The following is a 57671-nucleotide window of genomic DNA, read 5'->3' as shown; positions in this document are numbered from 1 at the left end:
CCCCGCCTCGTGAACACTCAGATGCTTGGCGCGCCTTTTGGCGGTCTTCTCTGGGTAGACCTTCAACACCTCATCGATTAGCTGCTTGTTGCGCGCCTTGATCTCTGCGACGCTTTCGGTAGTTGCTCGGCTCATACAAAATTCCTTTCCATTGTCGTCTCAAATCAAGAAGCGGCGCTTTTCCGGTGGACCGACGGATTTCCGATCCGGCGTTCAGGTGTAAAATGTGCAACCTCCCTGACCGGTCCTACCGGTCGCAACTTCGCGGGCTTCTGGATCATGCCGCAGCGGTCGATCAGGATGTTGTAGCTCATCTCGGCTGAGCGTTTGCGAGCGCCCTGTGTGACGTTGATTTGTCGACGGGATCGCTGACCAAGACGCGTCTCGGTGATATCATGCCCGCCCTCCAGCGATTGGTCATATCCGCTTCTTTACTCGCTCGCGTGCCATCGGTGGGCCTGTCTCTCTGCATGTCGATGAAGGGCTAACAGCCGCCTCTTGCGCAGGAGTCTGCAACGAGTGTGCCAGCGCTGGTTGAATACAAAAACCCACGTCTGTAGAGCTAGATAGCTGGCAGGATGCGGATTGTTATAAACCTGACCCTGTCTGGCACCGACAGGCGTACCCGCTAACGCCCTGTCTGAAACAAAACAATCACTTGCGCTCTCCGCCAGCGACATGGCTAGAGTCTTCCCGCGCGCCGACGTCACTCCGGTGCGCAGCTTTGCTTGGCGCACCAATCCAGCGATCGGAAACACCATCGGTTCGAGATGGATTTCAGCGCACGTACATGCGCCCAAGGTGTTTGCGATCGATCCTGAGCAAGCGGTGATTGAGCGCTGCACCACCTCTTCCGGATGACTAAGAGAACTCGGTTGTCAGCAGAACGCTTTGTTTCACTTTGCGCGCGATCTTTCGCTTCGCTCGTCATTCCTTGATCTCGTGGAGACGCGCTCTAACGTGGCGACACCCGCCCCCCTGGAGAGCATGTGGGGCTGATCGATTCCCAACCCGCAATAGCCTAAAAGGTGCAAGCTCGTGGCCCTTCGTCGTTCGAGGTAAAGGGGTTGGCGTTCTACAATGGCCCCGTCCTTCTCATTCGGCAGTCTGGCTGCAGCTCGCTTCAGCATCTCGGTTAGACACGCCACGACTCAATTCCGCGCTTCGATCGGGCGCGCGTCGACTTTTTTCTATCGCCGCTTGCGGGAGCGTGACACGGTGAGCCGAAGCCGGCACGCGGCACCGAGTGCTCCATCAGCCGCGCTTCCACCTCCGGAGGGGAAGGTTGCGCAGCGACAGCGAGGCCGGTCTGCTCATGAGCGCGAGGCCCTCCTCCCATTAAAGATGGACACCGCTAGAGCGGCTCGACCAGCGCGGACTGCCCTCAATTTCGCGTTGAGCGTTCATCGTCCGTCGATGAAGCTTCGCATATTTCTCCGTTCGGCAAATAATGCTCGTTGAATAGCTCACTCTAGTCTACTTCCCGGCGCAAAATTGATGCTTTCCAACCTTTTGGCCAACGGCATGGGCCCAAGCAAACCCCGCCGTGGTGGACGGCGGAGGTCTGAAGCGAGCAATGATGTGTGCGAGGTCTACGGAGCGGCTCGGCTGCTCATCGTCCGGCCGATATTGACGAGGTTGTCAGAGATCACGCCGAGCGCGACCCAGCGCTGCATTCCGGCGTCATCCTTCTATCGGCATCGATTGAGACCGTTTCGCCGCTTAACCACGCTGATGCGTCCTTCACATCGCACGCCATTTCTGGCCATCGCGGAACCAGCGCTTCTTCTGTTCGCGCTTGCGCTCAGGGCTTTTGCTCGATCGATTGGGAATGCATACCCGTTTGACCCCCATTGCTCTCGCAGCGGCCTCGTCCCTGGCAGAGTGGAACCCGGCGTCAGTCGCCACCAGCCGCGGCATGCGCCTCAGCTGGACCTGGTGGGTTGCGATCGTGCCGAGCCGACCACGACTGCGGCTCTTCGGGCACCGCTTCGCCAGTGCTTCGTGCACCGCCGCCACGATCTGCTCGTCCGCCAGCACCTGATCGGCGTGCTGCATCCACTCTTCGCGAAGATCACTCACTTCCTCGGCGATCAGCCCATTGCCAAAGCTGAGTTGCGCCCGCCGCATCTCAATCATCTCGCCGCCCCGCGCGCCTTCGATGCGGCTCTGGACGTAGCAGCTCATGATTGAGTTCGCAGATGCCCTCGACCGCCTGCTTCAGCTTCTGATAATTGTCGAGCCAGCGACGAACCTCGGCGCCCCGTTCGCGACGTACGCTGAACTGCTGCGTGCGGCCGCCGGCGTATGTCACGGCGAGCACGAACACCTGATGCCCTTCGCCGCGCGCGCATTTAGGACAGCCCTTGCTATGTCGGACGGTGCGCTCCAGCAACGAACCGCGCAGCAACTCGCCGGTGGCAGGCAGCTTGCCGACGAGTTTGTCGCGCGCTCTAACGGTTCGCTCACGAATGATTCATAAGAATGAATCAATGGCAGCCTAACAAGTCAAGCGCCGATTCGTTCGACCTTGCAGTTTTCCGCCGATCGGCCGACTCTGAACTCAGACTGCGTCCACCTAATTTGCGCCGGGAAGTAGTCTAGCGCCTTCAAGTGCCTTCGGAGTTTGGGCTCAACCTTTGTTGCGGTGTGCTCGTCTTTGAGGACGGCACACAAGCCGGAGCGGTATTCATCGCGTGGAGGTAAGAGTCGACAGTGGCTCGTCCGCCCGAGCGCTTGCGGAAATCAGCGTGAGACACGAGTCACTTCCAAAAAAGAGATTCTGGCCAATCTGTGAACTCCAATTCGAAGCTACGTAGGCCAGTGAGTTTGGTGGTGAATTTAAGGGTCTTCCCTGAAAGGGCTGCCAATGAGCCAGATGCGAACTTGAATACTGTCGTGCCGGAAGTTGCGACCGCAATGCCTTGCTCGCCTTCCATGCTAGAGAAGCCGGTCGCCTCGGAGAGTTGCCCAATGGCAAGTCCCTCCAGCGCGCGGCGAAATTCCAGGGACGCTAAGTATGTTCCTTTATCAGCAGCCCATTCGCTCACCGACACTGCTGTAATCCCCGCGTCACTCAAGAGACCATCGGCGATCCGGCAGCCATATTGAACCGTGAGAATGATCCGCTCATTCCGAACTCCGACCGGCTCTCTATCGGCGGCAGTGATTGTGCACGCGTACCGCATTGTGTCCGCAGCCGCGCCCGTGCTTAGCCCGAGCAACTCGAGAGCGGAACATAACACAAAAGCGAGAACGGGTCTTCTCATTCGGCTACACCTAGTCTGGAGTATCGTTCGCCTGCTCTGTACAATCTGACGCTACGGCCGATTCAAGCTTCTTCGATCGCTCTGTCGGATGAAAGCTACTCATGGTGACCGCGGTGTCGCAGAAACGAGGCAATCGGTATCCCCCAGCGGTGGCCCTGGATGGGCGGCCCGAACGGTTTCATTATCGGCGCTCACGGTGCGCAGCGGGCCAGTACATCGGTGAAGCAAGGCAGAGGACCGACGCATTTCAGCTCGGCGGCGGCCATCATGGGCGCGACGGCCCGCGGCGACGGAGCGCTACGTTCCTGACGCAGGCGCATGCGTTCTATGAGCGGACGCCATTTTCCGCGCCAATGACCCGCGGCAAAGGTCCCGAATTTTGCTTCACAGTGTCAATGTAAAAGGAAACGTGGTCGCTAGGAGCCGTTCAAAGGCAGATTTCCGCTCAAACAGGCGCTCTTCGAGAATCTTACGCTCGAGATCACTTAGCTCGCTTTGAAGCCTTCTGCGACAGCGCCAAATGTCATTCCGCACGTATCTGATCTCATTCAAGCGATCGTCAATCGAAGCCATCACAGACACCATATCTAACTTGAACCACCCATGGACAACTGGTCCGCCGGTGAGATCTCACGACCTGGCCATCTGCGGACATGATGTAACGATCTCCTCCCAGCATGTCGTCTTGTATCGGAGTCTTTCAACGCAAGAGCATGAAGTGACAGTTACTTCTGCAGAAGTTCAGCGATTTTTGCCTTCAGCGCGCAGGATTTCAAAAGCTGCCACTAGCCCGTGAGTGGGTCGAAATGATTATCTTACTCCAACCAACACGCGGCCCGATCAGGTGTCAGACCGCCCACTTAAGCTGGTTTCGAATGGGAGTATCTGAGTAATCGGACGGTCGTACCGTCAAACTCTGGGTAACAGATTTGAGATCGGCAATTGCCGTGCCAGCGAACCCAGGTGGGATTCAAGACAAACCATTGTTCAGGCTTGGGGGCTCGTCTGTTACAATCGAGCGGGATTTCGGCGGCGGCGCGCGAAGAGCCGGCCCGGATATGAGGTCGGAGAGCCTTCAGTCGGCAGGGCGAGGCGAAATCGTGAGCGATGCGCACCGCCGACGCCTCGGCTCAGTGTCTCGCCATATGCCTGCGTAGATCTTATTACCGCCGTCCCACGCGCGGTCGGCAAGCTGTCAACTGGATCTCATCACAAAAGTTTCTGTGCGATGATGTCTAGCCGGGACTGGCGCTTGTCGCATCTGTGACACTGCATGTATTCATCAAACCAAGACATCCGACGTTGTTCGGTAGCCGGGACTCGTTCCGTAACTAAATCAGCAGCTTGCATGTCAGATGCAACTGGCATGGGGGTTGCTATTGTCCAGCCGCACCGTGAGCGCTGAGCGCGACCAGCGGTGTAAGACGGATACGATCAACTTCGCTGGAGCCGTATTGGCCACCCAATCGCTTAATGGAGAACCGATGCGGCCACCGGACAGATTATCCTTTTTCGGCACGCTTGTTGTTGTCAGATCGGCCAACATGCCGAAGGTTGAGGCGCTAGTCTGATCTACCAACAGGAAGGTCGTGATCTAAGCTCAAAGCGAACTCGCGAATCAAATAACGGCTTAAAGCATCGTGGGCGAACGCCGGCAGCGAGCACCTCGAAATCGAACATTTGATGCAGCCTCGCTTCAGAGGATCCGGTGCTGCGCCGGGCCCGTTGAGGGAACGGGGTGTGGCATCGCTTTCGACTGTTTCCTTGATTAACAATCAGAACTGATGAGGCGGGTGTATGAACAAATCGATCCGGGAGCTTCGGCTTGTGGCTGAAGCATCTGTTTTGGCGATTGGGCTGCTGATGTCGTCAGGAGCTAGCGCGGACGATGATCTGATGAGAACCGCCAGGCAGATCTTCCGTCCGATCCCCTCAGTCATTCCTGCGGTAAAGGACAATCCAGTCACGCACGAAAAGGTCGAGCTTGGCAAGATTCTGTTCTTCGATCCGCGGCTATCGGCAAGCGAGATCATTAGCTGCAATACGTGCCACAATCTCGGCAGCGGCGGAGTCGATGCCGGTCCGACCTCAGTCGGTCACGGCTGGAAGGTCGGCCTACGTCGGGCCCCAACCGTCTACAACGCGGTGTTCAATGCGGCGCAATTCTGGGACGGACGCGCCGCGGACCTCAAGGCGCAAGCAACTGGCCCTGTGCAGGCGAGTGCCGAAATGAATGCGACTCCGGATCATGTGCTCGACACCTTGAACTCAATGGCCAGCTATGTCGCCTTGTTCAAAAACGCTTTCCCGAACGAAGCGAGACCGGTCAGCTTCGAAAACTTTGCGAAGGCAATCGAGGCTTTTGAAGCGACTCTCATTACACCTGCGGCCCCCTTCGATCAGTATTTGGAGGGCAATACACATGCTCTCGATGATCAGCAGAAGTCAGGGTTGGCGCTGTTTATGGAGAAGGGATGCTCCTCTTGCCACAATGGAATCAATGTCGGTGGACAGGCCTACTTCCAGTTCGGCGTGATGAAGAAGCCGGACGCAACCCTGCTTCCGGAAGCCGATAAGGGCCGATTCGCGGTCACCAAGGCGGTCGGCGACGAATATGTCTTCCGCGCGGCGCCGTTGCGGAACGTCGCGTTGCGAGCCCCTTACTTCCATTCGGGGCAGGTTTGGAGCCTGAAGCAAGCTGTTGCCCTGATGAGCGAAATCCAGCTCGGCGCCAAGCTTAGCGATGGGGAAGAAAACGACATTGTCGCGTTTCTGAATTCGCTAACCGGGCGGCTACCTAAGATCGAGTATCCGATACTACCCACCCGTACGAACACGACGCCAAAGCCTTCAATAGACCGATAGGATTAACAGCACCAGCGTCATGCCTTGCCGAATAGTAACAAATGCGACGCAAGAACCCGGCATCCCGCAATGACGTGAAAATGAATGATCCCGTGCTGTCACTCATTACTAGGCAATCGGGTAGGAGGAAGCCTCACGGCTTCCCCCTCCCACACCACCGTACGTACGGGTCCGTATACGGCGGTTCGGCAGGCACGTTGAGGTGGCGGTGCAATTCGATGAGGGACAGTAGCCCGAGTTGCACGAAGAAGGCGGCGCGATAGGCATCGTTCATGTGGCTGGCCCCGGCATTCCACCAGGGACCGCCGCCGTTGTAGGCCGACCGCCATGCCCGCTCCGGATCGAGCCCGCGTTGCATCTAGCGTTTGCGGCGTGTCCGCGGTCGCTTCCACTGGCGCCAGAGGATATTGCGCAGTTTGCGCCGCATCCAGCCGTCAAGCTCCTCGAACACCCCTTTGGCCTCCGCCAGCCGGAAGTATTGCAGCCAGCCGCGCAGGATGGGGGTTTGGGGGTCACCGCCAGGGTTGGTCTTGGCGCAGCCTCGTCCTCAGCTTGCTCCGCAACCGCTTCACGCTATTGACCGCCACCCGCAGGCGCGGTTGTTTGTGCGCGGTCATGGTGTAGCCGAGGAAGGTCCGCACCCAGGAACGGTCAACAGCGCTCTTCGCGGCGTTGACCTTGAGCCGTAGCCGCTCCGTCAGGAATTGCGTGACCGACGCCATCACCCGCTCGCCAGCCCGCCGCGTCCGAACATAGATGTTGCAGTCGTCGGCGTAGCGGCAGAAGGCATGGCCCCGTCGCTCGAGTTCCTCGTCCAGATCGTCGAGCAGGATGTTCGATAGAGGTGAGAGGACCGCGTTGCGGCGTGCCTTCGCTCCGCGCCGTCGTAATCCCGCCCGTCATCAATCCAGCTTGCAGGTAGCGGCGGATCAAATCGCAACACCCGTTTGTCCGCAGCCCGGCGCGCCGCCCGTGCCATCAGCACGTCTTGGTTCACCCGATCGAAGAACCTTCTCCAGATCGAGGTCGACGACAAAGCGTCGGCGCTCAGCCACATGCGCCCGCGCGGCAAGCACCGCATCGTGCGCGCTGCGCCCTGGACGGAAGCCGTACGAGGCCTTGGAGAAGCCTGGATCGAACAGCGGCATTAACACCTGATGCATCGCCTGCTGGATCAGCCGATCCACCACCGTCGGGATGCCCAGTTGGCGCATCCCTCCACCGGGCTTCGGGATTTCCACCCCGCGCACCGGCTGCGGCCGATAACGGCCTTCCAGCAGTTCTTCTCTGATGCGCGACCAGTGCTCCTTCAGATGCGGTTGCAACTGCTCCACGGTCATCCGATCAATGCCCGCGGCGCCCTTGTTCGCCAACACCCGATGGTAGGCCGCTATCATGTTCGCTCGGCTGACGATCTCCTCCGTCAGCCGCGTCTCCACCTCCGGAGGGGAAGGTTGCGGTCTTGCTGTGGCGATTGATGCAACCCATTCCCTGCTCTGGCGGCTTCCGGCCGCTACCCTCGGGATGAGCACGACGCATCTCAGCGTCATCGTCTGCATCTGCTATCACCATCGACAGACCGGCCTCCTCCGGTACTCGACGTTCGGCCCTTCGCCAGCTTGGTGCTGCCGGCTACTACGGCCTCTGCTGACTTCTGCCGCCCCTTCCCGACGCCTTGCAACGCCGGTAGCACACCCGTTGCCGGGGGCAGGGCGGCAGACCTCCCAGGGTTAGTCGCGTGACCTTCGTGCCATCTACCTGTCGCATCTACGGCCGCACCCTCCGGGTGATATCGGGCTTCGGGAATTTTGGCTCCCTCGCCCGGATGCGGACGCCTCCTATGCGCTGGCTGTTCGTCAGGCCGGCACTTTGCTTACAGCTTCCTTCAGACCCCGCCTCGCGACGACGCCCTTGCTGTTCAGCTAACGGTTCCCATCACCAGGGTCCGTAGAGGACTCTCACCTCCAAGTCATCGACCGGACACCACTCCGGTCAAATCGCGCCAGTCACCGCGCTCCGCGCCATGCCTGGCGCACCAAAAAAAAGCCCGGCCTCTTCCGGAGGCCGGGCGAAAGTCACGCAGGAACGACGCTGCTTTACGCATCGCACCAGCTTTCGTCGGTAGGGAGGACTTACCGGCGATCGATTTTCGGCGAGGGCATTCGCCGTCAAACAACGAGAAGCGGATATCACTCCGCGCGAAATCTGGAGCCGCTTACCTTCCGCTCCTGTCGGAAACTTCACGATTTGCCCACCACTCGCCCGCTGTCCGACTGGCAAGGCAGTGCCTTGATCGAGCTGGGATCCCGCGCAAGCGGTTTGGCTGCCGTGCCCTGAAACACAAGCGGCAGTTTGCCGTCGCGTAGCAGCATTTGGCACCCCCAAACAACAACGCTCGATTATCTTCCCGAAGATCGTGCCAAGGCGCCAATTTCGTATGACGTTCCGTAAGGGCGGTAAAATAGATTGTTGTGATGGGACGCATCCACGCGGTGGATAAATGAAAAAGTAGGGCTGTGCTTCGCGTCGAGCGTTAATGACTTCGCAATATGTGACCTGATCGGGCGTCGCCGGCATGCTGTCGGCCGTCGGGTCGAGAATCGAGCTTGTCGCCGGCTGCATGCGACCGCCTCCGCCGACGCCGGCCGGCATTCCCAGGCGCTGGGAACTTTGGGAGCTCGCAAGGACATCGTAAGCCCCCAAAGCGCGTGCATCTTATTCACAAACGCATTGGCGAAACGCTCCGCACCATCATGGCTCAGCCCGCAACTCGCGTGCGGCGGCCACCATATTGACGAGCGCGGGACGCACCTCCTCCCACCTTCGAGTTTTTAGTCCGCAGTCGGGATTGATCCAGAGCTGCCGATCGGAAACTCGCTGCCGCGCCAGCACAATCAGCTGCTTGATTTCCGCCGCTGCGGGAATGCGCGGTGAATGAATGTCATAGACGCCAGGCCCGATCTCATTAGGATATTTGTAGCTCTTGAAGGCCTCGAGCAATTCCATCTTAGAACGCGACGTCTCAATTGATATGACGTCGGCATCCATTGCTGCGATCGCATCGATGATTTCGTTGAACTCGGAATAACACATGTGAGTATGGATCTGAGTTCCGTCGGCGACAGCGGAGGAGCAAACGCGGAAGCTGTCCACTGCCCAATCGAGATAGTTCTTCCACTGCGATTTGCGTAGCGGCAATCCCTCCCGCAACGCAGCCTCGTCGATTTGGATCATGGTCGCTCCAGCCGCCTCAAGGTCGATGACCTCATCTCGGATCGCGAGAGCGATCTGTCGGCATGTCTCGCTCCGCGAGATGTCGTCACGGACAAACGACCAGTTCAGGATCGTCACCGGTCCGGTCAGCATAGCCTTGACGGGTTTTTTGGTCAGAGACTGCGCATAGCGCCACCATTCAACGGTCATGGGCTTCGGCCGGGAGACATCTCCGAACAGGATAGGCGGACGAACGTACCGCGAGCCATAAGACTGAACCCAGCCGTGCTTGGTGAAAGCGAAGCCCAACAGCTGCTCGGCAAAGTATTGAACCATGTCGTTGCGCTCGAACTCACCGTGTACGAGCACGTCCAGGCCGATATCTTCCTGCCACTGCACGGTACGGGCTGTCTCCGCTTTCAGAAGCTGCTCGTACTGCGTGTCATTCAGCGCTCCCCGCGCATGAGCCGCACGCGCATTCCGGACGTCGGCCGTTTGCGGGAAGGATCCGATGGTTGTCGTTGGAAACATCGGCAATGCGAACGCGACGCGCTGGACGTCGGCACGCTGGGTGAACGCGCTGCGACGGCGACGCATGCTATCGTCAATCGCGGCCATTCGTCCGGCGACATTCGCATTGTGGATCTCGGGCGATGTTTCGCGGATCACGGCTGCGTCCTCCGAAACCGCAAGTTCATCGGCCACCTCGGCAGCATGGCCGGCCAGCGCTTTGCCCAATATCGAAAGTTCCTTGATCTTCTGAACTGAGAACGCCAGCCACGTCTTCAGATTGGGATCGAGATCGGTCTCTAGCTCAATGTCGATCGGAACATGAAGCAGCGAGCAGGAAGGAGCAATCTGAACACGGTCCCTGCCCAGCTTTTTGACCATAGGGGCAAGTTGGTCGAGCAGCGCCGCAAGATTGGAGCGCCACACGTTGCGACCATCAACGACGCCTAGCGAGACCACGAGATCTCTGCGGGCTGTGGCGACAATTGCGTCCAACTGGTCGGGTGCCCGAACCAGATCGACATGAAGCCCGGCAACGGGCAAGGCCAAGGCTGTTTCAAGATTGTCGCCGATAGCGCCGAAATAAGTGGCCAGCATGATTTTAAGGGCCGGCACAACCTTTGCGAAATGAGCATAGGCCCGGCGGACAGCCGCCCGCGATGCTTCGTCGACGTCCATCACTAGGCATGGCTCGTCGAGCTGAACCCATTCAGCACCGCGCGAGGCTAGTTCGCGGAGAACATCGACATAGACTGGGAGGAGCCTATCAAGCAGCGACAGCGGATTGAATGCGGGATTTGCGCTTTTGCCGAGCTTCAGGAAAGTGACTGGGCCAACTAGGACGGGGCGCGTTTGGTAGCCGAGGCTTTTTGCCTCCTCATATTCCTCGATCGGCTTTCGAGAGGAATACTTAAAGATCTGATCCTGGTGAAATTCCGGCACCATGTAGTGGTAGTTGGTATCGAACCACTTCGTCATTTCCTGTGCGGCTACGCCAGGCCCATGCTGAGCGTGATCACCGTCCTGAGCGCCACGCGCCATGGTGAAGTAGGTCTTGAGCGACACAGGACCTTCGGTCCAGCTGTAGACGTCGGGAATGGCTCCCACCATTACGCTGGTATCGAGCACATGGTCGTAGAGCGAGAAGTCATTCGAAGGAATGACGGTCGCACCGCAGGATTTCTGCCGTGCCCAATTAGCGGCACGAAGTCCACTCCCCGCCTCGAGGAGCTCGGCTTCGCTGGAGTTTCCCGCCCAGTAGCTCTCGAGCGCGAATTTGAGTTCGCGTCGTGGGCCGATGCGTGACGTCCCCAGTGTGGCAACGGGAAGCGAAAGAATAGACATAGCTCAGACCCCATAATTGGGGCAAAGGCCATGGCGGACGCATGCAGCGAATATCGCGTGAGCGACAGCTGCTTGGCGCACACCGGGACACCCCGCCCGTGGACGATATATTGTCGAGGCAGGTCTCCTGGCTCGCGGGTCGTCGCTGCTGTCCGGCCTTCCCGAAGCCGCATGGCTTCAGTGACTTCGTTGGACAGCGGCTCGCCGCTTACAGTTGCGGGGGCAGCGCCGGCATTGCACCGGCTTCCCTCTTAGCTCCGGATCAAACGAAATCCGGAGACCACGACGGCTGGCATTATGCGCACGAGGATCGATCCGTCAACCTACTGAGTGTCGCTGCGATATTGCCCAAGCGATTGCGAACTGTACTAGGTAGGCTACAACGGTCTTACTCCGGGCCTCGTGAAAACGCGTGGATCTGTGGAGGCTCCGCTTGTGAATGCGTCCGCTCAACACCCTGTTCTCGTAATCGGATGGGCTAACGCGAGCAGAACGAACGCGCTGGGCGCTTTCGACATCTGCATGATCGCGACAAAGCCTGATCTTTTCCGTCAGCAGCTTCTCGAACTCGCCTGTGAGGAAGTTGCGATCATCCTCGCCGGCATCCGTTTGATCACAGCGCGATGAGGCTGCTTAGGAATTGCCAAGGCCGGATTGCTCCAGGATCGAACGGATGATCAGGTCGGACTGCCTGTGTTCGGCCTGCCCCACGACGAGCCGCGAGCTCGATCGCCTCCGTGGCGTTGGTCAAGATGATCTCCTCGGTGCGCCAGGCACTCACGTGCTGAGCGACTTTGGCGCGCGCCTCGTTGTCTCCGTCGCCGCTTGGCGAATAGTGCAGCCTGGACGTTGGCCTGCGCGACATCGCAGGAACAGTTCCGGACCTCAGGATGCACGCTGACTTGCGAAACTGGAGTAAGCGGCGAGAGCGCGCACGGCGGGATCGTGCTATGACTCTACGCTCCATGCACTCGTGCACGGTGACCACGGGCAAGCGGATGCCGAGCTTCTCGTACGTCTTCAGGATCTCCGGACCGATCTCGTCGCGCGAGGAGACCGTCTCTTCGGCTTCGGCCGTGACGTAGCTTTTAGATATCCTGCAAGTCGATCTTGTGATATTCGACGCCCGTCCACTTCGCCTTGGCTCGTCAGCCAGCGACGATAAGCCTCGACGCGGCGACTGGAGCATCGAGGCGGCCTTGTCCTTATTCGAGACAAATTTGACGGTGTCCTCTGACAGAGCCCTTCGAGGGCTTCTCGGAGTCGATCAGCGCCTTAAGGTCATAACGATGTTGATCGACCTCGATGCGCCCCATGCGGTCGGCGGCCTCCTCAAGCTCGACATCTACTACTTCGTTCGCGAAATCGAGCGGTGAAGCCGTCTGGACGCGGGCTGCTTATGCTGTCTTAGACGGGACACAGGTGTCAGGCACCGGACAGACGACCGCGCATTGCGGCGTGTCGGAATGGCCCTCGCACTCCGTACACTTTTTGGCATCGATAACGTAAATGTCACGCTTGAGGCTGATCGCCGCGTTGGGACACTCGAACTCACATGCCCCACAAACGGTGCATTGCGAAGCGACGATCTTGTAAGCCATGCCTTCCGACTCCTTAGGCGAGCGATGCCATTGGCGATCCCTTTCAAATGCCGTGCCAAACACAGACGCGCTCAATGATGGGCAATTTGCCCAATTGTGCTGTCCCGGGTCTGAGACCATGTTGCATCTGCGACAGCAACGGGCCACTTCAATTTCAAGCTATGCGAGCCCTCGGGCCCTACTCCGAGAGCCAGTCGCGACTCGACCGCTGCGAGCTTCCGTTGGTTTGTCTGGCATGGCAGCGCGGGGCCAAGCGACGCTCGACGATTCCGAAACCGGCGGCGCGACTAAAAGCCGCGAGCCGACGCACGTCTACGCCGGATCTCGGCAAACCTCCGGTCACACGCCCTGACTGGAGGTTTTGTGCAAGCCTCGCTCACGGCTGCAACGTTAACTCCGCGGATTGACTCGCTGGAGGCTTGCCAAAACGGGTTTGTGCTACAATAACCTTCGGCGTCGCTTCGGAGGGAAATGAATCCGCCGGGAGGAGCGATACTGGCTTTGCAAAGTGACCGATTTAATTGCAGTCAGCCGCATGCCTGGTGCCGAGTAGGTATGGCGGCGCGGGCGAGCGCTGGTACGCTTTGCCTGGCTGTGCTCAGCCACTCCTCATGCAACTATTTTGGACGAAGTGGAACAGGGCTGAAAGATGACTGTGCAAATTGCTTCAGCGGCATGGCCTTTCCGAACAGATGGCCCTGCGCAAGGTCGAAGCCGAGTTCGGTCACAGCGATCAGGTCGGCGTGGCTCTCCACACCTGCGGCGACGGTGCGCACACTGTACTCTTTGGCTAGATCGACGATATGGCGGCACACCGTTCGCTTCAGGGGCCCATTTCCGCAACCGGCGACGTACTGCCGGTCCACTTTTAATTTCATGAACGGGAATCTTTCGACCCCCATCAGCTGCGGCCAATTGGCGCCGACATTGTCGATTGCAAGGCCAATGTTGTGAAAGCGAACCTCACGCGCGACCTCGATCAGGAGATCTAGGTTCTGGATCGCTTCCTCGCTCTCGATTTCAATCGTCAAGCCGCCGAAAGCGGGGTGCGACGGCATGCGCTGACAGAGATCGCGTACCGCCTGCGGGTCAATCAGGAATGCTGCCGGGAGATTGATGGAGAGATCGATCGAAGTTTGCTGCTCCAGAAGATACTGCCAATCCTTGATCGCGCGGTCGATCACGAACTGCGACAACTCCCTAAAATGCGGATCGTGAGCCTCCGGGATGAAATAGGCTGGTGGAACAACGCCCCAGGTCGGGTGCCGCATTCGCACAAGCGCCTCGGCGCCGCGGCGGCTGAGGGTACACGCGTCAAAGTTCGGCTCATACCAGAGCTCAAGCCAGCCAGCGTGTAAGGCTTCTCCGACATGGACTGCGGGACGGGGCGCCGGCTCTCTGGGCAAGAGCATGGCGACCCGATCGCGCAGCGTCTCGGCTGCAAACGGCGTCCTCAGCGGCGGCAGCATATCAAGTCCATATTCGCCCCCGACCTGCTGCACTGCCGTCATGACGATCGACTCGCGGGCGCCGAACGCCAGCACTCTGCCTGCAAATTCTTCGCGTACGAGTATCTCGAGCAATCGTCCAGGCTCGATGCGATCCGAGCCAATGCCGAGCAGGATCAGATCAGGGAAGTCCGTGCAGAGTACGTGCGGCAGCTCGTCAGCAGTCCCGCATTCGCTGATAACAAACCCCATATCCTCCAGCACATCCCGTAGAAAGGCGCGCAGATGCCGCTTGCCGACGGCCACGCACGCTCGCGGCCGCACCTTACGCTGGCCGAAGATTACAGGTTTCCCTCCGACCAGTTCGGCCTGCCCATGCTCCATCGCAACCACTCCCGTTCCGTGACGGTCCCTTAAACGAGGAGCGAAGGTCCAAACAAGCAGTGCTTGCCATTATCTTTCGATTCTTCGAGGTAAGCTTAAGATAGTGCATTAGCGTGCAAAATCTTTCGCGATGTTGTTCAGACGATTTTGTCGGGCGCACGCGTATGATACCTGTCCCGCTTCGCGCAGCTTTGTACGAGTGAAGCACGCGAGTTTGGGAATCTCACCTTCAGACGCGCCGAGCTGATGCGCCCTATGGCACGGCGATTATCATGCTGCAAGATCTACTGAATCGAGTCGCTCGTGAGTGACGATCGGCAATCACTCTTACGAAATGTTTGATCGGCATGGCCGGCCTGCCCACGCGCGAATGTGCCGTCTCGTGGATTTCCTTTCCAATCGAAGGAAGTCCATCATGAGTTCCCAGCAAGTCAAGCCGCAGTCGATTCTGAGAACGGCAACAGCTTGCACTTACCTCACCTCTGTTGCTTATAGCGAGTGCGGACGTCCTATTCCCTACCGAGCTTGATAGTTGCTCTCAGTTGCGTTTTCTGTATCCTTTCTGAACATGGATTTCCTCAAGAGGGACTGGAGGGACTAACGTGACGGGTGTTCGTGTTGGCGCTGAAGCGCAAGGCCTGGCCCACGGGGGCACGGCTTTGCGCAAAGGCGTGCCAGGAGATGAGAACGCGATCGCAGAAGCCGTCGGAAAGCTACTTTCTGAATTAGGTGGCCCCGGACCAGAGTTCAGCCTTGAAGGCGCGAAGCAGGCTGCTTTGCGCCTGATTCAGGATCCCGAAGAGGGCTTCATTTTTGTCATCGAGGAACAAGTCACCGGGCAGATTGTAGGGGTCGCTGCCATCTCGGCCGTACAGGCCGTGAGAGCGGCCGGAGCGTACGGTGTGCTTCAGGAGCTATGGATTTCTCGCGACTTCCGAAGCTCTGACCACGGTCGGCATCTGCTCGAGGCGGTACATTCGGAGGCGAAGCGCCGAGGCTGGCAGATGATTGAGGTTGCGTTGCCCCCGGATGGCTATCCGGCCTTAGAACGGGTACGCCGTTTCTACGAGGAGAGGGGATATCGGGTTGGAGGATTGCGCGCGCGCAAGAGGCTATGACAGTACTGCGACCTCTGCTCCACACAGTTAAAAGCGCTCCTGGGCCTATCAGTAAAGACTTTCAAAGCAGCAAATCCTGCTGCTTGTTGGTTCTCAAAACGAACGCTCCAACGCGTGCGTCGCGGCCGAGCATGATCGAGAACCTCGACGCTGATGCGGTGCTTACTCCCACTGCGAGCGGTTACCTCTTCGACCTTCTTGGCGGGAACGTTCAAGATATCAGCCATCAACGCGTTCTTCATGGTGCGAAGCGATACGTGGGTCTTCTCAAGGCTCGTGGACCGCGAGCCGAAACCTGCCCGGCTAAAAGGCGCGGAGCCAAGTCGGCGGCGGCCCGTTGCGGGGCCCGACCCAGCCTTACAAACGATAGCCGAGTCGTTCTTTCGTGCTTCCCACACAGTGCGACTTACTGACGCCAGTTTCGGATCACCGCACACAAATGCGATCCATTCGTCGCCAAGTACAATGCCTCGGCAACTGGCAAGCCAATCATCTACCGGGCTCCTTCCTGCATCTTGATTCGGTGGACCGTCGCGTGAAAGGATTCGGTACCACCTTGTCACTCCTGCTGGCGAACGTTCAAGGAAGGTGAGCGAGATCAGCCATCAACACTGATCCGGTAGAGGATTCCGTAATGAGCAATGTGCCGTTTGCCGCCTCCAATACGAGGTTCGTGCAGGTCGCACCAGCGCAGGACTTGATGCGGGCGATCGTTTCGCCGTTCGGCGCCATGACGAAGACGTGGCCGAGGGAGGCGTGCGCGACAAAGAGCCGCCCTTTTTGATCCATCGTCAACCCGTCAGGACCGCTGGTCCCGAAGAACAAGCTGAACCGTCCCACCTTCGCAACCCCGCCGTCACGCATCAGCGGCACGCGCCAGATGCTGTTGTCGCGCGTCATTGCAACGAACAACACGGCCTCGTCGGGACTGAGCACCAGCCCGTTCGGGCTTGGCCCGTTCGAAATCAGGCAATCGAGCCGGCCGTCAGGACGCAGTCGGAACACCCGGCCGGTCGGATCGTGCAATCCAGTTTGCCCCTGATCGGTGAAATAGATGTCGCCGTTGGTCGCGATATGCAGGTCGTTGCAGCCTCTGAAGGACTCGGAATTGCGGTGCCCCAGAAGCGGGCTGATAGTATCCCGCTGCGGATCGAGCTCCATGAGGCCGTTCATGTAGTCGGCCACCAGCACCCGGCCATCAGGTGCGATCTTCAGACCATTCGGCCAGCCGTCATATTCGATTATCAGAGACCAGATGCCGTCGCGCGAAATCCGGAAAATGCGGCCGAAGGGGATATCGACGACGTAGAGATTCCCGGACTTGTCAAACGACGGCCCCTCGATGAAACAATCCACCGGATGGCCCCCGCGGTTGGCATCCGCCCATTTCGAGGAAACACCAGGTCGACGAAATTCCGCCGGCATCGACGAGAACACGCGGGTCTCAACCAGCTGAGGCGGCTTGTCGAGATACATCATGACGCGCCTCCCAGCGTGCGGCGCGGCTGGCCCTCATATTTGTAGCCAAACTGCTTGGGCATCGGTCCCTTGTTACGATCCTTGCGCCTGGTCTGTTCCCAGGCGTGGGCCAGGATTCCGACCGCGCGCGACAGGCAGAAGACGCCGCGCGCCAGCGGAGGCGCGAAGCCGAGCTCGCCATAAATGACCGCGGTCGCGCCATCAATGTTCATTGGGATGAGTTTGCCCTTGCGCTGCTGCATCACGCGCTCGATCGCGCGGGCGGCCTTGGCATAGTCGCCGCTGACACTGCCCTCAGCACCTGCGCCATCCACCAGCGCCAATAGCGGTGCCGCGCGCGGGTCGACCGGATGAAACCGGTGGCCGAAGCCGGGCAGATATTTGCCGCGCCTTGCGGTGAAATGGTCGATTGCGGCGGCCGCGGCCTCGCCGATCTCTAGGCCATCGCGCCTCCGCAGCACATCTTCGTAGAGTTCGACCGCCTGCTCCCCTGCTCCGCCGTGCACGTCATCGAGCGTATTGATCGCGGAGGCCATCGCACCGTTCAGGGGCAGCCCGCAGCTCACCGCCATCTGCGCAATTGCGATGGAGGGCGCGTGCGGACCGTGGTCAACGGACGCGACCAGCGCAGCCTGCAGCAGCCGCTCCTGCGCTGGCGTCGGCAGATCGCCGCGCAACATCAGCCAGATCATGGCGGGAAAGGAAATCCGGCCGATCAAATCTTCGATTGGATAACCCCGATAGGCGATGCGACCGGGCGCGATGTCGCAGATGGAGGTTCGCCACCAACGGGCCGCTTGCTGTCGCAGTTCTTCTTCGCTCATTTCCGGTTCCGCCCCTTCAACCTGCCGATTGCAACCGCCGTAAGCCGTCGAATATCATGATATTGGTCCGTCCGCGGCTACGCGGACGGGCAGGAAATCAGCCTCTCCTTGCTTGGCGTCCCGACGGCCCGGCTTGAGACCAGTTGCTCGACCTCCGCATACGAATAGCCGAGCCGCTGCAGCCATCGCTCGGTGTCTGCTCCGAGCGTCGCAGGTGGTGAAGGCACCGAAAACTCCTCATCCAGCCGGAAGCCCGGCCGCGTGATTCGTAACGGCTGCGCACCGTCTTGTTCTGGGGCCAAAGTCTCGACGAATCCGCGCTCGAGGAGCTGTGGCTGCTGCAAAACTTGCGAGACCGTCAGCACGCAGCCTGCGGGGACTCCAGCCAGATTCATTTGGGCCTCCCATTCGTCAGCGGGCTTGCAACTCAACGCCTTGTTCAACTCCGTGTTCAGCGCTGCGCGATTGACCTTGCGCATCTCGCGCCCAGCAAAGCGTGGATCCGTCTTCAGGTCCGGTCGGCCAATCAGGTCGCATAGGGCTTGGTACTGCTTCTGCTCGTTGGCGGAAATGTTCAGCGGGCCTGTTGCGGTGCGGAACGTGCCGGAGGGAGCCGCGGTGAAGTTCTCGTTGCCGATGGGCTGCGGCTCGACACCAGCGTTCAGGTGGTTGGAGACGACCCATCCCATCGCTGCAACGGTGGCTTCGAGCAGGGACACGTCAATGAACCGACCGCGGCCGCTATGCCGCTGTTCGACCAGAGCCGCGGCGATGGCAAAGGCAGCAGTCAGTCCCGCAATCGTGTCCGAGATCGGAAAGCCCGTGCGCAGGGGAGCCGAGGCCGTATCGCCAGTGACGCTCATGGCACCAGACAGACCCTGAACGATCTGGTCATAGGCTGGACGGGCGGACCACGGCCCGCTCTGCCCAAAGCCGGAGATCGCGCAGTAGACCAGACGCGGGTTCTGCCTGCTGAGCACATCAAAGCCCAGGCTAAGCCGTTCCATCACCTTCGGCCGGAAGTTTTCGAGCACCACATCGGCTTCTTTGACGAGTCGCAAGAATACCTCGCGGCCCGATTCCGACTTCAAGTCCAGCGCCACGGATTGCTTGCCGGCGTTAACCGCGACAAAAGAGAGGCCCTGCAGGCGCTCTGCCCTTTGCGGATCGGCGCCGAGGCGCCGCGCGAGGTCGCCGCCGTTCGGATTTTCGACTTTGATGACCTCCGCGCCAAGACGCGCGAGATGATAACCGCAGAACGGACCGGCCAACACGTTCGACAGGTCCAGGACGCGGATGCCGGTGAGCGGCAGAGACATCTGAAGACGCCTTCCTTTAGGTGATCCGATGGTGAGGGCTTGGCCGGCGGGCAGCTATTTCAGTTGTTGTGCGGCGCGTTCCGCGAAACGATTGGTGAAGGTTTTGTTCAGGTCGATCTTTGCGGCAGCAATTTTTGGATCAAAGTCGCTCAGGACAGCCAGCGGGACCTTGGCCGCCTCAATGTCCATCTGTCCGGTTGGCGAGAAGAGCGCTTTCGATGCGTTCATGATTTCGATATTCACCTCGCGATTGTCAGTCTTGTAACCAGGAGGAATCGTATCGACGAGCTGCTCCGTCGGCGTTGCGTTGATCCAGCGGTGAGTTTTGAGCAAGGCGTTGACCAGGCGCTGGACCGTTTCGGGATTTTTGTCGATGAAAGACTGCTGAAGGTAGAGACACGCGGTCGGATAGGATCCGCCGAAGGCCTGCTTTGAGCCTTCGATCGTGCGCGCATCGAACAGCGCTGTCGCGCTCTTCTTGCGCGCGAGAAGCGTCGCGATGGGATCGAAATAGACCAGGGCATCGACGTTCATGGCCTCAAGCGCCACCATGCCCGGTGCGCCGCTGCCGACGGCAATGATGTTGACATCGCGTGAACCCAATCCTGACTTCTTGATGTAGTAACGCGCCATAGTCTCCGTCGATGACCCCGGCGCCGTGATCCCGAGCCTGAGACCCTTCAGGTCGGCGCCGGTTCTGACCTTGTCGGCGAGGTCGCTGCGGACACCGAGCAGGACGCCGGGAATGTCATTCAGCAGGAACACGCAGGAAATTTGCTTACCCAGCGCCTGCATCTGAATGGTGTGATCGTAAAAGCCGATAGTCCCGTCGACGGAGCCGCCGATCAGGGCCTGCAGAGCCTTTGAGCCACCGGCCTGGAAGTTCTCGACGGTAACGTCAAGGCCTTCTTCCTTAAAGGAGCCAAGCTTCACTCCAAGTTCGACAGGCATATAGTTGAGAATTTGTGACCCCACGGCGATCTTCAATTTTGTTTTCTCGGGCTCGGTGGCATGCGCCAAAATGACCGAGAATGCGGCCAGCGCCACGACCGGCGTCAATCTTATGGAAACGTGCATGCGAACCTCCATGATTGATGGGAGAGCGTACGATCAGCTTTCGTGCGCAGGCGCCGGCCGCCAGACCAGGAGCCGCTTTTCCGCGCAGTCGACGATGGCATCGAGGACAACGACGAAGGCGGAGAGAACGATAATTCCTGCGAACACTCCGGTCGCATCGAGGACGCCTTCGGCCTGCGCAATTAAGTGCCCCAATCCTGCGGACGAGCCGAGATATTCGGCGACCACGGCTCCCATCACGGCCATGCCGACGGACACCCGCAGGCTCGACAGAATCCAGGTCGTGGCGGACGGCAGGTAGACGTGCCGTAGCAGGGACGACTTCGATGCACGCAGCAGGCGGGCATTCGCCAGCACGACCGGATTGACCTCGCGGACGCCCTGGAAGGTGTTGAAGAATGCGACGAATAGAACCAGCGTGACGCCGAGCGCAACCTTGGAGGTGAGGCCCAATCCGAACCAGATGACGAAAATGGGTCCAAGCAAGATCCGCGGGATTGCATTGAACATCTTGATAAAGGGCTGAACGACTTCGGCAGCAAACGGGCTTAAGCCCAGCCAGATACCAAGTGCTGTGCCGATCCCGATGCCAGCCAGGAACGACAGGACCGTCTCCAGCAATGTTATGCCAATATCGGTCCAAAAGTCCGCCGTCGACATCCACTCCCCGATCCTTACGACAAGTGTCGACGGTGCCGGAAAGAAGAAGGGATCGATCAGTCCGGCCCACACGCCCAATTCCCAGATCAGGATCAGGCCAAGGAGGATGGCGAACTGCGTGAGAGCGACCCTACCCCTGCGTGACATAGCTTTTCTCCACTTCGGCGCCGAGCAGCGACCAGATTTCACGATAGAGCGCGACGAATTCGTCGGTGGTCTGCAGCGCAGAAACATCGCGCGGACGAGGCAGCGTGATCCTGACGTCGGCAACCATGCGGCTGGCGGGACCGGCAGACATCACAACGACGCGGTCCGCCAGCGTGATCGCCTCATCGAGATCATGGGTGATGAAGATGAGCGAGCGCCGGTCCGCCTGCCAGAGGTCGAGCAGGATGCGGTGCATGAGTCGGCGTGTATGAACGTCCAGCGCGGAGAACGGCTCATCCATGAGAACGATTTTGGGCTCCATGATCAGGGTTTGTGCCATCGCAACGCGCTTGCGCTGGCCGCCGGACAATTGATGCGGATAGCGCTCCTCGAATCCCTTCAATCCGACCTTGGCGAGCCAGGGCCGTGCCTGCTCGCGCGCTTTCGCGATCGAGCTGCCCTGAAAGACGAGCCCGAGGCCGACATTGTCCTGGGCGGTCTTCCAGGGCAGCAGCCCTTCCTGTTGAAGCATGTAGCCGGACTGACCGTTCAGACCCGTAAGAGACTGGCCGAAAATGCGAACGTCGCCGGCGGCGGGCTTCAGCAGTCCGGTGACAGTGTTGAGAATGGTCGATTTTCCGCAGCCGGTCGGCCCGACCACTGCAACGAATTCAGTCTCGGCCACCTGGAGGTTCATGCTTTTGACGGCCGTGAAGTCGCCGAAGCGAATCATCACGTCGCGCAAGTCCACGGCAAGTCCCGGCCGCCCCATTGTTTCGCTCCATAGAACTTGTTCTGGCGTCTGGAACCGAGTAGCTCGCGTCTCACAAGGAGTCAATCGTATTCTGATGTGCAGAATGGCGCTCTTGCTAGCTGGCTGGACTCTTGTCGTCATTCTGACTATTGGTTCTGTACAGCAGAACCAGAGGTATCGATGGTAAGAAAAGGGGTTGATGCGGTCGCGCGGGCACTGGCAATCCTTAAGGCGTTCGACCCGGAGCGCGCCGCGATGACGCTGACGGAGATTGCGGATGCGACTGACCTCTACAAGAGCACAGTCCTTCGCCTTGCCGCATCTCTGGAGGCGGATGGCTTCCTGGTGCGGGGTACGGACCGGCTATTTCGACCCGGACCGGAGCTATGGCGCCTTGGGGCGCTCTATCAGCGCGGGCTCGACCTCGGTGACCTGATCAGACCCTCGCTCCATCGTCTGGTCGAGGCAACCGGAGAGACCGCATCCTTCTACATCGCGGAGGGCGACGAGCGCATCTGCCTTTATCGCGTCAATTCTCCGCGTTCGGTCCGGCATCACCTCGAAGAGGGTCAGCGATTGCCGATTGACCGCGGCGCTGCCGGCCGTGTTCTTACCGCCTACCGCGATTCTGCATCAGCCGATGGAAAGAAGGTCAGAGATCGTGGCTTCTACGTCTCGATCGGCGAGCGGGATCCTGAGGTCGCGGCCGCAGCTGTGCCTGTGATCGACGTTCATGGCCAATTGCGCGGCGCCCTCTCGGTCTCCGCCATTCGGACTCGCTTTGATGCAGATGCTCGGAAGGCTGCGATTGTAGTTCTGAAGTCCGAGGCTAAAGCGCTGATCGGTCTGCTGCCTGCAAGCGAGCGCTGAGCTACAATGGCAGCGTTCCGTTTATGACGCACAGCTCAGCGGGTGCCGCAAGGGCCTCTCCTGAGCGCAGCGTGCATTTCTCACATTGTTGAGGCGCATCGGGGCGCGATTCGGCGAGGCGTTCTTTTGCGGCAAGAATTTTGTGGTGGTTCAAGGAATGCCCTGATAACGACAGAGCGTAGTGCAGATCAGTCTGGAGTGGTGGGACGCCCCTGAAGCTGTTCCTGGAGTCGCCCAAGTGATCCCGCCGCAGATCATCCTCGATCTCGACGCCACCCACCTGTACACGGGCATCAGGAGGGAGGCTTCTTCAAAGGCTATTACGCTGCTCGATATATGTGCTGGTGTTCTGGAGCCGGCATATGCTGAGGGCCAAGCTGCGGCGCGCGGACATCGATGCAAGCGCAGCCAGAACGTTGCGCAGATTGTGCGGCCGTTCGACCCATTTGGCCACCATCTTCGGCGTGGTGTTGAACTGGCGCGCGGCGGCGTGCATTGCTCAGTCCCGCTTCCACACACCGCACCATGGCCTCTCGACCTTTCGGCGTCAGGGGAGCATTCTTTTGGCTGTTCATCTGGTCTTTCCGTGGAACACTGAAGCTTCGCAACCTCAGCTTCCTCGGTTCGGACCAGATGGACAACCTCCTGAAAGACCACATCTAGCTCATGCACCGGCGTGGTCTTCCCACGCCTGATGATGTCGAGCGCCACGGTCTGATTGGTGTCGCACCCCAGGCACCGAACTTCCAAGTAAAAATAACCGGCATTGATCGCGTCGCCGATCGTAGGTGACGGCGGGGTCGGTCCCTTCCACGCCTCACAAGCCAGCTTGTCGACTTGCTTGCGCGCCTCCATTGCACGCTCGGCCGACATTCTGATTTGAGTGCCGAACAGAAACCGCGGGATTTCGTGGACATGGCGCTACAGAGAAGCGCAGTAAGACCTTCAACGCAAACAATCAAATAGTGGGGGCACGAGCGGTGCCGTGAAGTTTCGGGTCGGTGCTCTCACACCAGGACTTGCGAGCCGCGAGGTCAATCTTGTGGCTGCGCAGGAACCGCCAAACATATTGGACGTCAACATCGCCCAGCGCCTCGGCCAGCAGAGGGCCTGTCCAGCGTGCAAACCCTTGCGGGGCCGGCTTATCCAGCAGCTTCAGAATCCGCTTGTCGGTGACCTTCGTATAGATCGGCTGCTTGCCGGGCCGCGGCTTGTCTTGCAGCCCTTCAAGGCCATGATCGGCATAGCGGTGCCGCCAAAGGCTGACAATCCGCGGCTGGACTCCGACTTCTTTGGCGATCGACCGGGTGCTGCGCCCATCCGCCGCCAACAGAACGATCCGCGCTCGCTTCAAATCGCGCTGCAACGTCATTGGCGAGCGACAACACGCCTCAAGCACCTTGCGATCTTTCCGCGAAAGGTGGACTTCTTTTGCTTCGGGGATCATCCATATCTTGAATCACGACTCACGATCCAAGAAAAGTGGGTACTGCTCTCGTTCATGGCGTATCGCTCTCCTTGAGAGGTTCTGGCAGGCTCGACACCCGCCTCGATACGCCGCCTATCTCAGTCCGTCATCACCCAGCTTAGTCAGAGATCGAAGTGATCGATGATGATCTCGGTCGTTCAGCCGCCGGCGGCGTACAACGCGCCGGTTTCGAGCGAATGGTAGCGGAGGTTTGCCTCGGTAAGGTTGGGGCGGTTTGCGCCCGCGAGGTCTCTCGCTTCGCTCGCAACAGCCGGGATTGGCAGCAACTCATCGAGATGTGTCGCGTGGTCGATACCGTCCTGGTCGATCAGGAGACGATCTATGCGCCAAGGCACGGCAACGACCGCCTGCTGCTCGGGCTCAAGGGCAGCCTCAACGAGTACGAGTTGGATCTGTTGCGCCAGCGCTCGCTCTCGGCCCGCTACGAGAAGGCGCGCCGGGGCGAGTTGGTTGTGGCGGCGCCGGTCGGCTTCGTGAAGGCCGGCGACCGTTATGAGAAAGATCCGGATCGGCGTGTCCAGGAAGCGATCAGGCTGGTGTTCGACAAGGTCGAGGAACTGGGCGGCGCGCGACAGGCGCTCTGCTGGCTCCACGAGTACAATCTCGATCTGCCGGTGAAGCAGACCAACGGGGACACGGCCCGGCGGGGACCACACTACTCCGCCATCGGCAGGCTTAAACACCGGGATGTGGTAGTTCGAGCGCATTGATGTGACGCGCTCGCGGGTACGCGATTGCCGTTGCCGGTCTTGAGGCCATGGCGATTGAGGAAGCCGGCAATGAGATCGTCGCTGGCGATCAGCACCAGTTGGCGCACGGCTGGATGATGTCGGCGGAGAGCATCACGCACCTGATCCCGCCGTTCCTTAGCTCTCTTGGCGGCCGCGATTGCAGCGGCGATCGCCCCATGACGCCAAGCAGCGCTTCCTCGATCACCGCGCTGAACGATGCGGAGTTGAATGCCCTACATTAACGCGCGTCCCGCGTATTGAGGGGCGATGGGACAACTGTTCGAAGCGCAACGTCCTGTCGGACGATAGCAGCGCAGACTGTCAGTCTTGAGACAAATGTCAGCAACTTGACGCTACACACCTTACGGAGTGCCTGCAGAGCCTCGAACTCTCTTCGGCACGAGGTTTGCGTTGTTCACGTCATCATCACCAATCGCAGTGCGATGGTCTTCGGGACGGACTCGGCGCGCATCGCCGTTAGCGTCTGGTCCGCCCCGACGGCTTGCTGCGGCGATAACTTAAGGGCGCTCGGTTGTGGACCGAGAAAATGCAGGGAAGTATTGGATGCGATCTGGAGTTCTTCTTTCGGGAGCCACAACAATTGCGCTCATCGCAAGCGGTGCAGCCAATGCGGCGAACCTTGAGCCGGAAGTGAAACTGCCACCCGCGGTGTGGAGCTGGTCCGGAGGCTATATTGGCGGGCACGTCGGCGGTGGGTACGGCCGAACCTCCTTCAGCAATCCCTACGGTCCGTCAATCTATGGCGGCGGCGTCGATACCCCAGTGTTCCTCGCAGGAGGCCAGATCGGCTACAATTGGCAGAAGAACGGCTGGGTGTTTGGCGTCGAACTAGATGCCAGCCGTGCTGTCTCCGATGGCACAAATACTTGCCTGGCCGCCTCGGGCTTTGTTGTGAGCGCAAACTGCACGGCAGGTCCAAACCTCTTTGCCACCGGGACCGGCCGCGTCGGTTACGCGTTCGGCGCTCTCGGCCATACGCTGGCCTATCTCAAGGGAGGCGTGGCTTGGCAATACAATCAGGGCAACGTGCTCAATAACAACGAATATAATGGCCTGCAGCCACAGGAGAACACTCATTTCGACTATGGTCAGGTCGGTGGCATCATCGGGCTGGGCATCGAGCAAGCGCTTACGCCTGCATGGTCGGTCAAAGTAGAGTATGACTATCTGCATTTCGGTGGGCCAAGTGTCGTAACGCCTCCGACGGTGCAGCTTCCGCCGTTGGCAATTCTTCCGGCGAACACAACGAGCCTGTCCAGCAACTATCACATCGGAAAGATGGGGTTGAACTACCATTTCGGCCCGGACCCATGGGCGGCCCAATGGTCCGATGCGCCGCTGTACGCGAAAGCACCTGCCGGCGCGCCGCCGATTGCTTACACGGCCGGTTGGTCGTTCGAAGGCGGATCGCGGCTCTGGCTCAGCCGGGGACGATTCCAATGGGACGCCAGCGCTATTCCCGATGAGATCGCTACTGAAGATCCTAACATTCTTATATCAAGGCTCACCTACCACGGCCTAGATGGACTTTCCGGGGAATTATTTGGCCGTCTTGACAGCCCGTGGGGAGTGTTCCTGAAGAGCAACGTCGGCATCGGGCGCTTCGAGAAAGGAAAGTTCAACGATGAAGATTGGGGCATCCCTCGCAGCTCATATAGCAACACGATATCGGGCCAGGCAAACGGGAGGTTCACGTACTACACGGCCGACGTAGGTTACGATTTTTTGCGCGGCGCCAACTACAAGCTCGGCGGATTTATCGGCTGGACCTATTACGCCCAGAACTCCGACACGATGGGATGCATGCAGATTGCCAACCCCATGCAACTATGCCGGGCGTCCGCTGATCAAATTATTGGCAGCCAGGATACGCAGTGGAATGCACCTCGCGTCGGCCTGAGCGCCGAAACCATGCTTACCGAGCGTTGGCGTTTAAGCACGGATGTCGCTTACCTGCCTTGGACCGATTTCGCTGGTCGCGACCACCATCTCTTGCGCCCGACGACTACCTTTGCTGATCAACGCGGGAACGGAGGCGGGGGTGTACAGGTCGAAGGCGTGTTGTCCTACTTCATCACCAATAATCTGAGCATCGGCGTCGGCGGGCGCTATTGGGCAATGTGGACCCAAAAGGACAGCGAAACGATATGCACAGGCTGTTATCCGGGAACCACTGCGACTGGGTTTTCGAAGTTTAGCATGGAGCGCTGGGGTACGTTCTTTCAGGCCTCTTACAAGGTCAATTGAAAAGGCCCCACCGTAGTCAAGCTCCAGACTCCAGCCTTCCTTGGACGAGCATCCTGAAGCCGTACGCGTTTCCCTAGCAGAAGTACCTTGAACCGTCCGAGACGTTTTCGAAGGTGGAAGTCATTACCGGCGTGGCCCGCCGGCGGCGAGTTTACGGTGGATTCCGCCGCCAAATAGTAGTCAGATACTGTCGAGCAGCTGATAGAAACGTGGAAGCGGCGCCAGGCTGGAATCGGCAACTTCAACAAGCCCCGCAAAGATTTGCCCTTGTAGGACGATTCACGAAGTGTGACGGGGAAAACAAGGTTCAATTCTGATCGACGGGCGATTCGTAAGACGCACGCACTCATTCACTAGTAAAGAAGGGGCCGCCGCCGTGAACTTCGGCGGCGACCCACCTGGGCCTACGGTGCAGAAAGTCCGGTCTGTCATCGGCCCGACATATCGAACTGACAACAAAGACATTCAGCGAGATCACATTACTAGCGAAACAGTCCGCGTGTTTCTTTTACTCCGCGAACGCGCTCGACACCTATCGCCATGGCTGCCGTGCGATTGAACAGGTTTTCACGTTTGCTTCGCGCCAGGACGCGCTCGAAAGCACGGTCCAAAAGTTGATACTCCCTACGCGTGAGTTCCTCCTCCTCCCAGAACAGTCGCTGGAGGTCCTGCACCCATTCAAAGTAGCTGACCACGACACCGCCCGAGTTGCAGAGAATATCGGGGATGAGGAAGATCTCCTCCTGATGGCCTTCCTACTGGCTATTTCGGCGTCGATGACCCATTCCAGGGCAGCCGGAACAAGCACGTCACACGGGATCGTCAGCAACTCGCCTGGATCTAGAGCAAGCTCGCTGGAGTAGCCATCCAGGCTACCTTGCGAGGCAGCATGTCCGACCAGCTGTGGTATATCGAGCCCCCGAGGTCGATAAAGCGCGCCCGTGTGATCGCTGACCGCGATCACTTTCGCTCCCATGTTGTGTAGCTCGAGTGCGGTGATCGAACAGACATTTCCAAAGCCTTGAACAACGGCTGCGCCATTGAGTGGGATTTTGAGCTCGTCCGCTGCGCGGCGAACCAAATGAGCCACACCCCGGCCTGTGGCTTCACGGCGACCGAGCGTTCCGCCAGCGCTGACAGGTTTGCCAGTCACGATCTCGGTGACGGTTTGGCCCTGATACATCGAGTAGATATCCATGAACCACGCCATGATCTGCTCGTTTGTTCCAAGATCGGGAGCTATGACATCTGTGTGCGGCCCAACAAACGGAATCATTTCCAGCATGTACCGGCGCGACAGAGTCAGAAGCTCACGGTTCGACAAGCTAGAAGGGTCGACGTTAATTCCGCCCTTGGCGCCGCCATATGGCAATCCGACCAGGCCACACTTCCAGCTCATCCAGATCGCGAGCGCTGCGACTTCGCCAAGGTCGACGGTTGGCCCGAATCTGGTGCCCCCTTTTGTAGGGCCAAGTGTAAGGTGATGCTGCACCCGATAGCCTTCAAAAACCGCCGTTGTGCTCGTCATCACGGTGAATTGGGCACGACACCGTGACAGATCGCTTCGGCAGCAGCAGGCGGGGTCTTACGGTATCCCCAGATAATTCGCGATCACTTCGAATTGCTTTACGGCCATCTCAAACACTGGCCCAGTGTAGACAGTCACGATAGCTCCTGAGGCTGGATATGAAACATTGGAATGCTTGTGCTTCAGAGCACCGAGCTCCCTAGTGCGTGTTGCGCGTTTCAGTGTGGGCGAGACAACTAGTCCAATCAGCAAGATTGCGTCTCGCGGTCACGCCAAAAATATGACCAATGCGATGAAAGCGAGATTGACCGAGGCGGCCACGACGGCCCAACAGCGAATCGTGGCAGGCGAAAATTCAAGAGCGTCCTGCGAAGTGTCGACCCAAAGCGGCGGCATTCAAGTCAGCTCCAAAGCCCCGGGTTGAGAGACAAACCCGCATAAGCGCAGAAACACCCACTCTGCTAAAGCCGAGCCTTTCGACCGCGCGTAGAGCCCTTGCCGCCCCGCCAACGCGCTCGCAAAAAGGCACCCCCCGCCTGGCGAGCGGGAGCACATTGGCTATCGCTCGCCGAACTGCCCGATCCGTCCGCTAGGCGAGCCGGTGCGATCCGCGAGTGCGAGGAGCACGCCTGGATGAAGGACCGCGCCGATCGCACGCCCGCGAGCCCGCAAAATCCGTGCCCACTGGCAGCGCATCTTGCCGCGAGCTTCTCAGGAGGCTTACGCCCAATGCTCTGGGCTCGATGACATCCGTTCTCAGGTCAACCCGCTATCCCGATTGCTCTTGAACCACGGTGCCGGAGCGCTCGTCTGAGCTCACCGAACTGGTGGAACATGACGAACAGAGCGATCATTCCGGCGCCCAGCTCAGCGATTGCTTGACTGGCTAACAGTCCGTTGAAACCCGCAACCATCGGGAATAACAGTACGGCCGGTATGAAGAGATACCCCTGCCTCGCCAGGGACACAATTGCACTGAGGCGTGCTCTCCCAAACGACTGAAGCATTGCCGTCACGAAACTCTGAACCCCAAACAGCCCAAAGAAGAGATGGAACACGATGCAGGTCGACACGGCTATTTCCGTGACCTTCTCGTTATCGCTAAATAGGCTCGCCAAAGGCCTTGCAAAAATCACAACGGCTGCAGAATACACCATGGAGAATGCGACCGTCACGAAGAGCATGAACTTCGCAGCCTTCAGAATACGAACATAGTCGCGTGCGCCCCAACCGAAACCCAGGATAGCTTGAGCGCCTATGCAGAACCCGGTGATAGGCAGTGCGCCGACCATCAAGATTCGCACAGCTATTCCAACTGCGGCGATGGAATCATCGCCGAACGGTGCAGCAGCTCCATACAACAGCATAACGGCAAAAGCAGATAAGATACTCGTCATTGTCGCCGGCGCGCCTACCAACGCGAGCTGTCTGATCCGATCTGCTCGCAATGATATGTGAGATACCCTGACGAGAACTGTCCCGCCAAGCTTCGTAAAATACGCGATATAGAGTCCAATAGCAGCGATCTGCGATACCAGCGTTGCGATGGCTGCGCCTCGCACACCAAGGTGAAGCAGGAATATGAAGACGGGGTCAAGCACAGCGTTTAGTAGAAACGCGGTAAGCATCGCCCACATGCTGAATCGCGTATCGCCTTCGGCTCTGACAATGAACCCGCTGACGATGTTTAGAAGCATCAGGGTGTTCCCGAACAAAAGCGTTCCCGCGTAGTCGAGCGCCACGGGCATGATGGTTGGAGTGGCTCCGAGGCTTGCGAATATCGCTGGCAGATTTGGAAGCAGTGCGACGGTAACTATGATACCGGTCGGAGCGGTGAGGGCGAGTGCTGTACTTGCGCCTCGACTCGCCTCTAGGTACTCACGAGCGCCCAGATGACGAGATATGAACGACGCCGTTCCAACCCCGATCCCCTGTCCGACTGCCGCGAGCAGGACCATGATCGGCAAGGTCATGCTCACAGCTGCGATCGCCTGCGCGCCAAGTGCGCCAACAAAGATCGCATTGACGACCTGCTGTAACGCATGGATCGATAACCCAACAACAGATGGAATGGCGAGCCGCAGGATAAGGCTCGAGAGATTCGGGTCCGATAGATCGATGTGCTGTTTCTTCTGTGGCATCAAATTGCGCTCGCTCTCGAGCGCGAATTCCGTATCCGGCTCATTCATGGATGAACGTGTCGCGAGCTTTTCCAAATTCGCTGATCGCGTACTCAGCGCAACCCTCTCCGGATCTGCTCCTTGCACAGGGGTACATAAGTTTATCTGCGCCAATCGATCGCCGTGATCGCGTAAATCCGTTTGACGTTTCACAAGCTGATTTTTGCCTTAGTCGATTTTCCCTAGGTATACGCCTCCCGGCAATCGTAGCCTTCTGCGGCTCTTAAGTCAGAACAACGAGGATCCTGATTGAGGTGTTCGTGGGTAGCCACCCAGGTTCTGCCAGTCATATTGTGCCGTTCTGCCCTTTGTTGGCTTCCCGTCGGTTGCGTTCATTTCTGTTTCCTCGATGATGACCGGCGGGGGAACGCGGCCGGACCCTAGCGCCTCAAGTTGGCTTCGGCATCTACCGGATCTTGTAGTAGACGCTCCATCGCCTGCATGGCACAGGCAATGAACGTGCCCAGAACCACTGTTGCGGTTCGGCGACGATCTCGTGCAAGCGCTCCATGATCTCGGGTTCCTTATCGCGATCGAGACGAACGGCAGGCTGCCGGTCCCGGCCGGCGTGGTGACTCGATTTGCGTCAGCAAATCGCGCCGCGTGGGCATCACTCGCGGACACGAACTCAAAATTCGTGTAGCCGCAGCCGGAAGCTCTGCCGGACCGGTTCGATGAGAGGGGGCTCGACAATTTGACGCCGTCGACCACATGCGGCACGCCGTCGCGTAATGTCTGCTCATCGGAAATGGCGACTCAGCGTGCAATCCCACAAACATCCCGGCATCAGATGAAGATATCCCAGGTATTTAAGTTCGAGGCAGCGCACCGACTTCCAAACGTCCCGCAGACACATCGCTGTCATCGGATGCACGGTCATTCCTATCGGGTCGAGGTCGTGCTGAACGGGCCCGTCGATCCGCACACCGGGTTCGTAATGGATTTCTTCAACATGGAAGAAGCGTTCGGTCTTCTTCTAAAGAAGCTCGATCACCATTGCCTGAACAAAGTCCCGGGACTGGAAAATCCGACGGCGGAATATATCGCCATCTGGATCTGGAAGCACGCGAAACCGTGCCTTGCGCAACTCTCGAGCGTGAGGGTGTACGAGACGACCGATTGTTGGGCGGAATATGACGGGCCCGATCGCTGAATTCAGCGCTCATTTTGGACTGTGTCGATGCGGCACGCCTGTCCTTCTTCGGCTCCGAAGCCGACTTGCTCGATCTGCACTTCGGCTCCTCGTCGGCCGGCTCCGCGGGCAGATTCCCGTGCTCGCGGAAGGCCCTTGGATCTCGCGGGAGGTCAGAGGACCGCGCCCGGCTGGGTCATGAGGCCCCCCTAGCACGTGACCGCATTCGGCCAGACGATCCGGAATCCCACGTTGTGCTAACCGCCGGAACTGTCTGGGGGATTCGTTGGAGCGAATTCGATGCTGATTGTACCGGAGAGAGGACCCTCGATCCCGGACGCTCGCGGCTGGGCGATCTCGGTGCTGCAGCAGGTCGGCGCTAGCCGCGAATGCGAGGAGCACGGGTGGATGCGAGCGTGCCATAGAGATCGCCATCAATATCCGCCGTTCGACACTTCGGCGGGCGAAGCCTCTAGTGAAGTTGGCAAGGTGCTGGACTCGAGCGTCCCCGCTGGCTGGTCGCGGATGCCGTTTCGCCCGACCGGTTATTTCCACCCAGCCGATAGCTGCGGACGTAAACCGGCGAATAGCTGTCCACAGGCACCGATGCCTCGCCCGAGCGCATCCGGTAGAGTGCAGTCAGGTGCACGCGGAACGCGATTTCATCTGTTGACCAAGAAAATGACCGATCCCGTAACCTGGCCGAAATGGCGGCCGCGCTCGAGCAATCACGGGATTATCGCATCTTGCGCCGGCTCGTTCCGCGGCCAGAATTCGCTGCGAGCAACGATGAAGCAGCCAAGACTGCTCTCCTACTGGATGTCGAGACGATCGGCGTGAATTCGACCCGCGATCAGATCATCGAGCTTGGAATGGTCAAATTCGCGTACCTACCGGACGGCCGGACCACCCGAGCCCGCGATACATTCAGCTGTTTCAACCAGCCGTCGGTGGCCATCCCCCCGAGGTTACGGCTCTCACCGGGATTACCGACGAGATGGTCAATGGCCACAACCTTGACCCGAATCGCGTTGCCGCCTTCGCGGCAGATGCCGTTGTCGTCATTGCGCACAATGCCGCTTTCGATCGCACGTTCATGGAGCGTTACAGTCCGTCGTTTGAGCATCAAGCTTGGGCGTGTTCGGTCAGTGAGATTGAATGGCGCAGTCATGGCTTCGAAGGCTCACGGCTGCCGTATCTGCGGATGAAGGCGGGCCTGTTTCATGAGGCTCATCGCGCTGTCGATGACTGCCTCGCGCTCCTCGAGATCCAACCCTTGCAGCTCCCCGATCACAATAGGACCGTTCTTTCCGCACTGCTGGAACGTGCGCGGCGCAAAACCACTAGGATCTGGGCCGAACATTCGCCGTTCGAGCCGAAGGATGAACTCAAGACGCGTGGATATCGCTGGAGTGACGGTATCGATGGACGCTCAAAGTCTTGGTACATCGATGTCGACGAAAGCGATCGAGACGCGGAAATCGTGTTCTTGCAAAGGACGATCTATCAGCGCGAAGTGGAGCTCCGCATTCAGAGCCTGACAGCTTTCAACCGCTTTTCCGTCAGGATCTAGAAGGAGACCGGTGCTGCTCGATCCGGAAAATCTACACGAAATCCGCAACAGGCATTAAGACGATTGTAGACACGAGGCCGGACCAAACGGTTGAGCCGATTCGTGCTTCCCGCGCCGTCTCGCGCGACAACGTGGTGTATGTGCCTGCATGCATGATGATCAGGCTTTACGCGAGAAGCGGCCTTTGACGGACGACCGGGTTTGACGGGAATCTGGGTCGAGAGGCCCTCATCAATAGGCACGTTCGGCTTCGGTAGGTTCCCGTTCCACGCCAGGCTCATCGAGCGCCTGACGCGCCACGCCGGCGAAGCCATCTGGCGTCAGCCGCGAGGGACTGGCACGGCCATGGGGCGTAGCCGAGCCGTGCGAGACAGCCCTTGCCCAGAAGGGTAGGAAGCGCGCCCAAGGCCTGATCTTCGCCGCCGAGACTTGGTGAACTCACGCGCTAGGAAGACAGCCTCATCCTTCTTCCGCTCGATCTTCTGTTCGATCTTTTCAAGCGAGGTCTGATGCTTTGGGGTCGCGGTCTCCGTTCCCGCAAAACATGGACACATAAAGCCGACAACATTTAATAAAATAGGCCACGGGCACCATCGACGGTGTCTCGCCAGCCGACATGGAGGAAATCCGTGAGGATCCAGACACCGGACGGGACCTGGGCAGCGAGTTCAGTTTTGAACTCCTTGGATATCGGAGCGGAAGGACTCTATCAGAAGTATGCGTTTTTCTGACAGTGCTTTTCTACGCCCGATTACGGAGCTCACGCAGACGGAGTGCTTGCTCTTGGAGGCTCGACGCAAGGATCATCGAACCAGCGGAATAAGAAAGACCCAATCAGCGACGGTTCCTTGGGGTCGGACCACCGCGTCTGGGCTGCGCGCGACAATTCGCCGCCAGCGGCCAAATTTTATTGATGGACGAGCCGGCGCTCCGCGGCAGCCACTACACATCTGTACGAGAAGCCTCGTGAACCGAGAACGGGTCCGCTAGGCACCGGTCTCCCAGCCACAGACTTACGTCGCCCACCCGCAAGTATTTTTACTCCGCTTTGCTTAGCGTATCTGCTCTCGACTACGCGCCTCATCGCTAGGAATGCCCTCACGCGCGCCGCGGCACTTGAAGAATTTCATTTTCATTCGACGCTGCCGAAGTCAGCATGAGAGAAGCGTTGCGAGTAATCGCTGCGGCTTGGCTGCAGCGCAGCGCAGAAATTTACGCTAGCTTCTGCTCGCGAGTTTGCAAATGCGTACCCGCATCCGATCTCTCCGAAGACAACGAGCGATCATTCGACCGCTTGCCCCCTCTCATCCTCAGAGCTGGGATAATCCGGACAATGAGGAAATCTGGTTTGAGTTGGCGCGCGCTATCGGACGTCAGGTCGCACGGGATGAAAATCACGGCTCGGGGCAGCCGATAAAGGACCGGCATGACGACAGCGTCGAAGAAAACGGCCGTACTATACGCCCGTTATTCCAGCGACATGCAAAAGGCGACCTCGATTGACGGTCAGCTATTGCTCTGCCGGAAGGTCGCATTGCGCAACGGCCTCGATGTCATCGGCGAGCTTGTGGATGCCGCAAAATCTGGTCTTACCGAAGGTGCGCGGGACGGCTATCAGCGCTTGCTCAACGGTGTGAAAAACCAGGACTTTGACGTAGTCGTGGTTGAGCATTTCGACCGCTTGTCGCGCGATCCCGCAACCATCCAGCGTCTCAAGCAGGTTTTTGAGTTCAACGGCGTTGAGCTGATGGATCAGAAAGGGGTCTATGCGACCGCCACTGACATCAGCATCGCAAGTCTCTACAACACGATTTACAAGCCGCAGCTCGCCGAAAAGGTTCGGCGCGGCCATGACAACGCTGTTGCCAACGGAAGAATTCCTGGCTCATACGCCTATGGTTATCGACCGAGGCCGGGCGCGCCGGGCGAACGCGTGATCGATGAGAACGAAGCAAAGATAGCGCTCCGCATCTTCACCGAATATGCAGCGGGCCGCTCGACCCGAACTATCGCCGCTGATCTCATCCGCGACGGCGTGCCCTCACCAGGGGCAACTCGTCACAAGAACAAGGCTGGCCGTACCACCTGGAATCATCAGTGCATCACAGGCGGTCGGCATGGTCGCGGCATTATCGGCAACGATCTATATATCGGCGAGATACATTGGAACGTTCGCTCGACAATTCTCAACCCGGAGACCCAGAAGAAACAGAAGCGCCGCAATCCAGAAGAGCGCCATATCGTAGTCAAAAAGCCAGAGCTGCGGATCGTTCCGCAAGTGCTCTGGAATCGAACGCAGGAGGTTCGTAGCGCGCGCGCCGTATCTATGTTCGGACCGACTGGCAACCCGCGGCGTCGGGTCGTGATCCCGCGCAACAATGAGCACCCGCTTGCCGGTGTGCTCCGGTGTGGCGTCTGCAATGGCCACATGCGAATCGCTCAATCCTCGCGTAACGGTGCACCGCGCGCGGCATGCGCGAGCGCGCATCAGCGGAGCACCTGCGAGCACACCCGTAGCTTTGACATGGACGTTCTGCTCGAGGATGCTTCCGACAAAATCCAACTGAAATTGCTTTCGCCGAAAGCCATTGAAGAGGCGATGTGTGCCTGGAAGGAGGAGCGCAAAAACGATCGGAATAAGGGCAGCGAACACGCTAAGCTAGAGCGTCGACGCCGCGTGTTGACTACCGAGATCGAACGCCTGTCATATGCCATCGCAAATAGCCGTCGGAAGCCGGACGAGTTGCTCAAGCGGATCGATGAGTGCGACCTGGAGCGGGAAAGCGTTGAAGAGCGCTTGCGGCTGCTGGGCGGTGGCGGCGAAAATGTCATTGGCTTCGATCACCCGAAATTCGGTGACCGATACCGTTCGGAGGTTACGGCAAGATCTTCCAGGAATTCCTCGCTCTCGCGGGTCGGCTCTGCTGGTCCACCTTCGGCCTCCAGATGCAGCCCAGGAAGCGCGTGGGGATTGTCGAACCGCGCGGTTGAGCTTTTGGGGTAAAACGTGAATACTATACCGAGTCGTACCGGACCTCCACCATGGCAAAATCGCAAATCCCAAGCAAAATTCAGGTCGCTCTCTGGGCCAAGGCTGGGGGACGCTGCGAGTATCGCGGATGCAACGAGGATCTCATCGGTGACCTGATCGCCGGCCGTGAGGATGGAAAGTTTGGCTTCATCGCGCATATCGTGGCCGACAGTGCAGACCGGCCACGCGGCGATCCCGTTCGTTCGCCAGCGCTCGCCAGAGACCTGAACAACCTGATGCTGCTCTGCGCAAAGCACCACAAGGGCGTGGACGTCGATTCGTCAACCAGTTCTTGCCGCCCGTCAACGAGGAGCAGGATATCTTCAGCGTCGCGGCTGCCGATAAGGTCGCCGCCACCTCTGCCGCGATAAGCCTCCAGCTTCGTTGCGATGAACATGGGCGGGGCGAGATGCCGGATCGTGATGTTTTCATCCGGTGACGTCTCAACGGCTGTTTCGATCCCCTTTGCGTACCAACGATTGCTGAAGCCGAGGATCTCCTCGTCGTCCGGCATAAAGTCGACCTTGAGCTCGCCAAGCTTCATCCGGCATATGACATTGTCGTCGACTGCCTCGGAGAAGCCCTGCTTGCGAAGTTGCTCCAGTAACTTTGCCCACTCCGGGAAGCCGGCCAGATCCACATTCAGGTCGACATCATCTGTGGCTCTTACTCCCTCAAGCGTGACCGGATCCATTATATAGAGAGCCGTTGTGCAGCCGCCCACAAAGACCAATCGCGCAAGAAGTTGATCGCCGAGCGCGACGGCAACTGTCTTCAGCATTTCCTTGAGACGGCTTTGAATCGTCATCCTAGCCTCTCCTTAAGCAAATTGCTGGCGAGGTGTGCTGCGCGCTGATTACCGAGTCGTATCGCGTCCACGAGAGCCAAATAGGCGTAAAGGCGATCGTCCTTCTCTGCGGCTTCTGGCACGGTCTTGAACAGAGGCTCGATTGACTCGCCCATCTCGCGGCCGCGCGCATAGGGCCAGACGTGGATCAGGCTGCCAGCGCTGTGGAGCGAGTCCTTTAGGACAGGGGCGGCGAAAGCTGTCGGCACGCCGCGCTGCATCGGACCTGGTTTTGCCGGGAAAACAAACTTCAGCCCGTGGGCAATAAAATCGCGCAGGTTCCTGCGATTGGGATTTGGACGGTTGGTGTTGCGGTCCTTGATCGCCATGCCGGATGCGAGACTGCGATTGATCGAGGCCGCGATTTCCGTTTTGCTGATTCCGAGAGAGGCTTCGAGCCCTCTCACCGAGTACGGGTCCTCACCGTCCAGGTGGACGTCTGTCCCGGTTGCGTGTTCATGATCCTGCAAGCTGACGAGCTTTAGCAGGACGACAATATCCTGGCTTTTCATGGTTCCGCGCTGTCCTCAGTCCTCGGACAGAGGACACCGGGCGCCCCATGGGTTGGCTTGTCAAGTTTTACTCGGATTCAGCAGAATCGCCAGATAGTTCCTCGCGCCGAACCAGCTAGAGATCGGCGCGGGTAGGCAGCTTACTTAAGGATATTCGACGGGTCTTTCCTTAGGTCGCTCGGGATCGTGTTTCGGTGGCCTCCTTGCTGTGCGCCGGCTCCCAGATTCTGCCGCGATCACGGGGATCGAGAGGATGGTGCAGATGCTAGCGAGCAGGCCTAAGACATCCCTGCAAGGAGACTGGAGTGCGGCTGCCGCGCTTTCAAACGCAAGCCATAGCGCGGGCATGCCCACTTGGTTTACGGAGGCGATCGGTCCCTCCAAGTGATCGGCCGGAATCGTTTCGATAGCGCAAGTATTTTTTCGTAATTTTTTCCGCCGCGTTTTCCCATCGCTACGACGAACATGCAGCCGCAACGCAAACGCGCGACATCGCACTTTGCGGTGCAGCGGCGACCGCGTTTATCTTGGCGCGGACGTTTGTCAAAGTTGTCGAGAGGAGAATTCAGCTACTCCGTCCAGGTTCATGCGATGGCATCCGAAAAACTTCGAGAAATCACGCGCGCTACGCCATTGATGCTTGCAGACGCGATCGCCTGCGCTACTGTGTAATGCGTAACGGGACGCGATCGCATCCGAGACAAAAAGCGATCATCCGACCGCTTGCCCCTTCGCACCCTCAGAGCTGGGACAATCCCGACAATGAGGAAGTCTGGCTCGAGTTGGCGCGCTCCATCGGACGACAAATTGCACGGGACGAAAAAGCCGATTTGGAACACCGAGATAAGGGAACGGCATGACGATAGTGTCACCGAAAAAGAGGGCCGTGCTATACGCCCGTTATTCCAGCGACATGCAAAAGGCGACCTCGATTGACGGTCAGCTATTGCTTTGCCGAAAGATCGCCGAACGCAACAACCTGGACGTGATCGGTGAATTCGTTGACGCCGCAAAGTCTGGCCTTACCGAAGAGGCGCGTGATGGCTATCAGCGACTTCTCAACGGCGTGCGAAATCACGACTTTGACGTGGTCGTCGTTGAGCACTTTGATCGGCTGTCGCGCGATCCCGCAACGATCCAGCGCCTAAAACAGGTCTTCGAGTTCAACGGCGTTGACCTAATGGATCAGAAAGGCATTTACGCGACGGCCACCGATATCAGCATCGCGAGTCTCTACAACACGATCTACAAGCCGCAGCTTGCTGACAAAGTTCGGCGCGGGCACGACAACGCCGTCGCCAACGGAAAAATTCCCGGCGCGTATGCGTACGGTTATCGGCTGAAGCCTGGCGCGCCCGGTGAGCGCTTGATCGACAAGAACGAAGCGAAGATCGTACTCCGCATTTTCAAAGAATATGCTTCGGGCCGTTCAACCCGAGAGATTGCCGCCGATCTTACCCACGAAGGCGTGCACTCGCCCGGTGCCACCCGTCACAAGAACAAGGCTGGCCGTTCCACTTGGAATCATCAGTGCATAACTGGTGGTCGTCATGGTCGCGGAATTCTCGGCAACGAGTTGTACATCGGCGAAATTCATTGGAATGTTCGCTCAACAATTCTGAACCCGGAGACACAGAAGAAGCAGAAGCGCCGCAATCCGGAAGAACGCCACATTTTGGTCAAGAATCCCGAGCTGCGAATCATTCCGCAAGAACTCTGGGATACGGTGCAGAAAGTGCGCAGCGCGCGCGCCATCCATATGTTCGGACCAACGGGTAAACCGCAGCGTCGCCCGCTGATCCCGCGTAACAATGAGCACCCGCTTGCCGGCGTACTCCGCTGCGGCGTTTGCAACGGCCATATGCGAATTGCACAATCGTCTCGGAACGGCGCGCCGCGTGCGGCATGCGCCAACGCGCATCAGCGAGGCACCTGCGAGCACACCCGAAGCTTTGACATGGACGTTCTACTTGAGGATGTTTCCATCAAGATCGATGCGAAATTGCTTTCGCCAAAAGCCATTGAAGAAGCGATGGGTGCTTGGCAGGAGGAACGCAAGAAAGACCGAAAAAAAGGTAGTGAACGCGACAACCTGGAGCGTCGACGGCGAGTACTGACTACCGAGATAGAGCGCCTGTCATATGCGATCGCAAACAGTCGTCGTAAACCGGATGAGCTGCTTAAGCGTATCGATGAGTGCGATCTAGAGCGGGAGAATGTGGATGCGCGCTTGCGGCTGCTGGGCAATGGCAGCGAGAATGTGATCCCGTTCGACCATCCGAAGTTCGGCGAACTCTACCGTTCGGAGGTGAAGAAACTCGTCAGCGCGCTGAAGATCAATCCGAAAGCGATCGAAACCCGCGTCGCCTTCCGCAATTTGATCGACTGCATTGTGGTGCATCCCGGCCGCAAGCGGATGCCCTACGAATATACGCCATACCTGAACAGTGCCGCCCTTTTCGGCAAGAAGCTTTTCCCCGAAAACCGCCGCAAGGCAGAAGAAATTGGCATGTTTGCATACTACGATAATGGCAAGTCAGAGAAATCCGTGTCCTCGTAATAGACGCGGACCTGCATATGGTGGCGGCCGTCGCGGATCTCGCCGTCGAGATGGGCAGTCATTTCGAAAACTCTCGCTCTATATCCCGCCGTCCATCCAAAACTCGCACAATGATTATGCGATCAGCCTCGACGAGGTAAAAGGCAGTGTAACCGTCAACAGACAAACCTCGAAGTGACGCCCTCAATTCACTGCGATCCGGCCCTATGAAGGGAAACTTCCGAAGCTCATCGAACCTCTCCGAGAACCTTGCAGCCAACCGATCCGCTGCAGTCGGACTGCGCTCAGCGAGATATGAGTGGATATCGAGAAGGTCTGTGCGAGCGCGCAAGGACAGAACGACCTGCACGCTAACCTCTATCGCTTCGCCCGGGTTTGCCTGAGGAATTCGTCGAGGTCCCACGGGACCACACGTCCGGCCTCTACGTCCGCCATCCCTTCGTCGATCGCGTCTTTGAGCGCTCGGAACTTTTTGGCTTGGGACAACAGGTAATCAGCCGCTGACTCCTGCATTTCCTCAGGCAGCAGCTCAAGAGCTTCGACAGCTTTCTCGATGGCGGAATTCATTGGGTCAATATAGCGCAGCCCTAAGCCTGTGCCCAGATGCTTGCTCGAAATTCGACCGCTAGGACACAACCGGTCCCGTCCGCCCCAGCGTCACCTCGACGATCTCCGGCGGCACGCCGACGCGGACCGGAATGATGCTGCAACCGAGGCCACCGGAGATGATGACGTCGCATTTCAGCCGGAAATGGCCATAGGCGAGCCGCAGGCCATGCTGCGGCGGAACAGCCGGCGACCAGCCGAGCAGGCGGATCTGGCCGCCATGGGTATGACCGGACAGTTGCAGCGCGACGCGCGCGGGCACCCGCGGTGCGATGTTGGGCTCATGCGCGAGCAGGATCACCGGCGCATCGTCGGTGACCTTTGCGAGCGTCGTGGTGAGATCGTCGGCACCGAAGCGCCCCGTGCTCCGGAAGCGCCGTGCCGGCAGAAAAGCGAGCTGATCGCCGAGGCCGGCGAGCCAGAACGGGCGGCCGTCCTTGGTGAGGCGCACGACGTCGTTCTCGTAGACGGGAATGCCCGCCGCCTCCAGCGCACGATGCGCGATCGTCGTCCCGTGCCCTGCCTGCTGCACCGTCGTATCGTCCCAATAGTCGTGATTGCCCATCACGGCATGGACGCCGAGCGGCGCCTTGAGGCCGGCCAGCACCTTGGCCCATTCGTTCGACGGAATGATACGCGTGACCTGGTGCAGACCGGCGACGTAATCGCCGAGCAACACGATGAGGTCGGCGTTCAACGCGTTGGTGCGCTCGACGATCGCCTCGATCCGCTCCAGCGGCATCCAGGGATCGCACGCATGGATGTCGGCGATCACGGCGATCTTCAGCGGAAAGTCCGCGGGCCATTGCCGTGGGGTCGGATGATAGCGGGTAACGCGAAGCCGCAGCACCGGCTCGACACCGACGCCATAGGCCGCGGTCGAGATGCCGAGGGCGGACAGACCGCCGATGGAACGGATGAGATGACGGCGAGTGATCATGGAAGCCCGATCGTGATGCGCTTCCGTGATGCGGCCCGATTGGAGCGGAATTGGGGTGCGCTTGTGCAGACAATCTGCACGAGATTACCGGAAATTCATGAGAACCGGAGCACTTTGCATTCGCGCAGATCAGTCGTCGCTCTCGTCCGTCCCGAACAGGCCGAATTGCGCCGCATCCCGCGTCGGCTCGCTGATGCTGAGATGGCGGAAGGCGTGCGAGGTGAGCAGACGGCCGCGCGGGGTGCGTTGGAGATAGCCGCACTGGATCAGATAGGGCTCGATGATGTCCTCGATCGCATCGCGCGGCTCGGATAACGCGGCCGCCATCGTCTCCACGCCGACCGGGCCCCCGCCATAGTTCATCGCGATGGTCGTGAGGTAGCGGCGGTCCATGGCGTCGAGGCCGGCGGCGTCGACCTCGAGCGCGCTCAGCGCGTGATCGGCGATCTTGCGATCGATCGAGGTGGCATCGGCGGCGGAGGCGAAATCGCGCACACGGCGCAGGAGGCGTCCGGCGATGCGCGGCGTGCCGCGGGCGCGGCGCGCGATCTCGTTGGCGCCGTCCGCGCTCATGCCGATATTGAGCACGCGCGCACCGCGGGTGACGATGCTTTCCAGCTCCTCGATCGTGTAGAAGTTGAGCCGGATCGGAATGCCGAAACGGTCACGCAGCGGATTGGTGAGAAGGCCGGCACGCGTGGTGGCGCCGACGAGGGTGAATTTCGAAAGCTCGATCTTGACCGAGCGCGCCGCCGGGCCCTCGCCGATGATGAGGTCGAGCTGAAAATCCTCCATCGCGGGATAGAGCACCTCTTCCACCGCCGGGCTCAGGCGATGGATCTCGTCGATGAACAGCACGTCGCGCTCTTCGAGATTGGTCAGCAGCGCCGCGAGATCGCCGGCCTTGGCGATCACCGGGCCTGACGTGGCGCGAAAACCAACGCCGAGCTCCTTCGCCACGATCTGCGCCAGCGTGGTCTTGCCGAGGCCGGGGGGACCCACGAACAACACGTGATCCAGCGCCTCGCCGCGCTTGCGCGCCGCCTCGATGAAGATCGAGAGGTTCTTGCGCGCCTGCTGCTGGCCGACGAAATCGGACAGCGACTGCGGCCGCAACGCGGTGTCGCCGACATCATCGCTGCGGCGCTCGGGCGTGACCATGCGGGGGGGAGTGGTCATGCGCCACAAGCTCTGCGGCCACCTCCCCCCTTGCGGGGGAGGTCGGATCGCCGCAGGCGATCCGCGAGGGGGGTAAGCCACGCACGCCGGAGCCCGGGGCTACCCCCCTCCCCAGCCCTCCCCCGCAAGGGGGGAGGGAGCGCAGATGTGCGCGCCGCCAGAGCGAAGAATAGCCTGACCATTAACGCCCTCACTTCGCCAGTTCCTTCAAGCCGAGGCGAATAAGCTGCGCCGTCTCGGCATTCTCACCCGCACTCCGCGATGCGGATGCAATAGCCGCGGCCGCCTGCGGCTGGCCGTAGCCTAGATTGACGAGCGCAGAGATCGCGTCCGCGACGGGCCGTGGCGCGCGCTGGTCGTCGATGGCGCCGGCAAGATGCACGACAGCGGGATCGACATTGGCGAAGGCGGGCGCCTTGTCCTTCAACTCGGTGACGATGCGCTCGGCGACCTTGGGGCCGACGCCGGGCGTGCGCGCCACCGCGACCTTGTCGCGCAGCGCGATCGCATTGGCGAGGTCGGACGGCGCGAGCGTGCCGAGCACGGCCAGCGCGACCTTGGCGCCGACGCCCTGCACGGTCTGGAGCAGGCGAAACCATTCACGCTCCTGATCGGTGCGGAAGCCGAACAGCTTGATCTGGTCCTCGCGGACATAGGTCTCGATCGACAGCACGGCGGCGTCGCCCGGCGACGGCAGATGTTGCAGCGTGCGCGCCGAGCAATGCACCTGATAGCCGACGCCGCCGACGTCGAGGAGCACGTAATCCTCGCCGTAAGAATCGATCAGGCCCTTGAGCTTGCCGATCATCTCAATTCCTCGGCCGTAGCAGGCACTTCTCTCTCTCGTCATGGCCGGACTTGTCCCGGCCATCCACGTCTCTGACGCCAGCAAGAAAGACCGTGGATGCCCGGGACAAGCCCGGGCATGACGACTGCGGTTTGTGGTGCCCGCTCATATCCCCACCACCTTCAGCCTGAGTGCCGTGCTCTGACGATGATGGGCGTGGGTGATGGCGATGGCCAGCGCGTCGGCGGCGTCCGCTGACGGCGGCTCGGCTTTCGGCAGCAAAATCTTCAGCATCATCGCGATCTGGTGCTTGTCGGCGTGGCCGGCGCCGACCACCGTCTTTTTCACCTGGTTCGGCGCGTATTCGGCGACCGTGATTCCAAACATCGCAGGCGCCAGCATGGCGACGCCGCGGGCCTGGCCCAGTTTCAGCGTCGCGACGCCGTCCTTGTTGACGAAGGTCTGCTCGACCGCGGCTTCCATCGGCGTGTGTTTGGACAGCACGGCGGCGAGCCCCTCATGGATCGCGAGCAGGCGGCTCGACAGCGGCAGCCCGTCCGGCGGTTCCACCGAACCGCAGGCGACGTAAACCAGGCGATTGCCCTCGGACTCGATCACGCCCCAGCCGGTGCGGCGCAGGCCGGGGTCGATGCCGATGATGCGAACGGGGACGCGAATCGGGAGCGCGGTCATAGGCCAGTGATAGCGGCTGGCTGCTGTGGGGGAAACAGAAACAGAACGGAAGTCCCCGGGGAAGTACGCGTTGCGGCACCGCCCACCGCAACACACGCCGTCATACCCCGCGAAGGCGGGGTAACCAGTACGCCGCAGCTTATCCGTATCCCATCACGGCCTCTGGAATACTGGACCGCCCGGTCAAGCCGGACGATGACAGCGGAGATTGCGGCTATCGGAAGCGCCCTACCCTCCCATCTTCGCCAACAGCGCGTCGGACACCTCGAAATTGGCGTAGACGTGCTGCACGTCGTCGTGCTCGTTGAGCAAATCCATCAGTTTCAACAGCTTCTCGCCGGTCTCGTCATCGACGGCGATCGTGTTCTGCGGCTTCCAGATCAGCGCGGCCTTGCGCGGCTCGCCGAATTTGGCTTCCAGCGCCTTGGCGACGTCGCGATAGCTTTCGGTCGAGGCATAGATCTCGTGGCCGCTCTCGCCGGAAATGACGTCGTCGGCGCCGGCCTCGATCCCCGCATCCAGCACCGCATCGTCGGAGGCGACGCTGCGGTCGTATTCGATGATGCCGGTGCGGTCGAACATGAAGGAGACGGAGCCGGTTTCGCCGAGATTGCCGCCGGACTTGGTGAAGAAGGAGCGGATGTCGGAGGCGGCGCGGTTGCGGTTGTCGGTCAGCGCCTCGACGATGACGGCGACGCCGCCGGGGCCATAGCCCTCGTAGCGGATCTCGTCATAGTTCTCGCCCTCGCTGCCGAGCGCCTTCTTGACGGCACGCTCGATATTGTCCTTCGGCATGTTCTCCTGGCGCGCCGCGATGATGGCCGCGCGCAGGCGCGGGTTCATGTCGGGATCGGGCGTCCCGAGCTTGGCCGCGACGGTGATTTCCCGCGCCAGCTTGCCGAACAGTTTCGACTTCTGGGCATCCTGCCGCCCCTTGCGGTGCATGATGTTCTTGAATTGGGAATGTCCGGCCATGCGTGGTCTCTTGGTCTCTAGGGAATCGTGCGCCAGCGAGAGTGGGAAGCGCGGCCTTATAGGCCGCCAACCCACCGGAATGAAAGGGGTCTCTCATACTTTAAGGTAATACCGTAGTGGCCCATGCCTGGATGTCAGGCATCGTTAACCCTGACTTCATGCCGGCCTGCGAAAATAGCGTCCGCCCGTCCCCCGACAAGAGAGACCTGATGGCGTTCGGACTATTTCGGAAGCGTCTGCCGGATTCGGCCGGGCCTGTGGCAGCCCCGCTGGCTGCGCAGCCTGCTGCCGGTTCCGAGACGGCGCCGGCCGTCGAAAGCGATTCGGCCAGGGAAATCCTGGAACTGCTCGAACTCGAACTCGGGGCGATGATCCGCCAACTTGAGCGTGCCGCCAATTCGGTGGCTGGCGGCGCGGAGGCCACCGCGGCGACGCTTGCTGACATCCGCGGGCGCACCGACGCGCTGACCGGGCGGACCAACGCCGCGCAGTCGAACGCCTCGACCTTCGCCCAGGCCGCCGACAAATTCACCCAATCCGCGCACGGAATCGGCGCCCAGGTCCGCGAGGCCGGCAAACTCGCCGACCAGGCCAGTGCCGCGGCGCAGGAGGCGCGCGCCAATGTCGACCGGCTGCGCGAGTCCTCGGCGGCGATCGGCAACGTCGTCAACCTGATCGCGCAGATCGCACGGCAGACGACGCTGCTCGCGCTCAATTCGACCATCGAAGCCGCGCGCGCCGGCGCCGCCGGCAAAGGCTTTGCGGTCGTCGCCACCGAGGTCAAAGCGCTCGCGGTGCAGACCCAGAGCGCAACGGAAGAGATCACAAAGAAGATTGACGCGCTTCAGCGCGACGCCGCCGGCTCTGCGGATGCGGTACACCGGATCTCGCAGGCGATCGAGGCGATCCGCCCGGTGTTCGACACCGTCAATGGCGCGGTCGCCGAGCAGAACGCCACCACCGGCGAGGTTTCCAACAACGCGGCCAGCGCATCGGAGTTCATCATTTCGGTCGGCGAGAGCGCGGCCGAGATCGATGCCGCGACCAAGGCCGCCGAGACCCACGGCGAGAACGTCGCCAGTGCCGGCAAGGCCGTCACCACTTTCGCGCAGAAGCTGAAATCACGCTGCGCGATCCTGCTTCGGCAGAGCGAGCATGACGATCGCCGCAAGACCGAGCGGCTCCCTGCCATCTCAAGTTCGAGGGCACGCGCGGGGTCCTGCCGGTCTACGAGATATCAATGGACGGCGTGCTGATCGGCGGCGCGGAGGCAGGCCGGCTTGCGCCGCAGGCGATCATCGACGGCAGCCTCGAAGACGTCGGCCCCTGCCGCCTGCGCGTGGTCGAGCAGTCCAAGGCCGGGGCCCGCACGCAATTCGTCGGCCCCAATGCCGAGCTTAGCGAGAAGATCGAGGACAAGCTCTGGTCGATCCACGAAGAGAACACGGAGTTCGTCACCCGTGCGATGGAAGCGGGCAACGCGCTGACCAGGATATTCGAGCAGGCGGTTGCGCGCGGCGAGGTCCGGATCGATGACCTCTTCGACACGGATTACGTCGAAATTGCCGGCACCAATCCGCAGCAATATCGCACAAAGTATCTGGACTGGGCCGACCGCGCCCTGCCGCCGTTCCAGGAGGCCTTTCTGGCGAAGGAGCAGCGCATGGCGTTCTGCGCCATGGTCGACCGCAACGGCTTCCTGCCGGTGCACAACAAGATCTACTCGCATCCGCAGCGGCCGGGTGACGCCGCCTGGAACACGGCCAACAGCCGCAACCGGCGCATCTTCAACGATCCGGCGGGGTTGGCTGCCGCGCACAACCTGCGCTCGTATCTGATCCAGAGCTATGCCCGCGACATGGGCAACGGGAACACGGTGATGATGCGCGAGATCGACGTCCCGATCCGCGTGCAGGGCCGGCACTGGGGTGGATTCAGGACGGCCTACAAACTCTAGAGCATGATCCGAGAAAGTGTGCAGCGGTTTTTCGAAAAGATCATGCCGCAAGCAAGGACCTAAAGCGTGATGACAATTCATCGCGCTTTAGTGCGCGCTCAGGCAAGACGCCGGGCGCGAATCATCCTTTAGAGTTGGAATTGGAATGGGAATGCCGCGGGGGGCCGGCGAACGGCTCTGACTGGAGGACTCTCGAAACATGTCCGTCGCACAACTTGCAGTACTGGACACCGGATCGAACCGGACGCTGGCCGAACGCCTCATCGACCAGCTCGCCGACCGCATCGGCGGCCTCGGCGTGGAGCTTGCCGACATCGCCGGCAACGTCCAGGAGGTCGCAAGCCGTGTCGCGAACCAGTCTGAGCGGTTCCATCACCTCCAGAAGACGGCCGAGACGATGGTCTCGGCCAACCACGACATCGCCAATGCGTCGCAGGCGGTGCAATCGACCGCGTCCGCAGCGGTGGGCGAGATCGCGCAGTCGCGCGGCGCGGTCGATGCCGCGGTCAGCCACATCTCGGAACTCGTCGCCGCTGTCGCCCGGATCGAGGCGCGGCTCAGCGCGGTCGGCTCCGCGCTGGCGCAGGTCGCAAAGGTGTCCGGCTCGATCGAGGCGATTGCGAAGCAGACCAATCTGCTCGCGCTCAACGCCACCATCGAAGCGGCGCGCGCCGGCAATGCCGGCCGCGGCTTCGCGGTGGTCGCAAGCGAAGTGAAGAATCTGGCGGAAGCCACCCGCCAGGCCACGCATCAGATCTCCGATACCGTGCGCGATCTCGATGGCCAGATCGAAGGCCTGATCGGCGAGAGCAGTGACGCCTCGCTGCGTGCGAAGACCGCGGGCGAAGGCGCCCAGCAGATCTCCGGCATCATCTCGCGGGTACAGCAGGGCTTTGCCTCCGTGGAAGCGGAGATCGGCAGCGTCACGCGCGCCGCGACCTCCAATCTCGGCCATTGCGACACCGTCATCGACGAGCTCAGCGAACTCGCCAAGGGCGTCGACCTCTCCTCGCGCGATCTCAAGAACGCCGATCAGCGCGTGACAAAACTGCTCGACACGTCCGAAGGTCTGATCGCACTGATCGCCGATAGCGGCGTGGAAACGTCGGATGCGCCGCTGATCCGCGCCGTCGTCGATACCGCGAAGCGGATCTCGGCCGAGTTCGAGGCCGCGATCGACCGCCGCGAGATTACCCTCGATCAGCTCATGGACGAGACCTATCGGGAGATCGCGGGCACCGACCCCAGGCAATATCTCACCAACTACGTCGATTTCACTGATCGCGTGCTGCCCGCGATCCAGGACCCGATCCAGAAATCCGATCCCCGCATCGTGTTCTGCGTCGCCTGGGCCAAGAGCGGCTATCTGCCGACCCACAATCCGAACTACCGCCTGCCGCAGGGCAAGGACCCGGTGTGGAATAACGCCAATTGCCGCAACCGCCGCCTGTTCACCGATCGCGCGGTGCAGAAGGTCGCGGCGAACACGAAGCCGTTCCTGCTGCAAACCTATCGGCGCGACATGGGCGGCGGGCAGTTCGTGCTGATGAAGGACCTGTCGTCGCCGATCATGGTCCACGGCCGGCACTGGGGCGCGTTCCGGATGGGTTTTCGGCAGAGCTGACGGTCGCCCGGACGCGCATCACGCGGCGTTTTCCTTCACCCGACTTTCGTAATCGCACGACTTTCGTCTTCGCACGCTTTTGCGTGTTCGCACGATCGTCTGCGACAAACGCCCGCGCGTGCGAAGGAAATGCGTCAGAAAATGACGCTTATCATATCAATTAGCCCAACACGGATGCAGCGATCGCTGCACGAATTCGTGAAAGGCATGGTGTGGCGCGTCGTTCGCGCAAATATGCATTGCTGAAAATTTCGCGGCTTCATCGTTTGTGTCGGTATGATTATGGTCGCGCGGAATTCGCCGACCTGGTCACCGTAAGCGATCGTCGAGCAAGGGGATGCATATGGCACTGACTCTCACCATCAACGGCGAGACGAAATCTTTCGACGCGCCACCCGAGATGCCGCTGCTGTGGGTGCTGCGCGACATCCTCGGGATGACCGGCACGAAATTCGGCTGCGGCATCGCGCAATGCGGCGCCTGCACCGTGCATGTCGACGGCAAGGCGGTTCGCTCCTGCGTGCTACCGGTCAGCGCGGTCGAGAACCGCGCCGTCACCACCATCGAAGCCGTCGGCAACACGCAGGCCGGCGCGAAGGTGCAGAAGGCCTGGCTCGATCTCGAAGTGATCCAGTGCGGCTACTGCCAGTCCGGCCAGATCATGGCGGCCGCCGCGCTGCTGGCGGCGACGTCTCATCCCGATGATTCCGACATCGACGCCGCGATGGCCGGCAACATCTGCCGCTGCGGCACCTATGTGCGAATTCGCGAGGCCATCAAGCAGGCCGCCAACGGCCGTCAATCGTGAGGTCCGCCATGATTGCAGACAAATCTCTTCAAGGCGTCTCCCGCCGCACGCTTCTGACCGGCGGCCTCGCCACCGGCTTCCTGCTCGCCTTCCATCTGCCGCTGCGCGCCGCCGTCAATGAACCGGAGCAGCCGAAGGACGCGACCGATGGCAAGTTCGCGCCGAACGCCTTCGTCCGCATCGACGAGACCGGCCGCACTGTCCTGATCATGCCGCAGGTCGAGATGGGCCAGGGCATCTATACCTCGATTTCGATGATCCTGGCCGAAGAGCTCGATGCCGACTGGACAAAGGTTGCGGTGCTGCACGCGCCGCCCAACGACCAGTTCTACGCCAATCCGGCCTTCGGCTTGCAAGCGACGGGTGGTTCGACCTCGATCCGCGCCTGGTGGAAACCGCTGCGCGCAGCAGGCGCCACCGCGCGAGCGATGCTGGTGCAAGCCGCGGCGGCGCAATGGCAGGTCGAGCCTGTAAGTTGCACGACATCGAAAGGCGAGGTCATGCATGCCGCAAGCGGCCGCAAGCTCGGCTACGGTGCGCTGGCGCTCGCCGCGCAGGGCCAGACGCCGCCGAAGGACGTCCCGGTCAAGGACCCCAAGGACTTCGTCTATATCGGCCAGCCCTTGAAGCGGCTCGACACGCCGGACAAAATCAACGGCAAGGCCGTCTACGGCATCGACGCGATCATGCCCGACATGAAATTCGCGACCGTTGCCGCCTGCCCGGTGTTCGGCGGCAAGGTTGGCAAGGTCGACGACAGCGCGGCGACGAAAATCCCGGGCGTGCGCAAGGTCGTGGTGCTCGAAGACACCGTCGCGGTGATCGGCGACCACATGTGGGCCGCGAAGAAAGGCCTCGAAGCACTCAAGATCGAGTGGAACGACGGACCGAACGCGAAGATCAGCACAAAAGACATCTGGCAGGATTTACGCGCCGCCAGCGAGAAAGACGGCGTGGTCGCAAAATCCGTCGGCGACATCGCCAAGGGGCTCGCGAGCGGCGACAAATTCGAGGCGAGCTTCGAACTGCCGTTCCTTGCGCACGCCTCGATGGAGCCGATCAACGCCACCGTGCACGTCAGGCCGGATGCCTGCGAGATCTGGACCGGCACGCAGATCATGACGCGGGTGCAGTCGGAGGCGGCGAAAGCCGCTGGCCTCCCGGTCGACAAGGTGATCGTTAACAACCATTTGCTCGGCGGCGGTTTCGGCCGCAAGCTCGAGCCGGACATGGTGGTCGCGGCGGTGAAGATCGCCAAACAGGTCGACTACCCCGTGAAGGTGGTGTGGACCCGCGAGGAGGACATCCAGCACGACGTCTATCGCCCGATCTACCGCGACCAGGTCACGGCGTCGCTGGTCGACGGCAAGGTCGCAGCCTGGAAGTACAAAGTCGCCGGCTCCGCCGTGCTGGCGCGCTGGCTGCCCCCGGCGTTCCAGAAAGGCATCGACATCGACGCGGTCGACGCCGCGGTGGATGCGCCCTACGACTTCGCCAACTTCCATGTCGAATATGTTCGCGTCGAGCCGCCAGCGGTACCCACCGGGTTCTGGCGCGGCGTCGGCCCGAACAACAACGTGTTCGCGGTCGAATGCGCGATGGACGAGCTCGCGCGTAAGGCCGGCAAGGATCCGGTGGACTTCCGCCGCTCAATGCTGACGAAAAATGCGCGCATGCTCGCAGTGCTCAACCTCGCGGCCGAGAAAGCCGGCTGGGGCCAGCCGTTGCCGGCCCGCGTCGGCCGTGGTGTCTGCGTACAGCCGTCGTTTGCGAGCTTCCTCGCAACCGTGGTGGAAGCGGAAATCGAGGACAGCGGCGAGATCGTGCTCCGTCGCATCACCTCGGTGGTCGATACCGGCATCGCGGTCAACCCCGACACGGTGAAGGCGCAGATCGAAGGCGGGCTGATCTTCGGCCTCACGGCCGCGCTCTATGGCGAGATCACCATCGACAAGGGCCGCGTGCAGCAGTCGAACTTCCACGACTATCGCATGATGCGCATCAACGAGACGCCGAAGATCGAGGTCATCGTCGTCAAGAGCGGTGAGGCGCCCGGCGGCATCGGCGAAGCCGGCGTCAACGCCGGACCGCCGGCGCTGCGCAACGCGATCTACGCCGCAACCGGCGTGGCGCTGCGGCGCCTGCCGATCGATCGAAAACTGCTGACTGCGGGGAAAAAGGCATGAGCGGCAAGATGCGTATCCTTGCAAGCCTCGTCGTGATCGCCATCGTCGTGGTGGCGCTCGGCGTCTGGATCATCCGCGGGCCGGGCCCGCTCGATTTCGCCGGTGGCCCCAAGGTGGCGCTGGCGGATTACCGCGCCGGCAAGCCGACCGGCGTGCCGGCGAAGCTCGAGAAGGCAAGCCTGGTCGAACGCGGCGAATATCTTGCGAAGGTGGCCGACTGCATGGTCTGCCACACCAAGCCCGGCGAGAAGGACTATTCCGGCGGCCTCGGCTTCAAGCTGCCGTTCGGCACGCTCTATTCGACCAACATCACGCCCGATAAGGAAACCGGCATCGGCAATTACAGCGACCAGGATTTTCTCAACGCGGTCCAGCGCGGCAAGCGCCATGACGGCGCGCGGCTCTATCCGGCGATGCCCTACGCGTCCTACACCTACATGACGGACGAGGACGTGCTGGCGGTGAAGGCCTATCTGTTCAACCTGCCGGCGGTGCGCGCCAAGGCGCCGGACAACACGCTGTCGTTCCCGTTCAACCAGCGCTGGGCGATGATGTTCTGGTCGGCCGTGTTCAATCCCGACACGCGCTTTGCACCCGATACGTCGAAGAGCCCGGAATGGAATCGCGGTGCGTATCTCGCGGAAGCGCTGGCGCATTGCGGCGAATGCCACACGCCGCGCAATCTCGGCTTTGCGCTGGACAACCGCAAGAAGTTCGGCGGCGCCATTACGGCCGGCTGGCGTGCCTTCAACATCTCCTCGGACAAGGCGACCGGGCTCGACAACTGGCGCGACGAGGACCTGATCGCCTATCTCTCGCTCGGCCACGCGCCGGGTCACGGCTCGGCGTCGGGTCCGATGGGTGAAGCCGTCGACCACAGCTTTAGCCAGTTCGCGCCTGAAGACATCCGCAGCATCGTCGCCTATCTGCGCAGCGTGCCGCCGGTGCCCTCGGCTGACCTTCCCGCCGGCACGGCGCCGGTCGCGCCGGCCTCGCACCGGGACGGCGCAACAGCGGATGCGCGTGGCAAGCGCGTGTTCGCCAGCGCCTGCGTCAGCTGCCACGGCTGGAGCGGCGAGAGCCCGGTGTCGCCGATGGCAGCGCTCACCGGCACCTGGGCCGTCAACGACCCCGCCGCCACCAACGTCGCGCAGATCGTGCTGTCAGGCACCAAGCGTCACACGCCCGACGGCGCGCTGTCGATGCCGGCCTTCGGCAACGCCTACACCGATGACGAGATCGCCGCGGTGGCCAACTACGTCACGGCGCGGTTCGGTACGAAGGGCTCGAAGCTCACGGCGAAGGACGTCGCGGAGTTGCGGGAGCAGACGGCGGAGTAGGCAGACGGCGGAGTAGGCAGACGGTGCAATAAGAAGCGATGTCGTCCTGGCGAAAGCCAGAACCCATTACCCCAGGGAGAAGTTTGGCGAAGACTGGTCGTTCGGGACTAGCACCATCCACGATCGATAGATTCCGCGGTATGGGTCCTGGCTTTCGCCAGGACGACACTGAGTGTGTGGCTCGCTGCGAGAGAATCTAGCTCAACCAGAACCTCGGCGTCGCCGGCTCCAGCCTGCCACCCGCACGCACCGGCGCGATCCGCAGTGCGAGTCCGGTCGCATCATCCGTCTCGACCGCGACGCCACTCAGCGTCGCCGCGCCCGCCGCCGGCTCGAAGCGGCCCGATGGAATCCCCGAGGTGAACCTGCGCAGCGGTTCTTCCTTCTGCATGCCGATGATGGAATCGTAGTCTCCGGTCATGCCGGCGTCGGTCATGTAGGCGGTGCCGCCGGACAGGATCTGGTGATCGGCGGTGGGCACATGGGTGTGGGTGCCGACGACGAGGCTGGCGCGGCCGTCGCAGAAGAAGCCGATGCCCTGCTTCTCGCTGGTCGCCTCGCAATGGAAGTCGACGACGATGGCATCGGCGGCAACGCCGAGCGGGCAGGCGCCGAGCTCGCGCTCGAGTGCGGCAAAGGGATCGTCGAACGGGGTCATGAAGACGCGGCCCAATGCGTTGACCACCAGCGCATGCTTGCCGTTCTTGGTTTCGACCAGCGCCGCGCCGCGGCCGGGCGTGCCGCGCGGATAATTTGTGGGCCGCACCAGCCGGTCGGCGCGCTCGATGAACACCAGCGCTTCGCGCTGGTCCCAGGAGTGATTGCCGAGCGTCACCGCGTCGGCGCCGGCATCGAGAAACTCCTGATAGATCGCCTCGGTGATGCCGAAGCCACCGGCGGAGTTCTCGCCATTGACGACAACGAAATCGAGCGACCAGTCCTTGACCATGCCGGGCAGATGTTCGGCGATCGCCGTACGCCCAGCGCGACCGACGACATCACCCACGAAGAGAATGCGCAACTTCAGAACTCCGGAAATCGAAAACGTCCGATTCCGTTAGCACATAATCCAGCGCGACGTCGTGCGATAGTGCCGGAACCGCCTTGATCTCCTGCGCAGCAAAAGCAAGCCCGATGCCAACGATCTGCTTGGCCTTGCGCAAGTGCGCGAAGGTGTGGTCGTAGTGCCCCGCGCCATAGCCGATGCGGTGGCCGAGACGGTCGAAGGCCGCGAGCGGCGTCAGCATGATATCGGGGACAACTTCAGCCGCGGCCGGCGACGGCTCGGGAATGCCAAGCGGGCCGAGCATCAATCGATCATTCGGATGAAAGAGGCGGAAGATCAGCGACTGGCCGCGCGCGGTGACGCAAGGCAGCGCCAGCCGCGCGCCCTCCTCGGCGAGCTTCTTCATCAACGGCATCGGATCGATCTCGCTGCGGATCGGCGAGTAGCCGGAGACGATGCTGCCCGGCAGCAGCGTGAACGGCAGCCCGCGCTTGGCGAGTTTTGTGGCGGCCGTGGTGCGCTTCTTCTCGCTGAGCGCGTCACGTGCTGCGAGGGCTTTGGCGCGGAGTTCGGCTTTCGAATTCGACATGCGCTGGGTCCCCACGGTCATCACCCGCGAAGGCGGGTGATCCAGTATTCCAGAGGCGGTGGTATTCACACTCGACGCCGCGGCGTACTGGATGCCCCGCTTTCGCGGGGCATGACAACGTACTGAACTGAACCACCGCAGTCTGACGCGCAATTCGACAGGCACGAACCAGAAGGAAACAATAGTGCGAAGCCGCAAACGCCGTTGAAGCACTCGATCCCGGAGTTCCCTACGAAAGTAGGTGGGCACCATATGTCCGGGCCCACGGGCCCGGCCAGGGACAGTTCCCTAAAGGATCGATAAGGCCCCGGGGATATATGGCTCCGGACGCGCGTCACAGCCTCGCTTGCGCAATGTAACAACGATACTGACGAATCACCAGAGCTAAGGCTAGCTGCTGGCCGGGGCTACTCGATCACCCGATCGGCGCGAACTGACAGAACCTCCGGGACAGTGATCTCAAGGATTTTTGCCGTTCTCAGGTTAATCGACATCTCGATCAGGGTTGGTTGCTCGACCGGCAAATCGGCAGGATTGGCTCCATCGAGTATTTTCTTCACGTAAGTAGCCGAGCGTCGATAGAATTCACGACGTGGAGGGCCATAACCGACAAGCGCCCCTGCATCCGTCATCTCGGGAATCGAGGAAGACGTCGGGATTCGGGCCTGCAGCGCGAAGGCCGCGATGCGCTCGCGCAGGTCAATCAGTGTGGCATCGGAGATGATGAGCAGCGCATCGGGATGCGCGTTCTTCACTTCTTCAAAGGTGGCGTCCAGCTCCGCGAGGCTCTTGAATTCGACTCCTTGCAACTTCAGGCCTCGGGCGGCCGCATAGTGCTGCGCCTCGGCGAACATCGGGCGGTTGGTCGGGTTCGCGGGATTGTAGAGCGCAGCGACGACAGAGGCCTTCGGCACGACAGCAAGAAGAAATTCCAGCGATTTCGTCGTGATATCCTGGATCATGCTCGAAACGCCCGTTGTGTTGCCGCCAGGCCGGGCAAGACTCTTGATAAGTCCGGTATCAACCGGGTTGATCAGGCCGGTCATGACAACGGGAATGGACGGAACGAGCTGCTGCGCTGCGCGTGCAGCCGCGATCGTTGTCACCAGAATCACCCGCGGATTGCTTTGCGCGAGTTCGCGGGCGAAAGCCGGAAACCGCTCGTAGGCGCCATTGGCCCAGCGGACATCGATGATGTAGTCCTTGCTCTCGGCCAACCCATTTTCGCGCAAGCCGGTCTTCAAGCCTTCCAGCAGGATCGCGCTCGATTCCGCCGCGCCGCTGCCCATAAAGGCAAGCCGGGCAGGACCCGTCTGCGCATGCGCAGCGAGCGACCCGCAAATCGTCGTGATACCGATCAACCCTATGAATTCGCGCCGCCTCATAGGCCGCCTTACGTTAGAGAAAAATCCGGAAAGTCAGGATCGGGCGACACGATATTGCACAGCATTAGCCGATCGCGATCCCGTTGCCGACGGTCCGGTTCAGGACCTGGGTCGACTTCTCGATGCGATCGGCGGCGGCGTTCAGCGCATTCACCACCGCGGTCTGGGTCATCCGGGCGCGCTCGACAGCGGCATTGCGGAAATCTCGCAGCTCGGTCAATTCCTGCTCCATGGTGCGGATGCGGTTGCCGGCGTCGACCAGCTCGTCGCAGACGGTCAGCGCCGCCATCACCGTGAGCCGCGCATCGCCAATCTCGCCGAATTTTCCGCGCAGGGACTGGATCCGCGTCTCCAGGCTTTCGGCGAGCTTCAACAGCCGCACCTCCTGGCCCTCCTCGCAGGCCATGCGATATTGCCGGCCGTTGATGGTGACGTTGATGTGGCTCATCCATCCTCTCCGGTATCGAGCACCGAGCGTATCGTGACGATCGCGGAATCCAGCCGATCGGAGATCTCGCGATTAGTCCGCTCGAGCTTGCGCGCCTTCACCAGCGCGCCATCGAGCTCGTCGGCAAGCCGCGAACGGTCCGCGCCCAGCGCCTGGATCCGCGTCGCAAGCTCGTTCTCGTCGCGATCGGCGTCGCGCCGCCGCTCGACCGCGCTTTCGAGCCCGTCGAGCGCCGCTGTGAGCCTGCGGGTCGCGATCTCGATCTCGACGGCGGAGGACTCCGTCATGGCAGAACTGTTGGAAACGCGATCGTTCATGCGGTCAGCAGCGGACCTTTGTGGCCTTTGCATCGGGGCTTGCCGCCCGGCAAAAGACTCGGTTCGGCAAGCGGTTAGAAGCAGAAATTTACGTGGCA

The 57671-nt window shown here is 60.5% G+C and carries 47 protein-coding genes, 1 other RNA gene, 6 pseudogenes and 1 riboswitch (1 of these 55 running past the window's edge); of the genes and pseudogenes, 18 read left to right on the top strand and 36 right to left on the bottom strand.

The genetic code is table 11. The features are described from left to right. Together nifD and IVB18_RS04635 are read right to left on the bottom strand one after the other, a co-directional pair. On the bottom strand, positions 1-135 hold the beginning of the coding sequence (nifD, locus tag IVB18_RS04640) for a nitrogenase molybdenum-iron protein alpha chain (protein WP_247324222.1). 1368 nt of this gene lie to the left of the window's left edge; 135 of the gene's 1503 nt are visible here — the first part of the coding sequence; the start codon lies at positions 133-135; its stop codon lies off the left edge, out of view. A 1457-nt stretch (positions 136-1592) separates the two neighbouring features. After that, positions 1593-1941, bottom strand: a pseudogene (locus IVB18_RS04635) (ISNCY family transposase); the annotation flags it as partial. A 244-nt stretch (positions 1942-2185) separates the two neighbouring features. Between IVB18_RS04635 and IVB18_RS04630 the strand changes: the two are divergent. Next, positions 2186-2482, top strand: a complete 297-nt coding sequence (locus tag IVB18_RS04630; RefSeq protein ID WP_247988129.1) for a hypothetical protein — start codon at positions 2186-2188, stop codon at positions 2480-2482. A gap of 280 nt (positions 2483-2762) precedes the next feature. Here the strand turns inward: IVB18_RS04630 and IVB18_RS04625 are convergent, their stop codons facing one another. Then, positions 2763-3269 (bottom strand): hypothetical protein, encoded by a 507-nt coding sequence (locus IVB18_RS04625; RefSeq protein WP_247324219.1) that lies wholly within the window; start codon positions 3267-3269, stop codon positions 2763-2765. 1797 nt (positions 3270-5066) lie between these two features. On the opposite strand from IVB18_RS04625, the gene IVB18_RS04620 reads away from it, so the two are divergent. Further along, complete coding sequence (locus IVB18_RS04620) at positions 5067-6134, top strand: cytochrome-c peroxidase (protein WP_249812871.1); 1068 nt, start codon at positions 5067-5069, stop codon at positions 6132-6134. 358 nt (positions 6135-6492) lie between these two features. Here IVB18_RS04620 and IVB18_RS04615 read toward each other — a convergent pair whose 3' ends face one another. From IVB18_RS04615 to metE, 4 genes are all read right to left on the bottom strand, one after another. Continuing rightward, positions 6493-6585: a group II intron maturase-specific domain-containing protein gene (locus IVB18_RS04615; protein WP_247324218.1), complete on the bottom strand. Its 93-nt coding sequence runs from the start codon at positions 6583-6585 to the stop codon at positions 6493-6495. A gap of 61 nt (positions 6586-6646) precedes the next feature. Further along, complete coding sequence (locus IVB18_RS04610) at positions 6647-6952, bottom strand: reverse transcriptase domain-containing protein (RefSeq protein WP_247324348.1); 306 nt, start codon at positions 6950-6952, stop codon at positions 6647-6649. 111 nt (positions 6953-7063) lie between these two features. Beyond that, positions 7064-7693 (bottom strand): reverse transcriptase domain-containing protein, encoded by a 630-nt coding sequence (locus tag IVB18_RS04605; RefSeq protein WP_247988128.1) that lies wholly within the window; start codon positions 7691-7693, stop codon positions 7064-7066. Positions 7694-8885: 1192 nt separating this feature from the next. Beyond that, a complete protein-coding gene (gene metE, locus IVB18_RS04600) occupies positions 8886-11201 on the bottom strand; it encodes a 5-methyltetrahydropteroyltriglutamate--homocysteine S-methyltransferase (protein WP_247988127.1) in 2316 nt (771 codons plus the stop codon). 99 nt (positions 11202-11300) lie between these two features. Continuing rightward, positions 11301-11501: riboswitch (cobalamin riboswitch) on the bottom strand. A 650-nt stretch (positions 11502-12151) separates the two neighbouring features. On the opposite strand from metE, the gene IVB18_RS51550 reads away from it, so the two are divergent. Beyond that, positions 12152-12286, top strand: a complete 135-nt coding sequence (locus IVB18_RS51550) for a hypothetical protein (RefSeq protein WP_256468918.1) — start codon at positions 12152-12154, stop codon at positions 12284-12286. 27 nt (positions 12287-12313) lie between these two features. Continuing rightward, a complete protein-coding gene (locus IVB18_RS04595) occupies positions 12314-12577 on the top strand; it encodes a hypothetical protein (RefSeq protein WP_247324214.1) in 264 nt (87 codons plus the stop codon). Positions 12578-12598: 21 nt separating this feature from the next. Here IVB18_RS04595 and IVB18_RS04590 read toward each other — a convergent pair whose 3' ends face one another. Next, positions 12599-12802: a 4Fe-4S binding protein gene (locus IVB18_RS04590; RefSeq protein WP_148740553.1), complete on the bottom strand. Its 204-nt coding sequence runs from the start codon at positions 12800-12802 to the stop codon at positions 12599-12601. Positions 12803-13419: 617 nt separating this feature from the next. After that, the gene (locus tag IVB18_RS04585) at positions 13420-14634 is read right to left on the bottom strand and encodes an EAL domain-containing response regulator (protein ID WP_247324213.1); all 1215 of its coding nucleotides are present in this window, start codon (positions 14632-14634) and stop codon (positions 13420-13422) included. A gap of 602 nt (positions 14635-15236) precedes the next feature. Here IVB18_RS04585 and IVB18_RS04580 point away from each other — a divergent pair. Next, complete coding sequence (locus IVB18_RS04580; RefSeq protein ID WP_247324212.1) at positions 15237-15752, top strand: GNAT family N-acetyltransferase; 516 nt, start codon at positions 15237-15239, stop codon at positions 15750-15752. A 579-nt stretch (positions 15753-16331) separates the two neighbouring features. On the opposite strand, the gene IVB18_RS04575 is transcribed toward IVB18_RS04580, so the two are convergent. The 6 genes from IVB18_RS04575 to IVB18_RS04550 form a co-directional block, all read right to left on the bottom strand. Next, positions 16332-17231, bottom strand: coding sequence for an SMP-30/gluconolactonase/LRE family protein (locus IVB18_RS04575; protein ID WP_247324211.1), 900 nt, complete (start codon positions 17229-17231; stop codon positions 16332-16334). Next, positions 17228-18055 (bottom strand): citryl-CoA lyase, encoded by an 828-nt coding sequence (locus tag IVB18_RS04570; protein WP_247324210.1) that lies wholly within the window; start codon positions 18053-18055, stop codon positions 17228-17230. The genes IVB18_RS04575 and IVB18_RS04570 overlap by 4 nt, the downstream gene beginning before the upstream one ends. Before the next feature lie 77 nt (positions 18056-18132). Then, positions 18133-19374, bottom strand: coding sequence for a CoA transferase (locus IVB18_RS04565; RefSeq protein ID WP_247324209.1), 1242 nt, complete (start codon positions 19372-19374; stop codon positions 18133-18135). A 54-nt stretch (positions 19375-19428) separates the two neighbouring features. Continuing rightward, positions 19429-20451 carry an ABC transporter substrate-binding protein gene (locus IVB18_RS04560; RefSeq protein WP_247324208.1) on the bottom strand — a complete coding sequence of 341 codons (1023 nt, stop codon included), beginning with the start codon at positions 20449-20451 and terminating at the stop codon, positions 19429-19431. A 33-nt stretch (positions 20452-20484) separates the two neighbouring features. Beyond that, positions 20485-21258: an ABC transporter permease gene (locus IVB18_RS04555; protein WP_247324200.1), complete on the bottom strand. Its 774-nt coding sequence runs from the start codon at positions 21256-21258 to the stop codon at positions 20485-20487. Then, positions 21242-22030: an ABC transporter ATP-binding protein gene (locus IVB18_RS04550; protein ID WP_247324192.1), complete on the bottom strand. Its 789-nt coding sequence runs from the start codon at positions 22028-22030 to the stop codon at positions 21242-21244. Before IVB18_RS04550 ends, IVB18_RS04555 begins: the two co-directional genes overlap by 17 nt. 162 nt (positions 22031-22192) lie before the next feature. Here IVB18_RS04550 and IVB18_RS04545 point away from each other — a divergent pair, with 162 nt between their 5' ends. Further along, a complete protein-coding gene (locus IVB18_RS04545) occupies positions 22193-22882 on the top strand; it encodes an IclR family transcriptional regulator (protein WP_247988126.1) in 690 nt (229 codons plus the stop codon). 310 nt (positions 22883-23192) lie between these two features. Here the strand turns inward: IVB18_RS04545 and IVB18_RS04540 are convergent, their stop codons facing one another. The 3 genes and pseudogenes from IVB18_RS04540 to IVB18_RS04530 form a co-directional block, all read right to left on the bottom strand. Beyond that, positions 23193-23378, bottom strand: a complete 186-nt coding sequence (locus IVB18_RS04540; protein ID WP_247324366.1) for a hypothetical protein — start codon at positions 23376-23378, stop codon at positions 23193-23195. A gap of 161 nt (positions 23379-23539) precedes the next feature. Next, positions 23540-23799 (bottom strand): annotated as a pseudogene (locus tag IVB18_RS04535) (hypothetical protein); the annotation flags it as partial. Between the two features lie 53 nt (positions 23800-23852). After that, positions 23853-24329, bottom strand: a pseudogene (locus IVB18_RS04530) (helix-turn-helix domain-containing protein); the annotation flags it as partial. 155 nt (positions 24330-24484) lie between these two features. Here IVB18_RS04530 and IVB18_RS04525 point away from each other — a divergent pair. The 3 genes from IVB18_RS04525 to IVB18_RS04515 all read left to right on the top strand — a co-directional run bounded on the left by IVB18_RS04525 (position 24485) and on the right by IVB18_RS04515 (position 27370). Next, positions 24485-25081 (top strand): recombinase family protein, encoded by a 597-nt coding sequence (locus tag IVB18_RS04525; protein WP_247324190.1) that lies wholly within the window; start codon positions 24485-24487, stop codon positions 25079-25081. 47 nt (positions 25082-25128) lie between these two features. Next, positions 25129-25344, top strand: a complete 216-nt coding sequence (locus IVB18_RS04520) for a hypothetical protein (protein ID WP_247324189.1) — start codon at positions 25129-25131, stop codon at positions 25342-25344. A 322-nt stretch (positions 25345-25666) separates the two neighbouring features. Then, positions 25667-27370, top strand: coding sequence for an outer membrane beta-barrel protein (locus tag IVB18_RS04515; protein WP_247324188.1), 1704 nt, complete (start codon positions 25667-25669; stop codon positions 27368-27370). Between the two features lie 482 nt (positions 27371-27852). On the opposite strand, the pseudogene IVB18_RS04510 reads toward IVB18_RS04515, so the two are convergent. After that, positions 27853-29036 (bottom strand): annotated as a pseudogene (locus IVB18_RS04510) (Glu/Leu/Phe/Val dehydrogenase). Between the two features lie 623 nt (positions 29037-29659). Then, the gene (locus tag IVB18_RS04505) at positions 29660-31087 is read right to left on the bottom strand and encodes an MATE family efflux transporter (protein WP_247991550.1); all 1428 of its coding nucleotides are present in this window, start codon (positions 31085-31087) and stop codon (positions 29660-29662) included. A 781-nt stretch (positions 31088-31868) separates the two neighbouring features. Here IVB18_RS04505 and queD point away from each other — a divergent pair. The 3 genes from queD to IVB18_RS04490 all read left to right on the top strand — a co-directional run bounded on the left by queD (position 31869) and on the right by IVB18_RS04490 (position 36787). Then, a complete protein-coding gene (queD, locus tag IVB18_RS04500) occupies positions 31869-32231 on the top strand; it encodes a 6-carboxytetrahydropterin synthase QueD (protein ID WP_247324346.1) in 363 nt (120 codons plus the stop codon). An 859-nt stretch (positions 32232-33090) separates the two neighbouring features. Then, positions 33091-33783, top strand: coding sequence for a 3'-5' exonuclease (locus tag IVB18_RS04495; RefSeq protein WP_346732657.1), 693 nt, complete (start codon positions 33091-33093; stop codon positions 33781-33783). A gap of 1426 nt (positions 33784-35209) precedes the next feature. Continuing rightward, complete coding sequence (locus IVB18_RS04490) at positions 35210-36787, top strand: recombinase family protein (RefSeq protein WP_247988125.1); 1578 nt, start codon at positions 35210-35212, stop codon at positions 36785-36787. A 67-nt stretch (positions 36788-36854) separates the two neighbouring features. On the opposite strand, the gene IVB18_RS04485 is transcribed toward IVB18_RS04490, so the two are convergent. After that, a complete protein-coding gene (locus tag IVB18_RS04485; RefSeq protein ID WP_247324182.1) occupies positions 36855-37622 on the bottom strand; it encodes a hypothetical protein in 768 nt (255 codons plus the stop codon). Beyond that, on the bottom strand, positions 37619-38173 hold the full coding sequence (locus IVB18_RS04480) for a hypothetical protein (RefSeq protein ID WP_247324181.1): 555 nt from the start codon (positions 38171-38173) through the stop codon (positions 37619-37621). Before IVB18_RS04480 ends, IVB18_RS04485 begins: the two co-directional genes overlap by 4 nt. 856 nt (positions 38174-39029) lie before the next feature. On the opposite strand from IVB18_RS04480, the gene IVB18_RS04475 reads away from it, so the two are divergent. Next, positions 39030-40733 (top strand): recombinase family protein, encoded by a 1704-nt coding sequence (locus IVB18_RS04475; RefSeq protein WP_247324180.1) that lies wholly within the window; start codon positions 39030-39032, stop codon positions 40731-40733. On the opposite strand, the pseudogene IVB18_RS04470 reads toward IVB18_RS04475, so the two are convergent. From IVB18_RS04470 to IVB18_RS04435, 8 genes and pseudogenes are all read right to left on the bottom strand, one after another. After that, positions 40706-40795, bottom strand: a pseudogene (locus tag IVB18_RS04470) (acyl-CoA thioester hydrolase); the annotation flags it as partial. The gene IVB18_RS04475 and the pseudogene IVB18_RS04470 overlap by 28 nt on opposite strands. Further along, positions 40792-41082, bottom strand: a complete 291-nt coding sequence (locus IVB18_RS04465) for a type II toxin-antitoxin system RelE/ParE family toxin (RefSeq protein ID WP_247988124.1) — start codon at positions 41080-41082, stop codon at positions 40792-40794. The pseudogene IVB18_RS04470 and the gene IVB18_RS04465, both read right to left, overlap by 4 nt. Before the next feature lie 8 nt (positions 41083-41090). Next, positions 41091-41300 (bottom strand): hypothetical protein, encoded by a 210-nt coding sequence (locus IVB18_RS04460; RefSeq protein WP_247988123.1) that lies wholly within the window; start codon positions 41298-41300, stop codon positions 41091-41093. 58 nt (positions 41301-41358) lie between these two features. Beyond that, positions 41359-42279, bottom strand: coding sequence for a metallophosphoesterase (locus IVB18_RS04455; protein WP_247988122.1), 921 nt, complete (start codon positions 42277-42279; stop codon positions 41359-41361). Positions 42280-42408: 129 nt separating this feature from the next. Further along, positions 42409-43458, bottom strand: a complete 1050-nt coding sequence (ruvB, locus tag IVB18_RS04450) for a Holliday junction branch migration DNA helicase RuvB (protein ID WP_247988121.1) — start codon at positions 43456-43458, stop codon at positions 42409-42411. 190 nt (positions 43459-43648) lie between these two features. Further along, entirely contained in the window at positions 43649-44266 is a 618-nt protein-coding gene (gene ruvA / locus IVB18_RS04445; RefSeq protein ID WP_247988120.1) for a Holliday junction branch migration protein RuvA, read from the bottom strand. A gap of 144 nt (positions 44267-44410) precedes the next feature. Continuing rightward, the gene (gene ruvC / locus IVB18_RS04440; protein WP_247988119.1) at positions 44411-44938 is read right to left on the bottom strand and encodes a crossover junction endodeoxyribonuclease RuvC; all 528 of its coding nucleotides are present in this window, start codon (positions 44936-44938) and stop codon (positions 44411-44413) included. Between the two features lie 228 nt (positions 44939-45166). Further along, the gene (locus IVB18_RS04435; protein ID WP_247988118.1) at positions 45167-45913 is read right to left on the bottom strand and encodes a YebC/PmpR family DNA-binding transcriptional regulator; all 747 of its coding nucleotides are present in this window, start codon (positions 45911-45913) and stop codon (positions 45167-45169) included. Between the two features lie 209 nt (positions 45914-46122). On the opposite strand from IVB18_RS04435, the pseudogene IVB18_RS04430 reads away from it, so the two are divergent. The 5 genes and pseudogenes from IVB18_RS04430 to IVB18_RS04410 all read left to right on the top strand — a co-directional run bounded on the left by IVB18_RS04430 (position 46123) and on the right by IVB18_RS04410 (position 53828). Continuing rightward, positions 46123-47870 (top strand): annotated as a pseudogene (locus IVB18_RS04430) (methyl-accepting chemotaxis protein). Between the two features lie 199 nt (positions 47871-48069). Continuing rightward, the gene (locus IVB18_RS04425) at positions 48070-49494 is read left to right on the top strand and encodes a methyl-accepting chemotaxis protein (RefSeq protein ID WP_247988117.1); all 1425 of its coding nucleotides are present in this window, start codon (positions 48070-48072) and stop codon (positions 49492-49494) included. A 343-nt stretch (positions 49495-49837) separates the two neighbouring features. Further along, positions 49838-50302, top strand: coding sequence for a (2Fe-2S)-binding protein (locus IVB18_RS04420; RefSeq protein ID WP_247988116.1), 465 nt, complete (start codon positions 49838-49840; stop codon positions 50300-50302). A gap of 8 nt (positions 50303-50310) precedes the next feature. Further along, positions 50311-52488 (top strand): xanthine dehydrogenase family protein molybdopterin-binding subunit, encoded by a 2178-nt coding sequence (locus IVB18_RS04415; RefSeq protein ID WP_247988115.1) that lies wholly within the window; start codon positions 50311-50313, stop codon positions 52486-52488. Continuing rightward, positions 52485-53828 (top strand): cytochrome c, encoded by a 1344-nt coding sequence (locus IVB18_RS04410; protein ID WP_247988114.1) that lies wholly within the window; start codon positions 52485-52487, stop codon positions 53826-53828. The genes IVB18_RS04415 and IVB18_RS04410 overlap by 4 nt, the downstream gene beginning before the upstream one ends. Positions 53829-54024: 196 nt before the next feature. Here IVB18_RS04410 and IVB18_RS04405 read toward each other — a convergent pair whose 3' ends face one another. From IVB18_RS04405 to IVB18_RS04380, 6 genes are all read right to left on the bottom strand, one after another. Beyond that, positions 54025-54849 (bottom strand): TIGR00282 family metallophosphoesterase, encoded by an 825-nt coding sequence (locus IVB18_RS04405; protein ID WP_247988113.1) that lies wholly within the window; start codon positions 54847-54849, stop codon positions 54025-54027. Beyond that, positions 54827-55423, bottom strand: a complete 597-nt coding sequence (locus IVB18_RS04400; protein WP_247988112.1) for a 5-formyltetrahydrofolate cyclo-ligase — start codon at positions 55421-55423, stop codon at positions 54827-54829. The genes IVB18_RS04405 and IVB18_RS04400 overlap by 23 nt, the downstream gene beginning before the upstream one ends. 185 nt (positions 55424-55608) lie before the next feature. Beyond that, positions 55609-55769: non-coding RNA, 6S RNA (ssrS, locus tag IVB18_RS04395), on the bottom strand. A gap of 61 nt (positions 55770-55830) precedes the next feature. Then, positions 55831-56784: an ABC transporter substrate-binding protein gene (locus tag IVB18_RS04390; protein ID WP_247988111.1), complete on the bottom strand. Its 954-nt coding sequence runs from the start codon at positions 56782-56784 to the stop codon at positions 55831-55833. Positions 56785-56872: 88 nt separating this feature from the next. Then, positions 56873-57256, bottom strand: a complete 384-nt coding sequence (locus IVB18_RS04385; protein WP_247988110.1) for a cell division protein ZapA — start codon at positions 57254-57256, stop codon at positions 56873-56875. After that, positions 57253-57543 (bottom strand): DUF4164 domain-containing protein, encoded by a 291-nt coding sequence (locus tag IVB18_RS04380; RefSeq protein WP_246774094.1) that lies wholly within the window; start codon positions 57541-57543, stop codon positions 57253-57255. The genes IVB18_RS04385 and IVB18_RS04380 overlap by 4 nt, the downstream gene beginning before the upstream one ends. Positions 57544-57671 lie beyond the last annotated feature (128 nt).

It is taken from the genome of Bradyrhizobium sp. 186 (assembly GCF_023101685.1).
GTDB lineage: Bacteria > Pseudomonadota > Alphaproteobacteria > Rhizobiales > Xanthobacteraceae > Bradyrhizobium.
The sequence above is the reverse complement of the archived record's forward strand: the minus strand, read 5'-3'. Positions and strand labels throughout refer to the sequence as shown.

Bases quoted from the DNA above. Each gene is read 5' to 3' on its own strand.
- IVB18_RS04475 (WP_247324180.1), top strand. From the start codon at position 39,030: ATGACGATAGTGTCACCGAAAAAGAGGGCCGTGCTATACGCCCGTTAT.
- IVB18_RS04425 (WP_247988117.1), top strand. From the start codon at position 48,070: ATGTCCGTCGCACAACTTGCAGTACTGGACACCGGATCGAACCGGACG.
- IVB18_RS04570 (WP_247324210.1), bottom strand. From the start codon at position 18,055: ATGAGCGAAGAAGAACTGCGACAGCAAGCGGCCCGTTGGTGGCGAACC.
- IVB18_RS04400 (WP_247988112.1), bottom strand. From the start codon at position 55,423: ATGTCGAATTCGAAAGCCGAACTCCGCGCCAAAGCCCTCGCAGCACGT.
- IVB18_RS04560 (WP_247324208.1), bottom strand. From the start codon at position 20,451: ATGCACGTTTCCATAAGATTGACGCCGGTCGTGGCGCTGGCCGCATTC.
- metE (WP_247988127.1), bottom strand. From the start codon at position 11,201: ATGTCTATTCTTTCGCTTCCCGTTGCCACACTGGGGACGTCACGCATC.
- IVB18_RS04505 (WP_247991550.1), bottom strand. From the start codon at position 31,087: ATGAATGAGCCGGATACGGAATTCGCGCTCGAGAGCGAGCGCAATTTG.
- IVB18_RS04480 (WP_247324181.1), bottom strand. From the start codon at position 38,173: ATGAAAAGCCAGGATATTGTCGTCCTGCTAAAGCTCGTCAGCTTGCAG.
- IVB18_RS04575 (WP_247324211.1), bottom strand. From the start codon at position 17,231: ATGATGTATCTCGACAAGCCGCCTCAGCTGGTTGAGACCCGCGTGTTC.
- IVB18_RS04625 (WP_247324219.1), bottom strand. From the start codon at position 3,269: ATGAGAAGACCCGTTCTCGCTTTTGTGTTATGTTCCGCTCTCGAGTTG.
- IVB18_RS04410 (WP_247988114.1), top strand. From the start codon at position 52,485: ATGAGCGGCAAGATGCGTATCCTTGCAAGCCTCGTCGTGATCGCCATC.
- IVB18_RS04455 (WP_247988122.1), bottom strand. From the start codon at position 42,279: ATGATCACTCGCCGTCATCTCATCCGTTCCATCGGCGGTCTGTCCGCC.
- IVB18_RS04490 (WP_247988125.1), top strand. From the start codon at position 35,210: ATGACGACAGCGTCGAAGAAAACGGCCGTACTATACGCCCGTTATTCC.
- IVB18_RS04520 (WP_247324189.1), top strand. From the start codon at position 25,129: ATGGCGATTGAGGAAGCCGGCAATGAGATCGTCGCTGGCGATCAGCAC.
- IVB18_RS04380 (WP_246774094.1), bottom strand. From the start codon at position 57,543: ATGACGGAGTCCTCCGCCGTCGAGATCGAGATCGCGACCCGCAGGCTC.
- IVB18_RS04555 (WP_247324200.1), bottom strand. From the start codon at position 21,258: ATGTCACGCAGGGGTAGGGTCGCTCTCACGCAGTTCGCCATCCTCCTT.
- IVB18_RS04565 (WP_247324209.1), bottom strand. From the start codon at position 19,374: ATGTCTCTGCCGCTCACCGGCATCCGCGTCCTGGACCTGTCGAACGTG.
- IVB18_RS04545 (WP_247988126.1), top strand. From the start codon at position 22,193: ATGGTAAGAAAAGGGGTTGATGCGGTCGCGCGGGCACTGGCAATCCTT.
- IVB18_RS04630 (WP_247988129.1), top strand. From the start codon at position 2,186: ATGATTGAGTTCGCAGATGCCCTCGACCGCCTGCTTCAGCTTCTGATA.
- ruvA (WP_247988120.1), bottom strand. From the start codon at position 44,266: ATGATCGGCAAGCTCAAGGGCCTGATCGATTCTTACGGCGAGGATTAC.
- ruvC (WP_247988119.1), bottom strand. From the start codon at position 44,938: ATGACCGCGCTCCCGATTCGCGTCCCCGTTCGCATCATCGGCATCGAC.
- IVB18_RS04485 (WP_247324182.1), bottom strand. From the start codon at position 37,622: ATGACGATTCAAAGCCGTCTCAAGGAAATGCTGAAGACAGTTGCCGTC.
- IVB18_RS04420 (WP_247988116.1), top strand. From the start codon at position 49,838: ATGGCACTGACTCTCACCATCAACGGCGAGACGAAATCTTTCGACGCG.
- IVB18_RS04385 (WP_247988110.1), bottom strand. From the start codon at position 57,256: ATGAGCCACATCAACGTCACCATCAACGGCCGGCAATATCGCATGGCC.
- IVB18_RS04585 (WP_247324213.1), bottom strand. From the start codon at position 14,634: ATGGAGCATGGGCAGGCCGAACTGGTCGGAGGGAAACCTGTAATCTTC.
- IVB18_RS04435 (WP_247988118.1), bottom strand. From the start codon at position 45,913: ATGGCCGGACATTCCCAATTCAAGAACATCATGCACCGCAAGGGGCGG.
- IVB18_RS04415 (WP_247988115.1), top strand. From the start codon at position 50,311: ATGATTGCAGACAAATCTCTTCAAGGCGTCTCCCGCCGCACGCTTCTG.
- IVB18_RS04460 (WP_247988123.1), bottom strand. From the start codon at position 41,300: ATGAATTCCGCCATCGAGAAAGCTGTCGAAGCTCTTGAGCTGCTGCCT.
- IVB18_RS04590 (WP_148740553.1), bottom strand. From the start codon at position 12,802: ATGGCTTACAAGATCGTCGCTTCGCAATGCACCGTTTGTGGGGCATGT.
- IVB18_RS04540 (WP_247324366.1), bottom strand. From the start codon at position 23,378: ATGCACGCCGCCGCGCGCCAGTTCAACACCACGCCGAAGATGGTGGCC.
- IVB18_RS04605 (WP_247988128.1), bottom strand. From the start codon at position 7,693: ATGCAGACGATGACGCTGAGATGCGTCGTGCTCATCCCGAGGGTAGCG.
- ruvB (WP_247988121.1), bottom strand. From the start codon at position 43,458: ATGACCACTCCCCCCCGCATGGTCACGCCCGAGCGCCGCAGCGATGAT.
- queD (WP_247324346.1), top strand. From the start codon at position 31,869: ATGAAGATATCCCAGGTATTTAAGTTCGAGGCAGCGCACCGACTTCCA.
- IVB18_RS04550 (WP_247324192.1), bottom strand. From the start codon at position 22,030: ATGGGGCGGCCGGGACTTGCCGTGGACTTGCGCGACGTGATGATTCGC.
- IVB18_RS51550 (WP_256468918.1), top strand. From the start codon at position 12,152: ATGACTCTACGCTCCATGCACTCGTGCACGGTGACCACGGGCAAGCGG.
- IVB18_RS04515 (WP_247324188.1), top strand. From the start codon at position 25,667: ATGCGATCTGGAGTTCTTCTTTCGGGAGCCACAACAATTGCGCTCATC.
- IVB18_RS04620 (WP_249812871.1), top strand. From the start codon at position 5,067: ATGAACAAATCGATCCGGGAGCTTCGGCTTGTGGCTGAAGCATCTGTT.